Genomic DNA, 57,671 nt, shown 5'->3' with positions numbered 1-57,671 from the left:
GCTTGCATTGAAGAATTGAAATTGAAAATCAACTGAATGGAAGGTGATTCTTATGGCAGAAGCATTAAGACAAAGGCTGGTGCTTGCCGGCTCGGGAAGCGCGTCGGGGGGTGTCTATCAGGAGGTCAAAATTACGGGAGAAGGACAGGTTATCGGCAATCTGGACTGCACCGATTTCAAAATCTACGGCACAAGCCGCGTAGACGGCAATATCCAATCCCGGTCATTCAAGATTTTCGGAACGTCCGTTGTCGTAGGCAATGTAGATTCGGACCGGGCATACATTTACGGCACCTCAGATATCGGCGGAGATCTTTCCGTCAAGTGGCTTAAGCTGTACGGCAGCTCCGATATCGGAGGCAGCCTGACAGGGGATCAGCTGCAAATCGGCGGCGAGGTCACCGTGCTGAAGGATTGCGAGGCCGAATCGTTTGCCGCCAAAGGAGCCTTTACCATCGGCGGTCTGCTGAACGCGGGCACGGTTCACATCCAGCTGTTCGGACCCTGCTCCGCTAGAGAAATTGGCGGGGAGACCATCAAGGTAACCCGTTCCGGGTTGGCCTACAGCCTTCACAAGCTGCTTCACTCCCTCGCTCCCCGGACCGAAAATAACCTCACGGCGGACACTATCGAAGGCGATAACATCTATCTGGAATACACGAAGGCGAGAGTCGTCCGCGGCAGCTCCGTCCATATAGGTCCAGGCTGTGAAATCGAATGCGTGGAGTACAAGGAGCATTTTGAGCAGGCCAAAAACTCCGTCGTTCATCGCAGTGACCGTGTATAGCTTAAGGTACTAGAAAAAGTTAGTACTTATGGAAGCAGACCGATCGTCTTACAATCATCTCATAATCGACTGATCCATAATGGAAGTGAGATGACAGACATGAACGATCTGCTGCGAAAATCGTGGATTCACCTGCTGGGGGCGATGTTTATTGTAAGCTCGTTCCTCTATTTGTTCAAGTATACCTGGAGCCAGGGCTGGATTTCGGATACAGTAAAAATCGGCCTTGGTCTTGCCATTGGTATCGGCTGTGTATTGGGCGGTTTGAAATGGATGCAGCGGTTCCCTCTCTCTGGAGAAATTATCGCAGGCATGGGAGCCGCGCTGCTGTACACCACCTTCAGCTTCTCCGGCATCTACTTCGCGCTGTGGGATTCCATGACCGTCTTTATCTGCATGCTGACATTGACGAGCCTCCTTGGCGTGCTGGCCTACAAGGCCCAGCTTCGGATCTTGATGAATGTCGGGCTGATTGGTGCGCTGATGTCCCCCATGATCTTGAGGCCGGAGACAGATCAAGTATTTACCCTATTTCTCTATCTGCTGGTAGTTAACGTTGTCTTCTTCTTCCTCAGTATCCGCCAAAGCTGGACCGAGCTGCGCCTCGTGTCCTTTATCGGCACCTGGGTGCTCTATACGGTCTACTATATTCAATTCGATCCGGACGTCTCCACGCTTTGGAGTCTGCCTTTCCGTTATGCGTTAGCCGCCTACGGGTTCTATGTATTGGCGTTTCTGATCTCATCCTGGAAGCAGAATCCCCGCTTTGACGGCTTGAATTTGTATCTCGGGGTACTGAATGCGATCGTGTTCGGGGGATGGTCGGTCGTGATTTTGAACGGACTCGTCCCTTTTGCCTACCCTCTCTTGCTTATGGGGCTTGGCTATATCCTCATGTCCGCTCTCGTTTTCCGTTTGACTTCTTCCTTCAATGCCGCTGTGCTCACCAAATTATCGGGCGGCGGACTGCTTCTGTTAATCGCCTCGACCCAGCTTGGCAAAGAACTGGCTGTGAAGCCTCTGCTCAATGTATACTTCTGGCTGATGATTACCTTACTTCTGTATGTCGCCGGAGCTTGGAAGAGGCTTGAAGGGCTGAGGGCCTCGGCCATTGGCGTATGGTTCGCAGTCGTGGTCTATTGGTTCTTCGTCACATGGACAGCTCCTTGGGGCGTTTGGTTCGGAGTATATATCCCGTTCCTTAACTGGTCTGCGCTGGCATGGGAGCTTCTTGCCGCCATGGGGTTCTACTTCTCTATACGCGGGTCTTTTGCCGTGCTGCGTCCGGAAGACAACCGCCTGTTATCCATCGTTTACTCCGTCACGAGCCACCTCATCTTAGGCGGTCTGCTGACGGTTCAGGTGAAGAATATGATTGCGGAATATGATCTAACCCGCTTCCTGGATTTGCAGCTTACTTTATCGATATCATGGGGACTTTATGCTTTGCTTCTATTTATGTGGGGAGCATACAGCAGACAATCGTTATTTCGCGTATTCGGCTCGCTCGTGCTCCTATGCGTAGCAGCCAAGACCCTGGTCTTCGACCTGGCCGGAAGCGAAACCTTCTATAAAGTGATTGTTTTGTTCGTCCTGGGCATCATTACTTTCGGCATTGCTTATATTAACGGAAAATGGCAAGCCGCCGGCCCCGGGATAACCAGCGAAACGGCCGAGCAGGAACCCTAGATCATCTCAGGTATTCATTCAATAATGATCAGAAAAAAACCATCGCCGCGCTTGATAGAAGCGAGGGATGGTTTTAGTTTTTGGGTTGTATGACATACGAGCACTTGTTGCCGCCTTTGACCAGACATTCTACGCGTTGAACGTCGGCGTCCAGCAAGGTCTCGAACATATTCAATTCGCATTGGCACGCATGATTGTACTGATTGGCAACCTGGGATATGGGGCAATTATGTTCATTAATGACGAACTCGCCGTTCTCCCCTTCGGACCAATCGACCATGTAGCCGTTCGAGTTTTGAATCTCGGCAAGCGTCTTAACGCGTTCGGGCAGCGGCTTTCCGCTGACTTGACCTTCATAACGGCCGATCAGCCGCTCCTTGCGCTTCTCGAACAGCAAGTCCACTTTGCCTTGTCCGGCTTCCTCCACCAGCTCGCTTAACAAATCCAGCGTTAAATGATGGTACTTCTTCGGAAAGAGATCATCGGCATTCTCCGTCAGGGAGTATAAGTTGGTAGGCCGGCCCATCGCCTGACGCACCAGCTTCGCCTCGATCAGACCGTCCCGCTCCATCGTGTTCAAATGTCTCCGCACCGCCATCTCCGTAATGCCTAGCTGCTTAGCCATTTCACTAACGGTCAATGCCCCGCTCGTCTTAAGCATGGTCAATATGACTTTGCGCGTCGATACATCCTGTTCCTGGTTCACCCGGTCTCACCGCCTTCCTCGTAAGTATGGGAATCCGAGTCGTTCCCTTCAGCCATTAAACGTTCTGATACATCTCATTGTATACGAAATACGACAATAAGTAAATTAGTATACTAAAATGTATCAAAAAGCCTAATTATGGCGATTTCAGGAATAACGGATTATACCATTTCTTTACTGATAAAGGCAGGAACCGCTTCGGCGAATGCGGTTAATACCGCCGGAAGCTCTCCAATCAGCGGATGCAGCGATTCCCGCGGATAAGAGGCAAAGTCCTGAACCAATGGCCGGCGAAGCTGAACCAGACGCTTCAGCACCTGTGCCGTTGCTTCATCAAATACGCGTTCACCTGCAAGAATTTCTATAATGTCCTCGTAGCTGCTCGCATCTCTCATCATAAAAGCGTCGATAAGCAAGCTTCCGATATCCGTCACCGTTTCAATGGCCAGATGAAGTACCCGTTCCTGCGCCAAATGAAGCAGCAGCTTCCCTTCTTCCCCCTGCCATTGCTCCGTCAGCTCGCGGCAGGCATGTGACAGCGTCGGCAAAAATTGAAGACGCACGTTAATTTGTTCATGGTTTACGTAATACATCGTTGTTATCTCCGTTTCTTATTTCTCCATTTGGACCACAGTAGAATCGCCGGAAAGGAGAAAATTAGTAAAAAAATCAGCAGGACCGCCTGCATCAGGTATTCATAGCTCATCCGTATTATTGCCCCTTCTTCAGCTTGTCTGCATCTGCCCTCAGCTGTCTGCTGTAGGCCCAATGGTTGGTCGGTCCATGTCCGGCACCGATTCCCAGCTCATCCCGAATCGCCAGCGTTATAAACTGCTTGGCCGTATGCACCGCCTCCAGCAGGCTATGGCCCTTGGCCAGCTCGGCTGCAATACAAGCGGAAAATGTGCATCCGGTGCCATGCGTATGCCGTGTCTCGTAACGCTCGGCCGTAAATATGTGAAACCGTTCTCCATCATATAGAACATCCGTAGGCTCACCTGAGCTGTGGCCGCCCTTCACCACCGCTGCACCGGCTCCGAATTGCTGCACCAGGCGGACTGCCGCTTCCTTCATCTCATCCAGCGTCGTAATCCGGAGTCCGGTAATAACCTCCGCTTCAGGGATGTTAGGGGTTACGACAGCGGCTACCGGAAGCAGCTGCGTCCTTAATGCATGCTGGGCGCTTTGCGCAAGCAGGCTTGCTCCCCCCTTGGCGATCATAACCGGATCGACGACAAGCTTAGTGATCCCGTGCTTCTTGATTTGGGCCGACACCAGCTCAATCACCTCAGGCTGGGACAGCATCCCTGTCTTGGCCGCGTCGACGCCAATGTCGCCGATTACCGCCTCCAGTTGCTTCTCTATACCTTCCAGAGGAATATCATATATGCCGTGCACGCCTAACGTATTTTGTGCCGTCACTGCCGTAATGGCGGACATTCCATAGACATCAAGCATTTGGAACGTTTTCAAATCCGCCTGAATACCTGCGCCCCCGCCGCTGTCCGACCCTGCTATCGTTAGTGCTTTATAGACCTTATTCACCATGATACCTCCTCGTTCCGCTTACCCAAGCCTTCCTATCTTCAATAAGTGTATCTATCCGCTTTCCCAGCGTCAAGTTTCTAGTTATTGATATTTTTATGACAACTTGGGCAAACGCTTTGACGGTGCAAAAGGGCTGCGTTATGATGAAAAGAAGAACCTTTGAGGGAGCTTTACGATGAATAAGCACGCACTGCATGTTATGACCACAGGCAAGCAGCAGTTGAGCGAGGTTGCCGATATATTGAGGCAATGTCCGACCGAGTGCATCGATGTGCTGCACATTCGGGAGAAAACGCGCGGAGCCCGCGAGATTACGGAGTGGTATGCACAGCTCCAGCCCTTGCTGAAGGCAAACACCGTCTTTATCAATGACCGTCTGGATGCGGCTCTGGCCGTTCAGGCCCCCGGTGTCCAGCTCGCTTATAACAGCTTAAGCGTATCGCAAAGCCGTCATATTCTGCCCCCGGCCGCACGAATCGGATGCTCCGTGCATTCCGTGCAGGAAGCCGTGGACGCGGCTCAACAAGGCGCCGATTATGTCCTGTTCGGCCATATTTATGAATCGAATTCAAAGCCGGGACTCGCCCCGCGCGGAATCAAGGCATTAGCCGAGGTCGTGGACGCTTGTCCGGTACCCGTGATCGCCATTGGGGGCATCGAGCCTGATCTTGTCGAAGAAGTACTATCTACAGGGTGCGCCGGCATTGCCGTGCTGTCTTCGGTTCTGCTTCATCCGCAGCCGGCCGGACAAATCGTTCGCTTTCGCGAAGCTATCGATCGTACCCATCATATACCTAGGAGTGGATTTCATTGAACAGCACGACCTCAGCTATTGTTGTAGGGGGAGGCATTATCGGCAGCGCCGTTGCACTGGAGCTGATCCGCGCCGGAGTCCGCTGTACGCTGATCGATAAGGGTGCTCTGCTTCAAGAGGCCTCCACCGCTGCCGCCGGAATGCTGGGAGCTCAGGTAGAAATTCACCAGCCCGGCTCCTTCTATGAATTATGCCGCCTCAGTCAGCGGCTGTATCGGGAATGGACGGAAGAATTGGAGCAGCTAAGCGGTGTCTCTGCTCAGTATATCCAGCAAGGCATCCTGCGCATAGCATGGAACGAGGAGGACGAGCAGGAGCTTCGAAGCCGGCTGGCCTGGATTCAGGATGCGGAATGGATGGAAGCGGCCGCTATGAGAGAATGGGAGCCTGCGATTGCTTCCGATGTCCGTGGAGGCCTGTATTTCCCCAAGGATCATCAGGTGCATCCGGTCCACCTGGCCAAGACGCTTCAGGCTGCTTTACATAAGCAGGGCTGCGACATTCGGGAATGGACGCCGGTCTTCAATCTCGTAGAACGAGGGGGACGCATTATCGGCGTAAGAACATCCGAAGGAGAATTGTATGCCGATCATGTTATTGTATGCGCAGGGGCATGGAGCCCTACGTTGACCGAACCTTTCGGCTTCCGGCTTCCGATGTTTCCGTCCAAAGGACAGTGCATCTCCGTCAAGACCGACGCCCCTTTGATCAAGAAAACGATATTTACAAAGGGCGGATATATCGTGCCGAAGCAGGACGGAACGATGCTGATCGGCGCAACCCAAGAGGAGGCCGGATTCGACAAGCGATGCCACGTTTCCGCGGTAAGCGCGCTGCATGCCAAGGCGGCCAGGCTGCTTCCTGCGCTGGAGCAGGCCGAGCTGGTCAGCACTTGGGCGGGACTTCGTCCAGGCACTCGGGACGGGCTGCCTTTCATGGGAGCTTCCTCCAAGCTGCCGGGACTGATCTTCTCCACCGGTCATTACCGTAACGGGATCTTATTGGCCCCGGGCACCGGCAAGCTCATCCGTCAGCTCGTGACGGGTCAGCAGCCGGATATGGATTTATCAGCTTTTACGCCGGACCGGATGTTTGCCACAGTAGACTAACTGCCACCTATTTTAATGAACGGCATAAATTCGAACTCATTCAACCTTTTAATCTTGCCAGCATGGCCCACCGGCGTTCGAATCGCCGCCGGTATTTCGGAAGTCCGCGGTACAGCTCTACCGTCTCACGGTAAGCTCTGCGGGCTTCTTCCTTTTGCCCCAAACGCGCATACAGCTCGCCAAGGCGGTAATAAGCTTCGCACGACGAGGAATTCACCGAGCCGAATGTCTCCAAATAACGGATCGCTTTCCCCGGTTCCGTATCCGCCCAGGCTTCGGCCAGTCTCAGGTACGGCTCCCCGTACTTTACGCGCGGATTCAGCTCCAGCGCTTCCAGCAGCAGCTGCTCCCCCTCTTCCAAGGAGCCGAGCTTAAGCTTGCACACCCCAAGCTCCGCCCTGACATCAGCGGAATCTTCCATGACGGTACTAATCTGCTCCAACAGCTGGGACGCTTCCCTATATTGGCTGCGCTCCATGAGAAGGCGGGCCATATCCAGCTTGGAAGACGTTTGATGCGGATTCATGCTCAGCTCTTGCCGCAATCGGGCAAGTCTTCTTGCCCGCTGAATGGGCTTGAAAATGCTCGGCGTCAGCCCGATAAATCTTCGGTCCAATGCATATAAAATAATCAGCAGCACAATGAGTGCGATAAACGGATTCCCTGTCAGCCAGGTTAATGCGACAAATAACAGCAGCTTGCTCATTCCACCGTACCCTTCCTTTGTCTATTTTTCCCACCTATTGTAACATATTTTTCTAAAATGTTGACTTTCCGCCAGCGATTTGGATAGATTAACCTAATTTTGGTATATTCTACTTAACGATTGTGAACAATTTGCGCACGAGAAGGACTTTGCCTCCGTGTCAGCGAATGAACAAGGCAGACGATACTATTGAGATGGCTACGACGTAGCAGAATCCGGGGGGATTAGTTGCATGAATGAAATGCAAGCCAGTAAATGGAGCAAGACGAGAGCCATGGGGAAAGCCAAATATGTCATGTATTTTGGCGTTCTGTCCTGGGGGCTGCCCCTGGCGGCCTTGTTTACGCTCATGGAATGGTTAACTCAGGGAACGGTCAGCACTTCCTGGGTCTACATTCGAATTATTGTCATGGCTATTATCGGCTTCTTTATCGCGAATTTCCGCTGGGAAGCCCGGGAGAAAAAGCTCGAGATGTTTCATCAACCGAAAAAATCGCAGGCGAAGGCCAAGCTTTAACGGCTTAGGGTTTTAGAGCGGGAACTTTGTTCCGGCTCTTTTTTTGTTCCCATTTACATAAAAACAATATTTTAAAGTCACTTGACAAAAGTAAGTACATAATTTATTATACTTACATAACGTAAGATGTTTATTATTTCACATCCTACTTACTTATCAATCTACGCTTATTTTCAAGGAGGAATTATTCATGTCTACTGTTCTTTTTGTCAAAGCTAATGGTCGTCCTGCCGAGCAATCCGCTACGGTAAAGCTGTACGACGCTTTCCTCGCTTCTTATAAAGAAACTCATCCTCAAGATACGATTCAAGAGCTGGACTTGTTCGCTGAAGAGCTTCCTTACTACGATGTGGACACATTGACAGGCTTGTTCAAGCAAGGCAAAGGCTTTGAATTGACGGCTGTTGAAGAGCAAAAAGCAAGTAACGTTAACAAATACCTGGAGCAATTCATCGCTGCCGACAAAGTGGTATTTGCATTCCCATTGTGGAACTTCACCGTTCCTGCTCAATTGTTGACCTACTTCTTCTACATTCTTCAAGCAGGCAAAACTTTCGCTTATACAGCTAACGGTCCTCAAGGCTTGCAATCCGGCAAAAAGGTTGCTTTGCTGAACGCACGTGGCGGCGTATACTCCGAAGGTCCTATGGCTTCTCTGGAAATGTCCTTGAACTATGCTAAAACCATCATGGGCTTCATCGGCGTTCAGGATGTAACAACTGTTGTGGTGGAAGGCCATAACCAATTCCCTGACAAAGCGGAAGCTATTATTAGCGAAGGCGTGAAAAATGCGGCTCAAGCAGCTGCTGCATTCTAATCCTTGCCCTGCAGCCAAGACCCCCAATCCCTATAAGGGATTGGGGGCTTTCTTTTTATTGCAGACAGAAAAAGGTCCACAATCGCTCGGATTGCGGACCATCAAGTCGTTTATATTATAAAGGGGGTCGAGTTCTATTATATCCGCCCAACATTAAAGCCAGATGAATATCATATTACAATTTGATTACTGGACCGTCTCGGGATTCGGCGCTTTCTTTCTCATAATAAACAGCGCGAACAGCACCAGCACCTCCGTGTTTACAAAAGCTACACCGAAGCCGAACAATCCGAACATGCGGGAGAAGCCTTCGAACAGAGAGCTCCACCACATGCAGCTAGGCACCGTGATGGCCAGATTGACTGCAAGGGATATTAAAAATGAAACGAGCATTCTCTTCGTCTTCAGCATAATCAGGATGCCGATAAGAAGAGGAAAAACAAACGCAGCGCTTATTATTAGCCAATATATATTATCGTAAGACAACCTGCTCACTCCCGAAACCGATTCAATGAAGCTTTACTCCTTACTAAGGGTAACAAATCAACGTGGCGAAAACAACCGATTCTTCATTTTGTTTCAAAACTGTCATACTATCACTTGCCCGCCGCCATCGGTTATAATATAAATGAAATCAATTTATTGGAGGAGGTGCCTACTATGGCACAAAGTAAAGCAAAGAAAGCGCGCGCCCGAAGGGTACGTGAAGGCGGGTTGAATCCGGAGCTTCAAAGATTGCAATGGAACGGACTCGTACCGGTTGAACGAAAAACACCTACCTTGACTGAGAAGAAAGAAAGGCTTCATCGCAAGCACAAACAAAAATGGAACCGCACCCTGCAGAGCAGCGACGGTTCCATTTTTTATATTGGCGCCTGATCCCGGTTATGACGAAGGCAGCTGCTGTCTCTGGATTTCCTGTGTCTGAGCATTCAGCTCATATAAGAGGTTCCCTCCGCTGTCATATGCATATAGCTTGCTGTCCCAAGCATTCTCGCTTGCAGGATCCTTCAGGGAAAAGGAACGTATGACCATATAGAGATTGTCCCGCGGCTCCGTTACCTGTTCCAGCCCATCCGGCCATACAATGCGAAGCCGGACTACGTTCGGATCGTGAACCTGCCCCGCATAATAATAGTGATATCGCTTATCTAACGTCGACATCCCCATTCTGAAGCTGATCAGCGTATCCGGATTCAGCTTACTGCCGAAGCCTCCGCCTCTATGGACCCACAATAACCCGTACGAGCGTGACATGAACATTTGGTGAAACAATCCATGCTCTTCATCATACAGCAGCGCCGCGAAAATGCTGTCCTCGCTCTCTATCATCGTATGAATCTGAGCAGGCGGCATTTCCATGCTGAGCAGAGCCTCCGCAGCCACCCCTTCCGGAGTCCAGGGATCGTCCGAATAATGAAGCCTCAGCAGGAATAGCCCTGCAGCCAATATGATGAACCATCGCAGCACATGACCTCTATTCCGGTTAACAAACCGGGCTATCCTCATCTTACGTCCCCCCCGGTCAAAGGAATCATAAAGCTGAAGGATTCTCCATAAGCTTCGCTAAAGATTCGAACACTGTGAACTCCCTGCGGTACATCGCTGAATAAGTAATTCCCCTCGGAGCGAAATGCTGTGTTCGTGCTGCTGTATCCCCGCTGGGTCAGTGGAATCCCGCTGTCGGTTTCCGCCAGTACCCGATTCGGCAGCTTATTGGGATTTTTGCCCGTTCCGGTCATGTATACGGATAATTCCCCTTGACCGCCGTAGATAACGCCATTCACCCGCAGCTTTTTACCGAAATACAGCTGGGTCTCTGAACCGCCTTCGTAAAAGCTCCCCAGCCGCTTGGCTTCACGAATCTCTTTCTGGTAACTATTCATGCTAATATAAGGCCTTACGGCGAGCATCATAATTTGCAGCAACAGGGAAATGACCAGGATCCATTCCAACATACGCAGAGCCTTCCGCAACTGCTGTCCCCCCTTTGGCCGGTTATCCTCTACCTTTAGAGGACGCTTTTTTCCAGCAAAAGGTTGCCGGGAGGGATTGGATTACCGAAAAAAGAGCTTATGCCTTGACGAAGACTGTCTTGATAGAGGTGAAAAATTCAATAGCCGCCTGCCCTTGCTCTCTGGAATGCGAGCTGGACTGCTTCATCCCGCCGAACGGCGCCTGCAGCTCAACACCCGCCGACTCCGCATTAATACGAACCAAACCGGCATCCATCTCCCGGATAAACGATAGCATGGAGCCGATATCCCGGGTAAAGATCGAAGCGCTTAAGCCGAACCTCACATCGTTTGCCAACTCAATCGCTTCCTCCAGCGAGTCTGCTTTCATCAAAGCCAGCACGGGACCGAATATTTCTTCCTGTGCGATAGTCATGCCGCGGGTAACAGCTTCGAACACGGTGGGCTCGACGTAATAGCCGTCCTGCAGCTCTTCCGCTTGTGGCTGCTTACCGCCGCATAGCAGCACAGCCCCTTCTTGCTTCCCGCGTTCAATGTACCCCAATACCGTATCCAGCTGAGATTGGCTCGCGCAAGGCCCCATCCACGTATCCCCGTCCAATCCGCTGCCCACGCGAATGGCGCTGACTTTATCCAGCAGCTTCTTCTTGAACGGTTCGTACACGTCGGAATGGATGATCACCCGGCTCGTTGCCGTACATTTCTGTCCGGTCGAGCGCAAGCCGCCGCTGATCGTTGCCTCCACGGCCAAATCCAGATCGGCATCGGCCGCAACGATGACCGGGTTCTTCCCGCCCATCTCCAGCTGGTATTTGGCCCCGCGCTTAAGCGCGCCCAAGCCCACCTGCTTGCCGACTTGATCGGAGCCTGTGAAGGTAATGCCTTGAATGTCGGGATGGTCGATAATCCCCTGCCCGATCACCGTCCCCCTGCCTGTTACCATGTTGATGACTCCTGCCGGGAGGCCCGCCTCATGGAAGCACTCCATGACGAGAGCAGCCGTTACCGCCGTTTCCTGTGCAGGCTTGAATACGACGGTATTGCCGTAGACAAGGGCCGGCGCAATCTTCCATACCGGAATCGCCACCGGGAAGTTCCACGGTGTAATAACGCCGACTACGCCGAGAGGGGCACGGGTGGTGAACATCAATCCCTCGCTGTCCGTTGACGGGATGACATCCCCTACCTTGCGCATGCCTTCGCCTGCATAATATCGCAGAATAGCGACTCCGCGGGCTGTCTCCCCCTTTGCCTCCGGGAGTGTCTTGCCCATCTCGCGCGTCATCATTTCCGCGACCTCGTTCAACCGCCGCTCCAGCGCATTGGCTGCTTTGTACAAATAGTCTCCTCTGGCGGCCCCGGATAATCTTGCCCAAGAGCGGGACGCCTCTTTGGCCGCCGCTGCAGCCGCATCCAGGTCGGCCTGTACGGATTTTTGCACAAAGCCGACGATTTCACGCCGGTTCGCCGGGTTGATGCTTCCTTCCGTTTCCCCTGAAGCCGAGACAGTCCACTGACCCCCGATATAATCAAGATACGTGCGATTGCTGCTTCCAGTCATCGTTATTCATCCTCTCCTGGGTTTTTACCTCATTCGTAAGCGTACCGATCCCGCTAATCCCGATTTCAATGCGGTCGCCGTCCTGCAATGTGAACTCATTGGGAGGCACTATGCAGGTGCCGGTCAGCAGCACCGTTCCGTCGAAAATATCGTTGTCGCGGGTCAGAAACGACACCAGCTCTTCCAGTCTGCGCTTCAGCTGTCCGGTGCTGGCGGTTCCTTCCACCACCTTCTGCCCGTGGCGATAAATACGGCACACGATATCCAGCGCGTACGGATCGGCTACCGTATCCGCAAGCCGGATCGCAGGGCCGATCGAGCAGGACCTGCGCCACATCTTGGCCTGCGGCAGATAGAGCGGGTTCTCTCCCTCGATATCGCGGCAGCTCATGTCATTCCCGATCGTATACCCGATAATCCGTCCCGCTCTATCGATCACGAGCCCCAGCTCCGGCTCCGGAATTTGCCAAGCCGAATCGCTGCGCAGGCATAACGTGCCGCCAGGCCCCACGGTCCTAGCCGCCGTGGATTTAAAAAACAGCTCCGGCCGCTCCGCATCATACACCTTATCGTAGAAGGTGGACGCGTCCAGCTTGCCCCCTGTCGCTTCATAATTACGGGCCTGCCGGCTTCTCTCATAGGTAACTCCGGCAGCCCACACCTCCGGCGCTGTAATGGGAACGAGCAGCTCCTGCTCCTCCATGGAACTTCCGGAGGCCGTCCGGCCGGGAAGCTCCCGTTCCAGCCAAGCCGCTGCCGTTATTCCTTCCTTCTCGGCCGTTTGCACCAGTTCGAATAAGTCGCGGAATTCCAGCGGATACACGCTTCCTTCCTCTGTTACAGCTGCCATTACCGCCTTCCCTTGCTCCAAGTAGCGAATGATTCTCAAGATAGCCGCCTCCATTTGTTTTATAATATAAAACGACGTTCTGATAAAATTGCACTTGAGAACTACGTCCAGCGGCATTCTTGGCCATTGACGCAGATCCCGCGTTAAGCGGAAGCTTATGAGACCCATCAGGAAAGCTTACTTGCGGCTTTCCTGCACTTGCTAAAAGAGATTTTGCATGAGAATCCCGTCTACCTCATGACCATCCCGAAGCCCATTCGCCGGGAAATGCTCTCACCTGCCTTTTTCAATTCCGGTAGGAAGGCTTCCAGCTCGGCGTCGTTCACATTGGATACGAGCGTGGATATGCTTACTGCGGCGATAACCTGCCCGGAATGGTTACGTACCGGAACAGCTGCACATCGTACTCCAGGTTCGTTCTCCTGGTTATCGATGGCATACCCATTCTTCCTTACCTGCTCCAGCTCGCGGATGAACGCTGCCGGATCCGTTATCGTTCTTGGGGTGTGGACCGTGTACTCGTATCCCCGCAGAAGCTGCTCCTGCTCCTCCGCCGGCAGGAATGCCGCCAGGATCTTACCTACGGAGCTGCAATGCAAAGGAATCCGCCTGCCGATGCGTGAATACCGGATTACCGCTCTTGCGCCCTCGACCTTATCTATGTATACGCCCTCCCTGCCCTCGCGTATGACCAAATGAGCGGTTTGCCCTGTCAAGGAAGCCAGCTCCAGCAGTACGGTACGGGAAAGCGTACGGATATCCAGCTGCTGAAGCAGCAGATGGCCGCGTTCGAGCAGCTTCATACCGAGCCGATACTTGCCGTTCTCTTCGTTCTGCTCGATGTAGCGGTGCTCCTGAAGCGTTTTCAACAGGGAATGCACCGTACTCTTATGCAGATCCATTTTTCGGCTGATTTCGGTAATTTTCAGCTCACTATCCTGTTCATCGAACAAGTCGAGGATGCGCAGAGCTCTGTCTAATGACTGAATAATCGGCATTTGGTAACTCCTTCGCACGTAGTAGATCCTTAGGTTTGATATTATAAAATGCTGTTCTGGTTGTATACTTTCCACTATAATGCAGTTGTCATAAATTGACAACCACTCTTTAACAAGAATGAATAAACGTTTGGAAAGCTTCCCATTCTAGGGTGGGGTATGTTTTCCCGAAATCCATCAAAGGAGGTCCAAGTCCTATGAGCAGATCCAAGGCACGCCGCGAGAATGAAGCCAAAATCCGCAAGCAAACGCCCCATCCGCATGGGCATATTACTTCATTGGAAGAATACGCCGAGGAGTACGAGGCGGCGAAGCAATCCTCCAACAACGGGAACCAGCAATAACATCTAGCCTGGCCCGGCCCTTCCAAGCATCTTCCTCCCGGCTTCTTCATAAAATGGGAGTAAGAACGTGAAGAAGGGGATGATTCAATGGCACCTGCGCTGTGGATCGAGCTTTGTTCCTGGATTATCGTTTTGTTCGGTATTATCGGCGGCTTCTGCTATGCGATGTACCGGTTCATCAGCAACGATACGACCGAATATGATATGGAATTCCTATGGGATAACAAATTTCGGCTGAAGGATTTGGAACTCGATCGTAAAAAACGCAGGTAAGCCTACCGAGCAAGCCCCCGGCCCCCCCGGGGGCTTGCTTTTACCGTAAGCATTGCCACAGCTTAGGGACTTAAGCGCCCCACTTCTTCTTCAAAAAGCTTAGAGCAGCCGGAAGCTCACTATCCCAATCATGAACGGTACATTCCACGGACACTCCGCCCTGATAGCCCGCCGCTCTCAGCTGCTTCACGAATTCATCATACGGGTACTGACCGGTTCCGGGAGAACATCTCCCCGTATCCGCTACATGAATATGGGCCAGCCACTCCTTGTGCTCGGCGATCGTCTCCAAGGCTTCCTGCTCTTCATCCATGTGATAAAAGTCCGCCAGCACCCGAATCTGCGGCCGATGAACAGCTTTGGCCAATGCAGCCCCTTCGGCTACGCTGTTGATGATATTGGATTCCTTCCTGTTCAACGGCTCGATAGCCACTGTTAATCCGGTTCCTTCACATTCATCCGCTATCAGGGAGAGCAGCCTTACCAGCTGATCCTCCGCTCTCTCTCGCTCCCATCCCTCCGGTACATGCCGGGATCGGCCGCTGCCCAAAACCGCGATGGAAGAACCCGCCCGGCTCATCGTATCGACAGCCTGGGCCACGTAATTGCGGATTCTCCGCTCATCCGCTTCGGGACCCACCAGCTTCATATCCCGCGGAAAAAAGCTGTTCCAGGCTTTGACCGGAATAGCCAGGTTTGCATATTTCGGAAGCGCTTTCTTGACAGCCTCCGGTCCCTCCTTCATCAGCGGGGAAAGAGGACATTCCATGTAATCGTACCCGTGCTCCTTGACCTGCTCGGCACGCCCAATACCTGCACACCATCCAAATTCCGTCATAAGCGATTCCTCCTCCAATATGACTATCAGGGTCATTCGCTGCCAGAACTATAGAAGGACTTCTGCTTTTATTGTAATGGAAAACCAGCTTCGTTTCCGAACCTATCTTGTTGCTTCGCGTCATTTTCTACTTTTATTGCCGTACATTTTATGCCTATGCAGCTGAAATCAAGGAGTCCAAAAAATGTACAACTCTTGTTATACGACCGATCGAAGAACTGCAGCGTTTCGGTCCAGCCGCAGCTGCTGCCGCATTACCTTCACCCTGCCGATGACGGCCTTGCTGTCGTTGCCCCATTCAGCCGGTGTCAGGCATGAGGACGTTCCCATGCTTCCTTAAAGGACGGGGTATCCGGCTGCTTATTAACAGATAATTGCCGGATCTCCAGCTCGAACAGCGGCTTGCTGATCAAGAAGCCCTGAACATACTCGCACCCCCATTGACGGAGAAAGTCAAGCTGTTCCTGAGTCTCGACCCCTTCTGCCACAACCTCCATCCCCATTCTGTGGACCAGAATAATGATGGATTCCACAAGCGAATCTGTCACGGACTCCCGGGTGATATCCTTGATGAAGGATTTATCGATCTTCAAGGTTCGGATCGGAAGCTGTTTTAAGTAGCTTAATGAGGAGTACCCTGTACCGAAGTCATCCAAAGCAATGCTGACTCCATAATCCCGAAGCGTTTGCAGATTACCAATCGCGGATTGGAACGATTCCATCATGATGCTTTCCGTAATTTCCAGCTCCAAATATTTGGGAGCAAGCCGGGTTTCGAGCAGGATGTCGATGACCATTTGGGCAAAATCCGGCCTTTGAAGCTGAATGGCAGATATATTGACCGAAATGATCGAGTTCGGAAAATGATTTTTTTGTATGACCTTATTTCGCTCGCATGCCGTGCGAATCACCCATTCAGCGATAGGAATAATCGCTCCGCTTTGTTCCGCTACCGGAATAAAATCCATTGGCGATACCGTACCCATCTGGGGATGCACCCAGCGGATTAACGCCTCAAAGCCCCGGATACGGTTCGTACGAAGATCCTTCTGCGGCTGGAATTGCAGGATCAATTCATTATGGATAAGCGCCTTGCGGAGCGCCTCTTCCAGTCTTCCTCGTTTCAGGAGCGCTTCCCTCATTTCCATATTGTAGAAGCGGTAATGGTTTTTCCCCGCGGACTTCACGTTATACATAGCGGTATCGGCGTTTTTAATCAGCTCCTCCGCATTATCCCCATCACCGGGATACAGCGCTATTCCCAGACTCATCTTCGTATAAATCTGTTCGTTCCGTATAAATTGAGGATACTGGAATTCATCCTGTATCGTTTGAATGCGGGAGAGCAAATGATGCAGCTGATCAAAGCCCTCCAACAGCAATACGAACTCGTCCTCGCCTATTCTGGCCAGCGTATCCTTGGGAGATACAAGGCGCTGCAGCTGCTGCCCCACCCGGTTCAACAGCTCGTCGCCGAAAGCATAGCCCCGGGTATCGTTGATCAGCTTGAAATTATCCAGATCCGCTACGACGACCGCCAAGCGTGTGCCCTGCTCCTGCGATACGGTTATCGCCTGATTCAGCTTCTCCATTAACAGCCTGCGGTTAGGCAGCTCGGTTAGTGCATCGTACAGGGATAATTGCAGGATGCGCCGCTCAGAATTTCTAATTCTCGTGATGTCATAGCATGTCCCGGTGATCGATTTCACCTGTTGGTCCGCACCGAGCACCGGAGACAGCGTGGTCACATACAATCGCGTGCTGCCATCCTTGTGAGCCACTTCCTTCTCAAAGGTAACGGGACGTTTCCCGTAAACAGTGTCCGTAAGCAGCTCCTGCCAGCGGGCCAGATCGTCCCTGAACCCAAGGACGTCAAAGACCCACTGCTCCTTCAGCTCCTTGGCTTCGATCCCCAAATCATCCATAAACTTCTTGTTCGCCGATAACAAATTTCCGCGCAGATCGCAGCGGAAAATCAGATCATTGGAATGCTCGACAAGCGTACGATACTGCTCCTCGCTTTCGAGCAGCTTGCCCTCCGTCTCTTTCTTACGGATTTCGTGGGTGATGAAGTAACGAATGATGATCACTACGAGCGGGTACGTCATAATCATATAAATGGCAATATGCTGAATCAGGTACTGATCCAGCCCTTTAGGTAAAACAAGGAACCATATGGCGCTTTCGAGCGCGATGATGCCCCCGAACACAGCATAAGCCAGCGTAGGCTTTTTGAACCTGGGCTCATATCGATTCATCAGCACGCCAAGCACCATGGCCGTTACAATCCCGCCTACTCCGCTGATGATTCCGGCGCCGCCTAAATACGCCCTGTAGCCTCCTACGATGAGCATCGCGAGGATACCGGAGATACTGCCTCCGAAAGTCCCGGCCAATGCCACAAGGACCGTCCTGAAATCAACAATCACTCCATCGGCGATATATAGTGGATCGAGCATGACTGCAAGGCCCGTCATACCGAACCAAACGCCAAATATAGCGCTTACCCAACGTTTAGAAAGCTTAGAAATAAGAGGGTACAACCAATGGAACAAAAAGATAAACGTTAAAAGCACGGAAGCGTTGATAGCTATTTTCTCTAACGTTTCATATGTGTTCGACATCATCGCTCCCCCTCTTCTCTATTTATCGGTATCCCATGATTTATCCGCTCATTCTTTCATATCGCCTGGCCTGCTCCGCCATCACCATTCCGCCTTCACAGCAAAAAGCCTGCAGCAGCATCGAATACAGCTTTCTTGTCGAGTGAATGCCAAGCTTTTTCATAATATTGTCCAAATGGTTTTTGACCGTCTTCACGGAAATGGAGCAATGATCAGCTAATTCCTGATTAGAATATCCGTAGATCATCAAAAGAACCGCGATTTCACTTTCCCGGCGCGTTAAATGATTTCTCTCTGCGAATGAAAGCATCGTCTGCCTGACATAGTCCAAATATTTGCCTTCATATTTCGTTGATACGATTTCCAGCATGAATTACTTGACCCCCATTGTTTTGATGACTCATCTTGTTGTTCGACATTAAATGACAAAGAGTCGCATATTATGGCAATATCATCCACCATTCTTCCTATTATGAGCGAAAATTGTAAAAAAAGTTTATGGATTAATGTTAGCAAGCCATTATGCTTTTTACATATTCATAAATTTATATCCAACCCCCCATACGGTTTTGATAAACATCGGCTGCTTGGAATCCTGCTCTATTTTCTTGCGTAAATTCCCGATATGCACGTCGATGGCACGGTCGTTCACGAAGGAGTCAAATCCGCGTACCGCGTTGATCAGCTCCTCCCTGCTGTATACCTTCCCGGGGTTGGCTACGAACAGCTTCATAATTTCAAATTCGGAAAACGTCGTATCGACGTGCTGTCCGTTCACATACAGCGATCTTTTCTCATAATTCAAAAAGATTTGGTTCGATGTGACGCTCTCTGCTCCAGGATTTTTAATTTGATGATTGTAATACGTTCTTCGGATCATTGCCGCTACCTTAGCCGACAGCTCCCTCATGCTGAACGGCTTGCATAAATAATCGTCGGCGCCGGCATGCAGCGCGTTCACCCGGTCCATGACCTCGGTTTTCATGGACACGACGAGAATGGGAACCGTCGATATTTTGCGGACTTCTCCGCACAATTGAATTCCGCTAATATCAGGCAGCACCATGTCGAGCAGTACAATATCAGGATCGAACTCTTCCAAAAGCGTCAGCGCCTCTTTTCCGCTCTCGGTGCGGTGAACCGTATAGCCTTCTTCGGATAAATACATGGAAAGCATGTCCCCGATAATAATGTCATCTTCAACAATAAATACTTTGTGCATGAACGCTCACCTTTTAGCAAGATAAATGAAGTTAATTTTTTGAATTGTAAATCTTTTGCTCAAACTTTCCTTACATTTTAGGATTTCTTTCCCTACTCGTTCCAGCCGTTCAAGGAAGCCAGAATATCCGCAAGCTCCCGCTCGAGCCCTGCAAGCTCCTGCTCCCAATCGCTGTCCGCTTCTTCCGCAAGCTTGGCATCCATGGCAGATGCGAGCTCGAATAGCTGATCCGCCGCCAAATTGCCGGCAACTCCCTTCAGAGAATGGATGCTTCGCCGTACGTTATCGAGCTGTCCGTTCTCCAGCTGGGTGCTCAGCTTCTCCGTAAAATGGCGGTATTCCATCTGAAATTGATTAAGGATATGTATCAATATCGGCATCCTGCCGTTCAACCGGTGCAGTACACGCTCCAAATCCATGCCGTGAACCTCAGGGAGCTGCTGCTGTCCGTTCCTTTCACCATCGGGTTTCGTCTCTTCCGGCTCTGGAACATCGGGGCGCTCCCCTGCGTCCTGCGTCCGTACGCCCGTCCATTTGTCCAGCATTCGGGCCAATTCCTCCGCATCGATAGGCTTGCTCAGAATATCGTTCATCCCGGATTCGAAGCATAGCTCCCGCTCCCTGGCCATCGCACTGGCGGTCAAGGCAATAATGGGAAGGTCGTCATAGCGGCGGTCTGCCCTGAGCCTGCGAACAGCCTCATATCCATCCATCTCGGGCATATGAATGTCCATAAACAGAAGGTCCCATTTCAATTGCTCGGCATAATGTAATGCTTCTCTGCCGTCACGCGCCACCGTCACTTCGAACCCTTCACTCTGCAGCAGCTCAACGGCCACCTGCTGATTGATCTCATTATCTTCAGCAAGCAGGATTCGTCCCCGGCGGCAAGCACAAGGAGGTCTTGGCTGCGTGGCAGGCTCGGGCGCCTGAGCCTTGATACCCGGCGGTGCTTCAAGCACAGACCGGATCGCTTGCGATAGTCCCAGCCGGTTCAGAGGCTTTACCAAAATATTGTCGGGCCGCTCGTGTTCCTGCATCCGAAGCAGCTCTTCCCTGCCGTAGATCGAGGTCATCGCAATGGTTCGGGTATCGACGAATTCAGCCTTTTCCTTCCATTCAAGCCAGGTCTCCGGACCGTACATATCCTCGGCCTCCATATCGAGCAGAACGGCATGAACAGGGTTATGCTTACCGCAGGCGGCCAGCAGCCTGGCTCCTTCAGCCCATGAAGCGGCACATAGAACTTCGAGCGCAAGCGAACCAAGCAGCTCCTTGAGCTTGCTTCGAATGAAGGGATTATCCTCTACGACAAGAATCCGGTATGCAGATGGACCGGCCGTAAGCTCCAGCTTCTCATTCTTCGCCGAGGCAGCCCTCTCAAAGTACAGCGTGAACGTAAAACAGCTCCCTACTCCTTCCTTGCTGGTTACGGAGATAGAGCCCCCCATCATTTCTACGAGATTTTTGGAAATGACCAGACCGAGGCCGGTTCCTCCATATTTCCTGCTGGTTGAGCCGTCCGCTTGGGAGAATGGCTCGAACAGCTTGCTTAAATGCTCCTTTTGAATGCCTATCCCTGAATCAGCGACAGAAAATGCGATAAACATCCCTCTGCTGTCCGCTTCCAGCAGGGTCAGCGTGATCGTAATGACACCTTGCTTGGTAAATTTAATGGCATTGCTGCACAAGTTAAGCAAAACCTGCTCCAGCCGGAGCGGGTCCCCCATCAGGGCATCCGGAAGCTCCTCCGGAGTGTCGATGATAATATCAATCGGCTCTTTTCCAAGAAGCACGCTCATCATATCCGATAAATTGCGTATGATTTCGTGTATATTGAAGCATACCTTTTCCAATTCCAGCTTACCTGCCTCCACCTTGGAGTAATCCAGGATGTCATTTACAATCCGAAGCAGCGTGTTGGAGGAGGCCAAAATTTTATGGCCGTATTCTTTCTGAGCCGCACTCATTTCCGTTCTCAGCATAATCTGGGCGAATCCGATAATGCCGTTTAACGGCGTACGGATTTCATGGCTCATCCTGGCCAGGAATAGGCTTTTCGCTTCATTGGCGTCATCGGCCTCCTGTTTGGCCTGCAGCATTTCCGCCCAAATCCGGTTGTATTCCGAGATATCCCGGGCAATGACGGAATAATAAACGACCCTTTGGGATTTATCCCTGTGGGCTACTACAATAAGAGACATGGGTACCTTCCGGCCGTCCGTCGTGACGATATCGGATTTCGTTTCCCAATACCCCTTATCGCGCACCCGGTGCAGCCCTCTGATATAAATTCGGAAGGTGCCGTTATCCAGATACTGCCTGGCTTCCTTCGTGCGCTCATCCAGCTGCGGAATGCCGATAATCTCCATCCCCGCCGGATTCATATAAAATATATTTCCTTGCGTATCAATGGAAGCGATTAAGTCTTTGGCCGCGTCTAAGATGCTTAACAAGCGGTTGCGAGTATCCTCGGTCTGCTTGTACAAGCGTATATCGTGCGCAATGCCGACGTAACCGGTCACCGATCCATGCTGGTCCCGCATGGGACTCACGTTCAAATTAACAGGAAACCGGGTCCCGTTCTTATGAATATATGTCCATTCGTAATCCTTCGGATCATGTCTGGGCGATTTGGTCAAAAACACGGATATATCCGGCTTAACCAAAACTCCGAGCTCTTCGGTCAGACGCTTCGCGCGTTCCTCCAGCTCTTGCCGGTCATGCAAAAGAAATACGCTCTCTTTAAAAATAACCTCGTCCGCGCTGTAACCCAGTATCGTCTCTGCTCTGCGGTTAAAATAGGTGATCTTGTAATCCGTATTAATAACGATTATAGCGTAATCATTCTGATTAATAATCGCATTTAACCTTTCGAACAGGTTGCGGAGATTATCCACCATCCCGTTTACCGATTGGGCCAGTGCACCGATCTCATCCTTGGAGCGGAACAAAACCGGACTCACCTTCAGATTGCCGCCGGCTACATTTTCGGTGACGTTCAATATTTGGCGAATACGGGCAACCATTTTGTTCAGCAAGTAGAACATGATGATGCCAAGGATAATTTCTGTAAAAATTACGCTAAGGACCGTGCGCCAAAAAAGAGATTGCAGCGGCTTCTGAAACGATTCCATCAGCACGCAGACCGCCATGTACCATTTGGTCCCGGGTACCTCGGAATAGAAGATAAGAGCAGGCTCTCCCTTTACCTCGGTCTCGACAAAGCCGTGGCGGTTCTGAACAAGCTCAGGGACAATCGGCTGAAACGGAGAATCCGAATCCAGCACGTTGGAGTGTAAAATTTTGCTATGATCCGGATGGTAAATGATCGTACCGTCCCTCTCGAATAACACGGTAACGTCGGACGGCCCAACCATATAATTGGTGAAGCCGTTGAAGACCTTGTCTGTCGGAAGATCCGCTTCCAGTACTTCCTTAATTTTGTAATCATTATCGAAAATAGGAACCTGCATCGTAATAATCAGCTTTCCATCCGTACTGCGAACAAATGGATTGGATACGATATCATTTCCTCGCAAAACCTCGTTAAACGTAGCCTCATCCGCAATATGCAGCGTCTCCCCGCTGATCATCCTCAGCTTCCCCGACGCATCGCTGATGCCGAAAGAGGTAAACATCCCTGTCGAGCGGTCCCTCTCTCTCAGCAAATAGTCCAGCCGATCCTTATCCTCGCCGAACCGAATCAGATCGCTGTGGCTGATCACCTTCACTTCAGCCAATCGGTTCGATATCCAGGTGGTCAAGTCTTGCGCTTGCGTTTGGACCTTGGCCCGGGAATTATCCTTGAGCGATTGAAAGATGGTCATCTTGGCGGCATTGTAATTGCTCCAGCCCACCAACGATAACGAAATGCTAGTAATAAGGAGAAACAGTACGCTAATCCGTACCCTCAGCGACGCCCTCATAGCTCCCCCTTCGTGTGACAGTATATTTTGAATGTATGGTATGGATTCTATGATAGTCTCATTATAACCCTGCCCCGCGTTTTATCCTACAGCCGCAAGCGATTTTCGACAACAAATTCGGTAACTTTTTCTAATGGGGGTAAGGCAAATCGCGGGGGAAATAGAGAGGACCGGACCTCCCGCCGGGGGCGCGAGGTCCAGTACGCAAAACGAGGCTTAGAGGCTTAGCAGGCCGAGATCCAGCTTTTAAGCGTATGAAGATCATCCAAAGCGGCTTGATACAGCTTCTCGCGCTCTTCTCCCGGTCCTGTGCCCTCGACGAATTCCAAAGTGTAGGAGCCCTGAAAGCCGGCCTTCTTCATAAGCTCTAGCTTCCCGGCGATTTCTTCCGGATTGGAGCTTAACCGCCGGAAGGTTTGGCCTCCATAACGGTATTGAACATGCGCGTGAGTAATCGCCGGGCCCAAATGCTCGAACCAGTCCTCCAGCGGCCCCAGGCAATGGAACGGATGGATGATCGCCTCACAGCGATCCATAGCCTTCATCGCCGCTGCCGCCGCCCGCGGCTCCTCCATCACGGTATTCGGATGACACTCGCACAATAGACGGCATGGCTCGGGAAGCAGCTGGACCCATTCATTCCAGTTGCGGATGTACGTGTCCAGCATGCCCTGCTCGCGTCCGAAATTGAACTTGACCGCTTGGGCGCCCAGCTTGGCGATAAGCTGCGCAGCCTGCCGACGCTCTTCCTCCGCCCCGTCCTCGAACGACACATACGAATTATAGACCGATACGGGCATCGTGGATGAGGCCAGCCGTTCCAGCTCGGCTCCGCCGCATAAAGCCGCATGATTCTCCCACAATTCCAAACCGTCAAACCCGTCCTGCTTCAGGCGCTCTATCCACTCGCTGACAAGATAGGAAGGCTCCTTGCCTGCAGCCCAGCGATTTCGTTCAAGAAGTATCGTGCCGAAATAAACCTCACCTTCATGACGTCTCATCTTCTTATTCATCTCCCTTGGTTAGCATGCCTTATCCCCGTTACTTCTTCCTGTGCCTCCCGTTTTCCTTCTTGCCGTGCTTTATTCCTTTCGATCAGGCTATCGCGGCATCAAAACAAGAATAAGCCTTCAATCCCGAATAGGAACTGAAGGCTTACGATTATGATTATGATTAGGGTTACAGCTGTACGGCGTCTTCCTTCACTTCAGCTCCGCGCACGACGGAGTCTTGCGTAAGGGACGGTATTTGAGTGCAGCGGATTTGCTCCGAGCCTTCTCCCGTAACGTGCAGGAATACATCGTGGCGGCCCTTGGACACGACTTGCTCAAGCTGCAAATTCCGGCTGTTGTGAACGCGAACGACCGGCCCGTTCTCCGGTACGACGGTCAATTCCCGCATCGAGATGTTCTCGGCATTCGTACATTCGATCGCCTGCTTCGCTTCGATGGAAACCCGATTCAGATGGATGGAGCGAATCGGCATCTCCGGCAGGCCTTTCAGATGAATGCCGACCTCTGCACCCGCACAGACCGTATCCTCAATGAAGATGTCGCGGAATTGAGGCGTGCCTTCATTGATTTCTGCACGGGCATCGGGATCTCCCTTGACTTCATAGTACATATTGAAGGTAATCGCTTCACGGGCGATATCCTTCATCCGGATATTGCGAATATAGATTTGCTCTACCGTTCCTCCGCGGCCCCGGGTGCTCTTGAAGCGGAGCCCGACATCCGTTCCGATGAACGAGCAGTTCGAGACGAGCAGGTTGCGTACGCCCCCTGACATTTCACTGCCGATAACGAATCCGCCGTGACCGTGGTACACGGTGCAGTCGCGAACTACAACATATTCGCAAGGCTTGCCCAGCTTGCGGCCCTCCTCGTTTTTACCCGATTTGATGCAGATGGCATCATCGCCGACATCAAAGACGGAATGAGTAACCTCCGCATAGCGGCATGATTCCAGATCCAGGCCGTCGCCGTTCTGCGAATACCACGGGTTGCGAACCGTGATATTGCGGATTGTGATGTGCTCGCTTACCCATGGATGCAAGCACCATCCGGGCGAATTCTGGAACGTCGGCCCGTCCAGCAGGATGCGGCTGCAGCTGCGCAGGCTGAGCAGCACCGGGCGCAGATAGGATTTCACAGGCTCGTAATCCTGGATGGACGTTGATCCCTGCTTACGCAGCGCTTCGACTGTCGCGGCCCCGTTCATGGCGGCTTCCGTCGGCCACCAAATCTCGCCGTCCGCGTCCACCGCTCCGCCAGAGGCAAGCAGCTTCTTCCATTGCATGTCCGTCATCTTGAAGCGTTTTACCGGGCGCCAGGCATCCCCCGAGCCGTCGAAGATTCCGTGACCGGTAATCGCGATATCCTCCAGCTGCTCCCCGTACAACGGAGACATGCAGCGAACCGACGGCAACCCTTCAAAATTAGATTCGATCAGCGGGTAATCGGAATAGTTCGGGCTGAAGCGAATGACAGCCCCGTGCTCCGTATGTAAACGAATCCGGCTCTTCAGGACGATCGGCCCTGTCAGCCATACTCCGGAAGGAATGATAACCGTTCCTCCGCCCGCAGCAGCGCAGGCCTCTATCGCGGCTGCGATCGCTGCCGTATTCATAGTCACACCATCTCCGCAGGCTCCGAAATCGGTGATGGTTACGCTTCGTTCCGGTATATTCGGAAGCGCAATTTCAGGCATGTCAAACGGCGCTTTACCATCGCTGCCAACGGCTGAATTTGCAAACTTGTTCAATGCAGTTTTCCTCCTAATACAATGTAATTACAGAGCAATGCCTCTTTCATTCCGGTATATCATAGCAACGGATACCGCTATCCACAATAATCTCTATCTCAGTATTTATCCAAATTAGAGCAAAAACCGGGCCGTTATCGGGCTTTTGACCGATTCCCAGCAAGCCATGCGGCTACTGGGGTTCCGGCCGCTCCAGCCTTTCGTGATGCGTATAAACATTAAAAGAATCGCCGCGGATGAAGCCGACCACCGTAATTCCCAGATCATCCGCGAGCTGAAGGGCAAGCTGCGTCGGAGCCGATTTGGATAACAGAACGCCCACCCCGATCTTGGCGGTCTTCAGCAGTACCTCGGACGAGACGCGTCCGCTGAACACGAGCACCTTGCCTTTCAGAGGAATTCGGTGCTGCAGGCAGTGACCATAAATTTTATCCAAGGCGTTGTGCCGCCCGATGTCGGAGCGGACGACCAGCAGCTCCTCCGTGCTGGCAAGTGCCGCATTATGGACGCCGCCCGTGCTGCGAAAGTCGGAGGAGCATTGCTGAAGCTCGCGCATTAATGCAAGACATTGCTCCGCCTTGACGGTCATTCGGGAAGTTATCGTTTTGGCCGTCCTGGCATCGTTATGGAAATAAAACTGACGGCTTTTGCCGCAGCAGGAGCCGATAAATCGTTTGTTGTACCAATCCTTGCCCGTATTTTGGGGAGCTGCAAGCTCCACATCGGCAAAGCCGCGGTCCGCGTCCAAGGACAGCCTGCGGATCTCCTCCACCGACCGGATCATCCCTTCGGAAGCCAGAAATCCGACAACCATATCGTCCAGGTCGGAGGGAGAGCAGACGATCGTTGCGAATTCCTCGCCGTCCACCCTGACCGTCAGAGGATACTCCGCAGCCACCTCGTCCTCCCGCTCCTGCAGCCGGCCTCCATCATACTTCAATATCTTCCAGCCCGCCGTCACCGATTTCTCCATGCTCCGTCACTCCATTTCCGTCTCCAGCTCCGCAATCCGTTTCTCCACATACCGGGTATCCTTAAAGGCATGATACGTCTCCGCTTTCTCGACCACGGCCGCAATATTGTATTCCGGTATCCCTGCATGAGGCTCATAGACCCCTTTGGGGATCAGGCTGTTGCCCTCAGGCCAATGTACCTCGATATTACCCCTCCGGATGGGTATCGGCTTGCATCGCCCGTGCATCAGCCCATGGCGGTTATAGACCACGACGGCGTCTCCTGCCCGCAGGCCGATACTTCCGGCGTCCTCCTCGTTCATAAGCACATCATAGCGGTCTGCGTTGTTGAACGGATCCGTCTCGCTATAGATCATCGAATTAAACTGCTTGCCGCGGCGTGTCGTCACCATGAAATGCCCTTCGGGCTTGCGAAGCTCCGGCAGCTCAATCGGGATCAGCTGCCCGCGGCCGTCCGGTGTCGGACAAATCCCGTCCTCGCACAGCCAGGCTCCGCCCCATTGGAAGACGTCCCCCCGGTTCGCCAGATGCTGGATGCCGTCATAGTAGGGCACCGCCCTGGCGATCTCCTCCCGGATCTGCTGCGCTGTGGCAAAGCCCACCTTCTGCTGGTGCTGCGGGTCCACCCGGGCCGCAAGCTCGGCATAGATCGCCCATTCGGCGCGCACTTCTCCTATTCTCGGCCCGTCGATCTCGGGAGAGAAATAGACCATCCGTTCCGTTGAGGTGGACGTGCCTCCTCCCGGCTGCTCGTACCGGGTCATCGCCGGAAGCACAATAACCGCTTCACGCGCCTCCGCGAGCGTGGACGTATTCAGCACGATATCCTGATGGACGCGGATATCGATCTGCTCCAGGCACCGCCTTATAAACTCCGGGTCCGGCATCGTCTCCAGGAAATTACCGCCGGACGTGTAGAATACTTTGAGTCTACGCTCGTGATCCTCCGGCAGAAGCGCATTCTCCAACGAAACGCCCACGATATCCCCCTGCCACTTTGGCAGCTCAAAGCCCCACAGACGTTCGATACGCTCTACGTCCCCTGCTTTGTAATCACCGCCCGGCAAGCTGAACGGGTCTGCCCCCATCTCCCCGGAGCCTTGCACGCCGCTATGACCGCGAATCGGCATCAAGCCGCAGTGTTCTCTGCCGAGAAACCCTCGGAGCAGAGCCAAATTCGCAACCTGTGATATATTATCCGTTCCGAACCGGTGCTGGGTCAGCCCCATACTCCAGACGAATACCGCCGAACGGGCGCCGGACAGCAGCCGGGCGAACTCGAGCATTCGTTCCCGGCTCAGGCCAGAGGACTTCTCCAGCAGAGCCCAGTCCTGCTTCATTACATGCGCCCTCAGCTCGTCGTACCCCTTCGTATGCTCGCGGACAAAGGCATGGTCGATTGCGCTGCCCGGCTGCGCTTCCTCCATCTCGAACCAATGCTTCATCACGCCGTTCATAAAGGCGATGTCCCCTCCGATATGAACCTGATAGAAGTCGTCGGCCAGCTTTGTTCCAAACAAGGCCGATTCCGGAATAGAAGGAATCCAATATTGCTCCATGGAAGGCTCATAATACGGATTGATGACGATAATTTTCGTCCCCTTGCGCTTGGCCGCATACATATATTTGGTCGAGACAGGCTGGTTGTTCGCCGCTACGCTCCCCCAAAACACCAGCACGTCGGTACCGATCCAGTCCTTATAGTTACAGCTGGAGGCACCGATGCCTACGGACCGCTTCAAAGCCGTCTTCGACGGGGAATGGCATATCCTTGAAGCGTTATCGATATTATTTGTGCCGAGCAGCCGGGCTACCTTGGCCGCGGCGTAATAGCATTCGTTCGTAATCCCCCGCGCTGTTAAGTAGAAGGCAAGCTGCTTGGGGTCGATCTCCCTGATTTTGCCGGCAATCGTATCTAGCGCCTCATCCCAGGATATTCGGGAGAATCGGGTCTCTCCTTTCCGGCGAATAAGCGGATAAGGCAGCCTGCCGAGCTTGCGCAGAGCCGTGCTGTCGAGCTTAGCCAGCTCGCTGATATCCTGATGAAGCACCTCAGGCCGAATCGGAGGCATAGTGTTCAGCCTGAGCACGTTCAGCCTTGTCGTGCACAGATGCGGCCCCTCCAGCGTCCGGTCGTACAAGCCGGAGACGCCGAGCGCACATCCGTCGCACACTCCTTGCGTTAAAATCCGGTAAGCGTACGGCAGCTGATCGCGATTTTCCCAAGCAATCTTCAAGGTTTCCTTAATATGATGCGGCTTTACCCGCCCAAGCCCGAACGGCGCCTTGCTGACCCACAGCTTCGGATCAGGCTGCTTCGGCAGCCGGACCGGACCGTTATGCTTCGTTCTTCCCATCTACTCTCCACCTCTGTCCAAGTTTATGCGCGTTCCGGCAAAGAAAAAACCGCAGCAGACAGCCCTCTTTTTACAATGCATAAAAAAAGGGAAGGTCTACTGCGGCGGTTAGTCTTAAGCAGGTGCGCTGCCAAGTGCCAACGGCACAATATGAAATTATTTCTCGGCAAATTTGCTTTGAATATCCTGATCAAAAACGAAAATGGACATGCCAAAGTCTTTTTCCAGATCAATGTCGACGAACAGCTCCACAAATTTAGCCCCAAGCAGCTGCTCCATCTCTACCGGCGGATGGTTCTTGTACATTTCCTTCACCATCTCCGTTCGGGCGGTCCGCAGAGCCTGCTTGCCGTCGGTGCCGGAAGCAATAAATTTCTCAACCGGTGAAAGGTTGCCGTCCATCTCGCAGATCGCCCAATGCTTGCAGAAGGTCGTGCGGATTTCGCGGGGGCCTTTGCCCATATGGCGTTTTCGAAACGCTTTCACTAAATTGCTGAATTCCGCTTCGGTTTTGTTCATACATGGATAACCTCATTTACTTATCTTCAACCAAATTTTATCACGGAGGCCGGCTTTGTTCAATCCCAATACAAAATCGGCCTCCCCGCCATTACAGCGCATGAAGCCGATTCCGCATTTCATCTATTTCGATTCCTAATGGAGTTCTTACCTTCTATACGAGAGCTCTTCCTGAAACGATTACTGAGCATACTCGCTCTTTCCGGAATCGCCCCTGAATTGCTGCTTTAAAGGGATCATGGATTCGTCCGGAACGTAATATTTGAACGGATTATCATCAATCACACCCAGCAGCTGCTTGCGGATTGGCGATGCATCCTTTAAGAGTTTTTCCGATGCAGTTCGATAATCAATGGGTCGCATCCAAATCGGGCTGTAGCCTAGAAACAGCTGTCTCCGTGTAAAGCCGGAACGGTTAGGCGCACCGGCATGCCACAAATTTTGCGGAAAAATAAACACATCGCCGGGATTGCCGCAGATTTGGACTTCCTCCTGAAGCATATCGTCCACATTTTGCGAAACCGGCTGAAACGGCCGATTATGAGAGCCCGGGATGATCTTGGTGTTACCGCGATCAGGCTCGGACATATCGCTTAGGATATAGCATGTTTTAATATAGTAGGTGGACGTAACCCCATTGATTTTGGGAAACTGGGGGTGCGGGCCATCCTGATGCCAGTTAATGAAGCTTTGCGATGCTGTTTTCTCATCCTGCGGATTCGGCTTGCGGATGGTCAAATGCGAAATATGCAGTTGAAGATTAGGGCCCAGTAATTGAACCATGAGCGGAAGCAAAGTCGGCTCGTCGATCAAGGATGCGATTTCTTCGTGACGCTCGACACTGTTATAGATGTTATAAGCAAGAGCCTCCGGTTCTTGCGCAATGATTCCATCAATGGCCGCATTTAACCGTTCCACCTTCTCCGGTGTCAACACATTGCGCAGTACCAGGTATCCCTGATCCTGGAATTGGTTCACAAGGGCTTGCAAATCTAAGGACGACGAAGTCATGGAATAACACTCCTCTTTTATTATCATTTGCGAAAGGGAGCCGCGGGGCTCCCGCCTCGTACAGTCCAATGGCTATTTTAAATACCCGAGATCCTTAAGCTGCTTCTGCGCCGCATCCATATAGGCTTTATAATTCATCGACGTTTCGAGCGTTTTGAGGAAGCTGTCATACTCGCTAAGCGGTCGTTTGCCATAGATAAACTTCGCCAGCTCTTCTTCAATATACCGGTTCGCGTCTGCGGCATTATAGCCGTTCGGATAATCGACGAAGCCGTTCAGCGCCTGAATTCGCGGCTGCTTGTTGGCAAACTCGATAAAAGGAGCCTGCTTGGCGAACTTGACCTGCAAATATTCCATTTCCGGCCGTCCGGTGAACTGATACAACCAGAAGTACCCGCCTTCCTTGTTCATCAAATCCGTCGGAATGACCTTCGAGCCCTCCATGTTGTAATGCTTGCCTTTAACGCCATATTGCACGAGCAAAGATCCTGTATCCTTGGTAGATACATAGTTAAGCAAATCGAATACCTTCTGCAGCTTCTCCGGATTTTTCTCCAGAGTCTTGGGTATGGCGAACAATCCCGCCGTTTTCCCGATATCCCATGAGCTAGCCACCTGGCCTCCAGGCCCTTTCACCGCATCGACCTGAACCCAGTTCGCATTCGGATTCACCGCTTTAATCTGATCTACGAACTGATCCTTCGTCATATTCGGCCAGTCAATATAAATGATCCCCGCCTGCCCTTTGATCGCCTTTTGCTGGTGCTGCAGCCCGGAATTCGCCATCAGCTCGGGATCTACCGCACCCGATGCCGTCAGCTTGTTAATGAACGTAAGAGCCTCCTTCATAGCAGGGTCGTACAGCGAATTGATCAGCTTATTGTCTTTCACGTAGAGGCTCGGGACATTTTCGGAGAACCCGATTCCATAAGCGCCGAAGATCGTATTGAATGCTCCGAATTTACCGCCAGTGATCCCAATCGTGTCCTTCTTGCCGTTGCTGTCCGGATCTTTCTCCACGAATGCTTTGGCAGCCTCGAACAGCTCATCGGTCGTCTTCGGGATCTGCATACCAAGCTTATCGAGCCAATCCTTACGGATAAAATACGTATCGTACGGGATTTGAGGCGTTTTGGAGACGGCATATACTTTGCCGTTCATCGTCCCTTTTTTCAGGCTTTCTGCCCCTATAAAGTCTTTGACTGTTTTCAGCTTCGAATCCATATACGGCGTCAAATCAAGCAGCAGGCCTTGATCGGAAAACTGCTTCAGCTGCTGACGGTCTACCATGAACAAATCGGGGAAATTAGCGGAGGCCATTCGGACATTGAGCTGATTCTTATAATCGTCCCCGGACGCGTATACCGTCAAATTCAGATCCGTTCCGAGCACTTTATCCAGCTCCTGCTTAATGATGTCCTGATCGGGAGCAGGCAGGCCATTCGCATTCTCGATAATATCCAGCTTGACCGGCTTCCCCGAGGAAGCCGCTGCGGGCGTATCCTTACCTGCCGCCTGCTGTGCGGGCTTCGCCGTAGATCCGCTGTTACATCCAGCCAGAACGCTGCCGCCGACAATCATCATACTTGCGGAAACAATGAGCGCCTTACTTGTTTTGGTCAATGCCATCCCCTTCTTCCTTTATCTTTGATTAACCTTTGACGGAACCGAGCAGCATGCCTTTGGTAAAGTGCTTTTGAATAAAAGGATAAATGATAATAATAGGTAAGCTCGCCATAACGACCGACGCCATCTGCATCGTTTCGGTAGGCAGCATGTTCTCCGCATTTTCAAGCGGTTGCTGCGTGAGCATCAACAGCTCGCGGATAATGACTTGAAGCGGGAACAAGGTGCGGTCGGTGACATACATGATTGCTTGAAAGAATTCATTCCAATGCCCTACCATGTAAAACAAGCCAACCGTAAGCAGTGAAGGAATCGATAACGGGACAACCATCTGCATCAGAATGCGAAATTCTTTTGCCCCGTCCATCCGGGCCGATTCGAACAGCTCCTCAGGCAAGTTTTCAAAGAAGCTTTTCATAATAAGCACGTTGAAGCTCCACACCGCATTGGGCAAAATCATAGACCATACCGAATCCAGCAGGCCTAGCGATTTAACAACCAGGTAGGTCGGGATCAGCCCTCCGCTGAAAAGCATCGTGAATACGACAAGCAGCAGGAAGACTTGACGGCCGGGCAGCATTTTGCGGCTAAGCGGATAAGCCATCAAAATGGTCAGCGCAAGATTAATCACCGTTCCTACTATGGTAATGTACACCGTCACCCAGAATGCGCGAGGAATAGCGGACTCGGTCAGCAGCTTCTCATAGGCGGTAAACGTCGCCGACTTGGGGAGTAAAATGAATCCCCCATTCTTAAGCACCTCTGAAAAAGGGGTGATCGATACCGAGAAAACATACATGAGGGGAAATATGGCTGCCGCGCCCGCCAAGCCAAGCACCATGTACACCAGTACATTGATGAAGCGATCCTCGAAGCTTTTTACCATATCCCTTCCCCCCATTTCTTGGACAGCTGATTGGAGCCGATAACCAGGATCATGCCGATCACGGACTTGAAGAGCCCTACGGCGGCACCCAAGCTAAAGTTCAGCTGCTGCAGCCCGGTTCTGAACACCCAGGTATCCAAAATATCCGCAACCTGATACACTTGAATGTTATACAAAATATAAATTTGGTCGAAGCCTGCATCCAGAATGGTACCGAGCTTTAAAATAAGCAGAAGCACGATAACGTTGCGAATCCCTGGAATCGTAATATGCCATATCATCCTCAGCCTGCCGGCACCGTCCACTCTTGCAGCTTCATACAGCGTCGGATCGATCGCCGTCATCGCCGCCAAATAAATGATGGCTCCCCAGCCAAGGTCCTTCCATATTTCAGAGCCGACCAGTATCGTCCGGAAATAATCCGTAGAGGTTAAGAACCCGATCGAGCTGCCTCCCGATTCCACTAGCCAGCGGTTGACGAGACCCGAGTTTTGCGAGAATAAAGCAATCAGTACCCCATAAATGATGACCCAGGATAAAAAATGCGGCATGTACGTCAACGTTTGAACGACAGTCCTGAACCAGCGCACCCGGCATTCGTTAAGTAACAGCGCCATGAGAATCGGGGGTACCGTTCCGAAAACCAGCTTATACAGGCTGATGAGTGTCGTGTTCAGCAAAAGCTGAGAAAAGTATGGCGAGTTGAAAAACGTTTGAAAATGTTTGTACCACGGATCCGCCCATGAACTGCCGACAATCCCCTCCAGCATATTGAAATCCTTGAAGGCGATAATAACGCCGTACATCGGAAAATAGCGGAATACAATGTAATACAGGACCCCCGGCAGCAGCATGATATAAAAAGCCCGAAACCCCCATATCCTTCGGCGAAGCAGCTTCAGCCCCTGTTCCTTTTGCTTTATCATCTGTACGTCTTTTATCGAAAGCTGCCGCTCCACAGGATCACCTCCTCTTCATTTTGTATGCGTTTTCTTCTACAAAATTAAGTATACCGACCTGTTCTCAGAGGTTCTATACAGTGATCCTGCGAAACTGTCTCAATTCTTGCAAACGCTTTAATTGGTATGTATATAAGCCGGAATTTCAATCCGAATCAAGGTGCCTACGTCAGGCAAGCTGGCGATACGCAGCCCAAATTGTCCCCCGAAATGAAGCTGGATCCGCTCCTGCACATTCATGATGCCGATGCCGGTAAAGCGGTGCTTGCTGGGCGCCTTTTTGCGTTCGGAGAATACATTCTCCAGCTGATCGGAATCCATCCCTACCCCATTGTCGCGAAGATAAATAATAAGCCGCCCGCGCCGCAGTTCCGTGCGGATTCGGATCATCCCCTGGACCTTCCGCGGAGCTAAGCCATGGAAGATGGCATTTTCCATTAAAGGCTGCAGGGTCAGCTTTAAGATGCTGCAAGACAGCGTCTCAGGAGCAATCTGCATTTGAAAGGTAAACTTATCCCCGTAACGCACCGTTTGAATGTGAGCATACATCCGGAGTCCTTCCAGCTCTTCCTCCAGCGACACGAATTCACTGCTCTTGTCGAAGCTGAACGACAATAAGCCGACCAAAGAACGAATCGTCTCCCGCACGGCATCGGTTTTTTGCTGCTTGGCCAAGCTGCTTATGCAAGCAAGTGTATTATATAAGAAATGCGGCGCAATCTGGCTTTGCAGCATCTTGAGCTCGTACTGTTTCTTGCGCTGCTCCATTTCCTTTGTCTCTACCAGCAGCCCATGGATCCGTTCCATCATCGCGTTATAACTCTTGGCCAGCCGCCCGATCTCATCCTCCCGTTGAACGGATATGCTCGGCAGCACCTCAATATCGCGGACACGGTCCATTTTGGCTACAAGCATACGCACCGGATAAGTAATATAGCGGCTCATGATATAGGAGCTTATCAGCAACAGCAGAATCCATACCGCTGCAGCCGTCCTATAGTTGTTGTATAAACTAATGATGTTTTGATAAAAATAACGGTCTTCGATAAAAGAAACAAAGTACCAGCCAAGCTTATTCATCCCGGACTTGACAGCGACAAGCTTACTTCTTGCTCCGTCTATTTCTGTCACACCTACAGGCAAATCCCCAACCTGCTCGATAAAATCGCTGTTCAGATCCGGCGGAAAAACCTTCGTATTGTACGGCAGCAGATCATAATAAAACATCGGCCAGCTCGTATCGTATGTATTAACCACGTGATTTTTATTCGTAATAATCGTAAAGGTTTGATTCTTGGAGCTCATGAGCTGTAATAGCATGGTCGTTAGCCTCACTAAATCCACTTCCACGACAGCCATCCCTTTCAATTGATCGCCTGCTTTGGACCTAATAGGAAATAGGAAGGCGACCGTCTTGCCTGATAACGGAGATTCATACGGCTCGCTGATCATGACGCCGTAATTTTTACGGGCTTGCTCGTAGAGCTGAGCAAGATGCGGATTGCCGATAATATCGTAATAAACCTGGGTGTTGGACAGCACTTTGCCGTCTGAACGTACGAAATATAAGGTTTTGTACAGTGTGCTGTTATTGGCTGCATAGGTGCGCAGCACATTGACTGCCTCCTCCTCTTGCCCGGGTTCGAACAGATCCTCCCGTGCCGAAAGCAGGAGAAGAATGTTTTGAACATTGTCCAGATAGGCGTCCATATAAAGGTTCGTGCGGTCAATTATCACCTGCGCGTCGGACAGCACCTGCTTCCGGAACAGCTGCTCCGCATCGTGTAAACTGTTCCAAGCCAGCAGCCCGAACAGCACCAGGGTGCCGCTAAAAAGAAACAACGAATGCTTCGTCGCTATGCTTCTGCTTCGAAACCATTTCAACAATCGTTTCATTCCCCGGCACCGCCTTTCTTATATTCCGTTGGAGAAACGCCAGTCCGGCTGCGGAAAAGCACAGAAAAATAGCGATAGCTCGGAATCCCCACTTGCTCGGCAACCTCATATACTTTCAGGCTTGTTGTTTGTAACAGATGAATGGCTTTGTCGATTCGCTTCATCGTCACATATTCATTGAACGACTCGCCTACCTCTTCACGGAATAATCTGCTTAAGTAAAAGGAACTGAGCCCTACCCGTTCCGCGGCCCACGTTAATGTAATCGGTTCTGCGATATGATTGGAGATGAGCTGTATCGCTTGTGCCACTTCTTTGCGATACTTCAGCTTCCCCCGGTTTTCCACCTCCCGAATGACCATCGATAGGAGCTCCGAAGCCGTTCTTGATGCTTGCAGCTTCTGGATAAGCTCCTGCTGTTGAGCATTATCTCGCTCCCCCATCCATTCTTTCCGGTTGGAGATCAGCCACGACTTTAAGCCAGCGGGCTCAGGCCTTACTTGATTCACCCATTCCGTTAGCCGCCCTTGGCAAAATTCGATTAACAGCGCCTTATCGGCCGCTGTCTGTCTCATAAGCTCCGTCAGCATTTCAAAATTTAACGCATTGGATAGAGTTCCATCTACAGCCGATCGTCTGATGGATGGCCGGATCGTTCCTGAAGCCGCTGACATTTCATAAACAGCCCCCCCTGTATCATAGAAAACAGCCGCGGCTGGCAGCTTGGTAAGCTCAATGGCAGACAGCAAGTCAACCGCGGATGAAATGCTAGGCCCAATGACGGCATAGAGGCTTACGGCTTCACTTAAATAAGAGGCCCGCACATCGATGGCGGATTGAAGCCGCTCCAACCACTGCCTGGTTGAGAGCAGTATGGTCGTCCCTGTTTCTGGGGCAGCCCGCTGGATCCATATATAATCCGTCGGTCCAAGCGTTATCCAACGCCAGCACGGATTGTCACGGTCATCGGTAAGCTCCCGCTCACTTAACAAAGACTGGAGCTCATGATGGGCGAACATTTCCTCCTGCGGCCGGACACTGACATGCAGACGGATAATCCTTATTGGCCATAAGACGCCCCAGCTTTTTAAAATGGCATCTATCGCTTCCACCCGTTTTGGTTCTTTGCCTGTGCTGCTTAACAGTCTTGTCAGCTCCCAGCGCTGCCTGTCTATTTCATTGCGCCTATAATTGTACTCCCGCTGAATAGCTTCACGGGCTTTATTCAGCACATGCTCCAGTTCCGTATCCAGCAGGGATACTTTGATCAAATATTCTAAAGCCCCCAGCTTCAATGCTTCCTTGGCATAGGCAAAATCACTATGACAGGTCAAGAGCACAACCTGCGTCAGCGGAAACTCCTGCTTGATCCGCCGAAATAAGTCCATACCATCCATAACGGGCATCGTAATATCTGTAATCACCACATCGGGTCTGAGCTTACGGCACAGCTCCATTGCTTCTTCACCGTTTTCCGCTTCCCCTACAAGCTCGGCAAGGCTGTTGTGCCATGGAAAGAGCCGAAGCTCCTCTCTTAACGGCAGTTCATCGTCTACCACTAACACGGTTAACAATTGCGATGGATGCATCCGCTATCCCTCCCAAGAAGACGCTTACAATCCAATAGTGATCTCATCATAGCATATCGATTTCGGAGCACCTATACAGTAATCTTGTAAAAAAGTATAAAATGCTGTTGAGCTTCGCAACTCTTTCATTTCACGTATTAAAGCAGGACAAATTCGAAGATATCAGTTCTATTTTTTCTAATAGATGCGGCCTGTCTGCTTTGGCCTTCAGTATAAAAACAAAGCGGCTTTCTTCAATCGTAAGGAAGCTGCTGTTGTTTCTATCGCCCAATGTTGGAAGACTTTGTGCCGTGAAATCTGTATAGGCACGTGCTACAATGAAGTGGCTCAAGAGAGCCCGGCAGGATGCACAACGAACCGGGCATGAGCAAACAAACAAAACTATCAGGCCGAAGCTTTCTATGAAAGCACGGGGGACCCATTCCATGGGGTGAAGCCGCGTCTTGCGGCAGGGTGCTTGCTCTTTGACCCGAATCCGTCAGCTAACCTCGCAGGCCGCGAAAAGGAGAGGATTTTGTTGTTGAACCGTTTCAAGAAAGTTGTATTGACAGGTGTACTGGCCCTTAGCCCAATCATCGGCGTTAGCGCCGTTTCCGCCGCACCGGCGAATACTGTGTCTGCTGGCGATTTGTCTCAAATCACTCAACAGTACGGAATCGATCTGAATTCCTTGCTGCAAGGCCAAGGTCAGAATCTAGGAAATATTGATTTGAATTCCTTGTTGAAAGGTCAAGAAGGAAAATGGCAAACGATTGGCTCCGGTAATAACCAAGGGCTGGCAGGAATCATCTGGAAAAACTTCCCTAACATGAACTTTAATTGCAACCCTGGTCAAGGTCAGGACCAAGGTACTACCGGCAATACGGACTCCGGCTCCGGTTCCGGCACTGTAGATAACGGCTCCGATAACGGTAGCGGTACTGCAGATAACAGCGGAACTACCGATAATGGCAGCGGAACTACCGAGAACGGCACTACGAACAATGGCAGCGGAACAGAAAATAACAGCGGTTCCCAAGAAGCTGTAACGGATTCTCAATCCGCCTTCGCGGACCAAGTCGTTACTTTGGTGAACCAAGAGCGTGCCAAAGCAGGTCTTCCTGCATTGACTTCCGACAGCAAATTGGCGAATATGGCCATGGATAAAGCTAAGGACATGTACAGCAACAACTACTTTGACCATACTTCCCCAACGTACGGTTCTCCGTTTGACATGATGAAGCAATACGGAATCAGCTACACCTATGCAGGTGAAAACATCGCCAAAGGCCAACGTAACCCTGAAGAGGTTATGAACGCTTGGATGAACAGCGCTGGTCACCGTCAAAACATCATGAGCCCTAACTACACCAAAATCGGTGTTGCTTACTACAACGGCGAATGGGTACAAGAATTTATCGCGAACTAATATTTCTTAGGATTTCACAGCCCTCGGCGCTTCATGCACCGGGGGCTTTGCCGTACATAGAGATCTTTTTTTTGCCAAGCGCCGAACCATTTTGAAACCGCTTGCATATACATAGAATAGACCCCTTATGAGGTGTTGATGGCTTATCTCAATTTTCGGGAGGTGTAATCATGGCGGTTAAAAATTTGTTGGCTGCGTTGATTGGTCTCTTGTTTGTCTTTGGCCCTCATTGGATTGATTTGACTCACGAAAGCGCCGTTATCACCAGTGTTGTCTTTGGTTCCCTTCAATTCATCGCGTCGCTTCTGGCTTTCATTTTCAAAGCATCGGGCTGGAATTCATGGCTGAATTGGATTTCGCTGTTGGCCGGCATTTGGTTTGTTATTTTTCCCTTCGCTTACTTAACGGGCCTGGGGGAATATGTCATCTACGTCGTACTTGGCATTACAAGCGTCATGCTGAATTATTATACGATGAATGAAGAATAAATAAATTTCCGTTATACTCCTTATAAAAACATTCTGATATACAATCGTCCCCGCTTCGTATATCGTAAGAATAGGCATCTATTCGAATGTAGGAGATGAGGAGTATGGCGCAATCGGAGCAAAGTCCATCAGTAAACGAGGTTTTTCTGCAAGAAAGCATTGAAGCGTTTCAAAGCATGAAGCAATTGGCCGACAAAGCGATGAAGCAAGTGGATGATTCCCAATTTCACTGCCTCCTTGATAAGGAATCGAACTCTCTTGAAGTGATGATTCTTCATATGCACGGCAATATGCTGTCCCGCTGGACGGATTTCTTGACTTCCGACGGGGAAAAGCCTACAAGAGACCGGGACGGCGAATTCGAGCCCAAAGGCTTGGATCGTCCTGCGCTGATGGCGCTGTGGGAGCAGGGCTGGAGCGTATTATTCGATGCGCTTTCCGGGTTAAAGCCAGACGATCTGCTGCGCCAGGTTGCCATTCGCGGCGAAGCCCATACAGTCATCAAAGCGATCCAGCGTCAAGTATCCCACTACGGGTATCATGTCGGCCAAATCGTATTTTTAGCCAAGCACTTGAGCAGTGAGCATTGGCAGACGCTCAGCACTGCCCGCGGACAATCCAAAGCCTTCAAGCCGTGAAAAGCTCCTATAAGCCTGGCCTTTGGCTTCTAGGCTGATTCCGGTACATGCCGGGATTATCGGAATTGAAAGCCGGTCAGGTCCATCAAAATAATTGCTGTAAAAGCTGCAAATTCCAAGGGATTTGCGGCTTTTTTCTATATTCGGCAACCATGCAATAAAAAGGCCGTATGTAACATAATAAGAAAAAGGAGAGCTGCCCAAAATGAAACTACTTACCGTTCAGCAGGCTATTGCGAAGCTTCGTGAGCAGATTTCTATCCCCGATACGCACGAATTGGTTTCCAGCGGCATTTTTCGCAATTCTTCGCCTGAACAAGCCCCCTACTATAAGGTAGAGCTCGAGTGGAACAAGCAAGGCGAACCGAGGCTGGACGACAATATGCTCGTGAACCCGCACACGATTCGGGCCGAGCTGGATGCCCTGACCGGCCAGCTGGTTGCTTTTTACCGCCATGACGATAGAGAAAGCAATAAGGAACCGAAAGAAGAGCTCAGCGATGCTCAATATGAAGCCGTCTATCCCCATGTGCTTCAATGGATCCGCAAGCTGGATGCAAGAATCAACCCCGAGGAACTGGTTCTGCGCAATAAGACGGTAATTGGACAAAAACGCTATGATTTCGTCTATGGCAGGCAGCATAACGGGATTCCGGTTAGCACTCAGCAGGCTCTTCATATCACATTGAACCGTTCCTTCGAGCTGCTTCATTACTGGTGCGTATGGGACGATTGCGAATTTGCGGGCAGCAGCGAATACATCCCTATGGATATATTCAAGGAGCAGCTAGGGCCAGACCAGCTGACGCTCTGCTATTTGAATTTGTTTCATCCCTCGGATCATCCCTTCTATCTATGCAGGCATGATGTATTTGATGCTGTAACGGGGGAGTTGGTTTATACGGATAAAAGCGATTTTATCGAAATTATCGATTTGGATACGTCTTTGCCGGAGCGCAATCAAACGGTTCATATCGTGCGTAAGCCCGTCTTTTCCGAGGCACATTATGATGAGTTAAAGCTGGAGGAGCATGTCACGGACGTGGATCTGGCGGCGCCGCATCCCTTCTACCCGCCTGTATCGGAGGAAGAAGCGGCCCGCGCTCTGGACATCGCCGTATCTTATCTCAAGCAATCCGTTTCGGAGGAGCCCTGGCAGTTCGCTTTTATTCATAAATCGGACGGCCGAATTGTAGAGAGCATGCAGGGAAATCAAATCAAGATCGAGATGCAGCGCTTCCTTCACGGGATTCCTATCATGGGCGGCAAGATCGGACTGATTATAGACCGGGACACCTGGAATATCTCTCATGTCATGGATGCCTTGAAGCTGTTCCAGGCCAGCCGCGGCGACGCGGATAAAGAAGCAAGAAGCAATCTCGGATGCTGTGAGCCTAAGATTGTAGCCGAAACCGCATGGGAGCTGCTATTTCCTCATATCGAGGCCAGGCTGTCCTACCGGCTGGCTGACAGGCATTCGCCCGAAGAGACCGTTAAAGCGTGTCTTGTCTACACACTGACGCATTTCGATTCGATTTGCGATGCCGTCACAGGGGAACGGGTCCATTTAACTTATTGAGCCGCCGCCAAATGTACTGACGCCCCATTTATCGGGTAAGGGCATTGATCCAAGCACTGGGGCTCCCCCTTACATATACTTATTTTGGGAATAAGCAATACCCCCTTCCAAAACTAAGCATATGAGAGGAGAATTTCAAATGAGTGGTGTAGGTTTCGGATTTACTAGCGTAGGTGTTATCCTGGTTCTCTTTATCTTGTTGGTTATCGTAACCCGCGGTGTGCTTTACTAATCTATAAGGCCGTATTAAGACAGAACAACCTGCCTTTGTTGAATCAGGGCAGGTTGTTCTTTATTTCATTATACCGTACCGTAAAGCCTGTCCTCCTTACTTGAAGGGGTACAGGCTTTCTCCTTGCACGGTATTATGCTTTGTTGGACTGAGCTCGCGCTCTGTCGCCTAGCGGCAGGAACGGAAGTTTTGCAGCGATCTTATTGTAAATCCCTATGCACAGCTTGGCCAGCGGCTCTGCAAAGCCGCGATATTTAACGACCAGCATGCTGGACAGCAGGGCAAGGATGATCCCTCCGGCGATATCCGCAGGATAATGAACCCCTGTATACACGCGTCCGATGCCCGTGAGGCTGGCCAATACTATCATCAATATTCCCATCCGGCGCTTCAACAGCATGCATACCGTGAAGGCAATAGAGAACGTGAAGGTCGTATGGTCGCTTGGGAACGACGGATCTGCGTCATGGGGAACCAATTGATGCACCTGATGCTCTACGAACGGTCTCGGATGATCAACGATAGGTGAAATGATCCACCCGGCAACGAGAATTGCCAAGGCCGCTGACAGGCAGGCGTAGAATACTCCTTTTTGATTCACGCTGCGGCCGCTGATCCACAGCACAGCCAGAATGAGCAGCATAACCCAAACCAGATCGCGGGCACAGAACACCATCACGCTGTCCAGCCAGCCGCCCTGTCCCGCCCATTGATTAATAAATTGAAAAATCGCGTAGTTCAAAAGTAATCCCCCATCCAAATCAAGATGACGGGATCAGTATAAAGCATAAATCTTAATAATTTATTAATAATTCATTAAAAAACGTGTATCGCGGCAAACCATCATCTTCCACCGTATCAATGGATGCTGCTTTTGTCAAAATTACCTCCCAGCACATCGGATACCTGCTGAATGGAAATAAAGGCTCTTTCGTCTATTTCCTGAACGAGTGCTTTCAATTTGCTCAGCTCCAGCCGCGTAACGACGCAATAGATCATTTGGGTATCCTCCTTGGAATATCCTCCCTTGGCGTAAATATACGTCGTATTGCGGCCCAGCCGCTTCATGATCGCATGGGAAATTTCCTCATATTCATTCGAGATGATCGTAACCGATTTGGATTCCTCCAGACCTTGAACGACAATATCCATGACCTTGGAAGCGATGTAATAGGTGAAAATGGAATACATAGCCGAGTCCCAGCCGAACACAAAGCCGGCCAATATAAAGATAAACACGTTGATGAACATGATGATCTGACCGACAGGCAATCTGAATTTTTCTGACAGCAGGATAGCCACAATCTCGGTGCCGTCCAGCGACCCGCCGAACCTCAGCACCAGACCGACTCCCAACCCGAGAATGAGCCCTCCGAACAAAACGGCCAATATTTTCTCGTTGGTAAAAGGCTCTACATGATGCAATAAAGCTGTGACTACGGACATCAAGGCAATCGCGTACAGCGTAGAGAACGCAAACGTCTTGCCGATCTGCTTGTAGCCGACGACCAGGAAAGGAAGATTGATAAAGAAGATAAATAACCCTAACGGAAACGCCGTTAGTTTGGATAGCACGATGGAAATCCCGGTAATCCCTCCGTCGATAACATCGTTAGGCACCAGGAAAACCTCAAGGGCTACGGCCATCATCACCGCACCGATGGATATAAAAATGAAGGCCTTCAAAAATTCAAGCCAAGTTTTCTTTTTATGTACCCGGTTGTTCATTTTCCCTACCTCGTCCTCTTTTTTAACCATAGCGTTCGCTTTTTTTTCGTAAAAAAACCAACTTTTTTTGAAGGAGGAACGGGTTCAAAACCTCATGTCGACAACGCCAAAAGAACCGTACGTTCAACGCACGGCTCCTAACTTATTGCGAGGCTATGATTATATAAACGATGGCTTGCGGTTCATCACTTTTCCGCTGATGACGTGAACATATTCCTTGTCGCCGCCTTCAACGGAAGGTCCGATAAAGACGCCCGCTTTGGCATCATGCTCTTCGCGAGCCGTACCCAAGTCGGCAGAGCTTGGAGCAGCCCACCGTCCCGCTGCGGATCCGTAAATCGAAGTCCGTTTAAACCCTGCGCTTCTGTTCATCTGAATCCCCTCCAACTAAGTGACTAATGGTTGCCAGCAGCTCTTCGTTATGATAGACGATCTCCGTAAGATCCTCCTTGGATAATACTTTCAGTCCCGAGATATGCACGGATAACACATGCTCTTTATCTAGAGGATAACATAGGACATACACCTCGGCAACCTCTTTCCGCCGCAAAAATTCCCAGGTGCTGTTCAAAAAGGCTTCCAGCACGTATATTTTCTTGTCGTTCTTCTTCTCCGCGTAGGTTTGGAACCGGTAAAACTTGCCTCTCCCCACATTCCCGCCCACTTGGCGAACGCCGTCATTCCCTTCCTTCTTCCAAATAGCCGCCCCGGTCACCCGAAACCCCTCGGGAGCGAGCAAGGAGTTGCGAACGGCCTCGCTGAAGGAATGGTACTTCTCCTCCGGATCGGCAGCCGTCACATTCCGATTATATTCCCAGAAGAAGTGAAGGATGCTTTGCTTCCTCTCGAGCTCGGCTTCCTTCTCCGCAAGAAGCTGGTAAGGATCGGTGAAGGTCTGCTCGTCCTCGATAGCCTTGGCAATGTAGCCGCAAGCGACATCGACTGCCGCCAAATAATTGCCGCGTACCGCCTCATGATAAGTGAGCAGAGTTAACCCCTGCAAATCGGATAAAATATGAAAGTCCTTGATCGTCGTATCCCGGATGAGGTCATCCCGCTCCTGCACCGATCTCGGGACCAGGGCGAACACGCGGCTGCGCCGCAGCTTTCCCCAGAACAGCCCCATCTCGAACAGCGTGTTGTCCCGGGTGATAAATACGTATTGTCCGCGATAAAGAGCAACGTCGTCCGCCGCAAACACGAACACACCGAAGTCGCTTAGATCCAGCTGCTGCTCCAACGCTTCCATCGTGTAGGAATTGGCCCCGAATGCCGTATACCATGGAGTCACTTGGGCCGAGCGGCTTAGGCTTTCGTGAACGGCCCGCGCATAATGTATCGCTTCCCTTGAGGAGCCGATGAACAGCTCCGGTTTTCGTTCTTGCCTCGATACCGACAACGGACACTTCCCCTTTTCAAGATCAATTCTCTAGTCTCCCGGTAAACCGATCCCATGCTTGTATCTCTATTAGTGTAGCAAAATTTTCCTGTTCTGTTGATAGTCCCTTCGAAGTTTTTTTATCAAACAGCAGCGACACCAATTTCCATAAAATACACTTGCATAAAGAACGTGTGTTCGGTATATAATAAGGATTAAATACGAATACACGTTCGCATTACGGTGGTGTCATTTATGAGTATCAATCCAAGAGTAGAAACCGAAGAAGATATTCAAATCATCAAGGAATACACCCTGCTGCCCATTCTGTTGGATATGCTGGCGAGAGATATCGAGGAGCTGACCCTGTACAAGGACAAAATTGTTTATAACCATGTAATCTTTTATCTCAGGGAAGTCGAGAGCTCCATCTATCCCGAGCTGCAAGCCCTTAAGAACAGGATGAGGGAGCGAAGCATCAAGGTGCTGCACACGGAGATGAATACACTTGGCATCGATGTGGAATATAAGGTCCGCGGTTACATCCATCATTTTAAAATGCTAAGAAGCCTGGTAAAAGCGGAGCTTATGACTACGCTTATGAATTTGCGGAGGCGGTTAAAATGATCACGAAGGGCGAGAGAACGATTTTTCTGGCGGACTGCCAGAGCTTCTATGCCAGTGTGGAAAAGGCGGACCATCCCGGGTGCAGGGATAAGCCCGTCGCTGTGGCCGGGGATCCGGCACGCCGTTCCGGCATCATCCTGGCGGCCTGCCCCATAGCCAAAAGCTATGGAGTCACTACCGCCGAACGGCTGGGCGAGGCGTTGAACAAATGCCCGCAGCTCGTGGTCATGCGTCCGCGCATGCAGCATTACATCGACGTCTCTCTCATGATCACGGAGATTTACAAGGAATACAGCGACCTGGTTGAAATTTTTTCGATCGACGAGCAGTTTCTGGACGTCTCCGGAAGTCTCGGGATCTGGGGAGATCCGCTGACGATAGCCCAATCCATCCAGCAGAAGGTGTTTCAGCAAACGGGAGTAAAAGTAAGAATCGGCATCAGCTCGAATAAAATACTGGCCAAACTCGCAACGGATATCTGGGCGAAGAAGAGCAATAGCGGCTTGTTCATCCTGCGCAAGGAGGAAATCGAAAATAAGCTTTGGCCTGAGCCGGTACAAAAAATGTTCGGCGTCGGGTCCCGCATGACGAAGCATTTCGCGCGGCTCGGGATGTTTACGATCGGCGATATCGCGCGAACCCCGCTCCCCCGCTTGAAGGAGAAATTCCGGGCGCGCTTCGGCAAGCAAAGCGATATTCACGCGGAGGTCATGTGGAGAACGGCGAACGGCCTGGATGACTCCCCTGTCACCCCCGGGACGTTCCATACGCCGCCCAAATCGGTAGGCCATATGATGACTCTGCCGAGAGACTATATCGAGAATAGCGAGGTAGAGACGATTCTGCTCGAGCTGACGGAGGAGGTCTGCCGCGACTGCCGGCGCAAAGGATACATGGGCGGTGTCGTATCGGTCAGCTGCATGTGCAGCCCCTACGAGGCTCCGACCGGATTCTCGAGACAAATGAAAATGCCTGATCCGACGAATAATACCAGTGCGGTCTTCGAGGCCGTCAAAACCTTGTTCTACCGTCATTGGGATAAGATGCCCGTACGCCGCCTCGGCGTCATGCTGAGCGGGTTAACGGACGATGAAGTATACCAGTTGACTTTATTCGAGGATCAACCGAAATTACGGGCACTGGATCGAGTTACCGATCAGATCAAGGAACGTTACGGCAGCGCGGCCATCGTAAGAGCGTCCTCAGTAACCGCCTCCGGGCAAGCGTTCGAGAGGGCACAAAAAATTGGAGGGCACTATAAATGAGCAAGAAACTCGAAGGGAACGGATTATGGGAATCAAGCCGCATGATGCTTCCGCAGCATAAAGAGCAGTCCCTTATTCGAAAAGACGCGCCGGCCCCGCCCCCCGAGCCGCCGACGAACAAGGAAATGGACATGATACGGGACTCCGTCCTGCTGCCCGTCGCGCTGCAAATTGTTGAAAAAAAGAGCATCGAAGTCGAGATGTCCACCCAGACATTGAAGCTCCTCTATTCCGCCGCCGCCAAAATATTAGCGAGACATATCCGCGAGGATGTCATGAAGAATAAGAGAGCTTTGCTGGAGCGGCACATTCAGGTATTTGAAGATACGAAGGACGACAACTCGCTGTGCTATCGGTACAGCTGCCGCGGCCGTGAAGACCGTTTCATTATGACAAAGGACTTTATCCGTTCGGAGATCAGCGTAAGAATCGGCCGCTATGCCAAAAGCCTGGTCGCAACGCTTCAGGAAGCCGCTAGCAGCCATAAAGTAAAATAGCCCCATATAACGTCCAAAAGCCCGACGGAGCACTCGGCTGCTCACTTCGGGCTTTTCTCAATAAATTCGATAAGTTCGGGGCTTCGCAGCATCCCATGACGGGTCCGTCCCCGGCATTGGACGCGAGCCCTGATTTCAGGCGCAAGATGAACAGTATGCTCATCCTCCTTGACGGCAAGCTTGCCTGCCATTGAATGGAAAAGCTGCATCTGCTTTTCATTCACACCCGACTCTATCAGTCCGACGGACTGCTTCGCACCATCCTCCTCGATACAGGCAAACAAGCCGAACGGCTCCTTCCGGTAACCCGAAATGACCACATCGACATATTGGTAATTGGGGATTCGGACCCAATCGTGCGATACTCTCGATACATAAGGGCTGTTTTTATGCTTGGCCATCATGCCCTGCATGGAGGAAGCAACGATAGATTGAAACAGCTCTTCTCCGTACGCTTCCGTCTGCGGAACGAGCTGAAACCGTTCGTTTTGCTGCAGCAGCGATTCCAGAAGCGCCCGCCGCTTGACTAAAGGCATAGGCCTCAGATCACGGCCCTTATGAAATAAGATATCCCAAATCATATACTGTGCCGGTCTTTGTGAAGAAAAAGCCTGAATCCGCTTCTCCTGCTTCAGCTGCATTCTTTCCATCGCCAATCCAGCATCGGCCATTCCACTGTCAGGATCTATACAGTACAGTCCCCCGTCCAGCACGACATCTCCCTCCAAGGGAATGCGGTGCAGCTCAGGGTACTGCTTGGTGCATTCAAGTCCGTCCGCCGTGAAGAGACGAGTCTCCTTCCCGCGCCTCGACAACATTATACGCTGCCCGTCGATCTTAGGCTCGAACACATAAGCCTGATCCGAAAAGGGGGTCTCCCGGCAATCCGCTAGCATCGGCGAGATAAACATACTCATCACCCACAATCATTTTAACATGAGCGGAGTGATGAATAATTAGGGAAAAGATGGGGAATCTAAAATTACCCTAACATGGAAGGAATGATGATTAATGGCACGTGGACAATCCAGAAGCAGCAACCAGATTATCGTACAGCAATCTGCAGGTGCTCTAGAGCAATTAAAGTATGAGGTAGCGCAAGAATTAGGCATTCAAATTCCGCAGGACGGCTATTACGGCTACATGGCTACCCGCGATACCGGTGCGATCGGTGGTCATATGGTTCGCCGCTTGGTGCAGATTGCCGAGCAGCAGCTTTCCTCCGCCTCCGGCGTGCGCTTTCAATAGGATCGGCATAACCCATCTTCAATGATGGGTTAGTAGAGAAAGCTGAGAAGATTCAGATGTGTTCGTGGTACCCCGGTGGGGTATCCCCCTCCAGCCGCTGTTGTTATTGGGAAAGTTTTAAATAAACGCATTATAGCGGTATTTTCCCAATAACAAAGGCGGTCGCTATCGCTCCTCCAGGGGATACCCCACCTCTGCCCATTGTCATCATCTAAATCAGCAGCTTTCTTAAATGACTTAACCCATCGCCTATGATGGGTTATTTTTTTTGGATAATAATAGACCGACCCTGTCCGCTTTAGGGAAGCTGGCTTGGTTAAGCCTCTCACACTCACATCCTTACCACAATTGTCACTGAAAGTAGATGAAAGCCCCGGTACACCAATACAGCCGTAAACACGAAAAAAAGCTATCCCGCGGTTTGAAAGCCGCGGAACAGCTTCTTCGTGAAGCATTGTTAGTTAATGAATTGGAGGTACTGCAGCATACGTTTCAGCGCAGCTGCCGCTTGCGCACGAGTCGCTTTGTCCTGCGGCGCAAACTCCTTATTGGACATTCCTTGGATAATGCCTGCACTCAGAGCCTGAGCAGCAGCATCCTTCGACCAGTCGCCGATGCTTGCACGGTCAGCGAATGAATCCAGGACTGCTTTGTCCAGCTTCACTTCTTTGCCGCCGACTTTGAGCGCTCTAACCAGCATGGTGACCATTTGCTCGCGAGTGATGTTATCGTTAGGCTTGAAGGTGCCGTCCTCAAAACCGGTAATTAACCCTGCCTTGTAGGCTGTACCTACATCTCCCGCGAACCAGTCGCTCGATTGTACATCGCGGAACCCGTCCGCTTGTACTTCGGCTAATCCAAGAGAGCGAACCAGCAAAGCTGCAAACTCAGCACGGGTAATGTTCGCATCCGGCGTAAACAGCTGGTCGGTTGTGCCGTTCACGATCCGCTTGTTCGCCAGAAGCTCTACATCCGCCTTGGCCCAATGCCCTTGCAAATCCGTAAACGATGTATCCGATTGAATGACCGTGTAAATGCTGTTATGCGGCGAACGAATCGTGATGTCCGATGAACCGTTGTTCGTCGTGATGACAGCGGGTACGAAATGCATCCGGTTGTTCGAATCGAACCAGACAGCCGTTATCTTGCTTGGATCTACAGTAGTTCCCAGGCCGAAGGTGCGATTGACATACACACCGCCAAAATCGGATAATTCGTTCCCGTTAACGGCGATCCTAAACTCGATCGGATTCGAAATCAGTTGCTTCGCGTTCAAGCTTTTCACCACCGCGGCAATATCGTCCCCGGCTTTACCGGAAACTTTAGAGATGGTGACCGTGACAACTGCATCCTTAGGAATATGCTTGAGCACACTTACAGGCAGCTCATAAGTAACTCCATTAGCTTGAATCCGAATAATCGCATTGCTTTGCTTACCGATAGCGTTCAGAATAGCATTGCCCGGCAGCTCCACTTTCACTGTCGACTCGCTGTCCTTCACATCGATCGTAACAAGCGCGTTGGATAAGGCTTTTTCCAGCTTGTCGGCGTCAACGGTCACTTTCGTTACCGGCTTGCCATCTGCCGTTGTTTCTTTGGTCACTTTCGCATCTTTGGAAAGGTCGATAGTGCTTGTATGGCTGCCAGAATCCGTTGGCGCAGCAGTACCGCCGGAACCGGATGACGAACCACCTGACGACCCGCCGCCAGGACGCGGTCCCGAGCTGGGTGGAACGGTTCTGAATGTAACCGTAGGGCCGTAAACGCTTCGGGTTCCATCCGAATCCACTGCCTGGATTGCATAAGTATAGCTGGTGTTTGGCAGCAAGCCTATCAAATCATAGGTCAGAACATTGCCTAACGACGCAACCTCGGTGTAGGTCGACCCTATAACGTTATATACTTTATACCCGCTTATTCCTCTGCCCGCTTCGGCTGCCGTCCATTTTAATGTTGCCGTTCTTGGTGTCACAACGGAAACAGTGAGGCTGGAATTAGCCGGCCATACCGGCTGAGTTACCGTAACATTCGCCAACGCTTTATACGTTGTACTGGTTACCGTACCCTCTACGGTGAAGCTGCCAGCAGACGCATACTTCGTTGGATCGATAGGATTCCACGTTACTCCTAGCTGACGGGTCGTGTTATCGCCGTACACCGCAGTAACCACCGTTGGCATTACCGGGGCTGTTCCCGCTTTGGTCGTTACGCTGACCGGCGTGATGCTTACAATTACTGGGCCTGGAGCATCCACTGCCATTACCGTAACATTCGCCAGCGCTTTATACGTTGTACTGGTTACCGTACCTTGAACCGTAAAGCTGCCTGCTGATACGTACTTCAGCGGATCGATAGGATCCCATGTTACTCCTAGCAGACGGGTTGTGTTATCGCTGTACACCGCAGTAACCACCGTTGGCATTACCGGTGCTGTTCCCGCTTTGGTCGTCACGTTTTCGGGATTAATCCCTATGACCACTGGAAGCACTTGCGAATCTGTCGGGAAAGCAGGTGCTGAAATCATAAATTTACGGGAATACGGGTCTGTTCCTTTGGATCTCACTGCAATTTTGGACATATCTGTTAAGGCAGCCGGTAAAGTATAGCTTGCTGTGTCTTTCGGCAGGTCAGCAAGTACCTTGGTTCCATCATAGACGGCATACCCTTCACTTAACGGATTTGCATCCCACTTCAAAACTTTAGCTGTAGGATCCAGCATTAGGTTTTGCGGAGGCGTTGGGGCATTAAACACTTGAACCTGCGTCAGGCGCGGAGGTCCTGTAAGATCGGCTCCTGCATTGCCGCCCGATGCGTTCTCTACCGTCACTTTGATATACCTGGAATGATAAGTCTTGCCCAGGTCGATCGGGTACGAGCTATCGTCCGTATCCGTACCGCCGCTAGTATTGCCACTAGCATACGTATACCCCTGAGCCGTCTTTTTATCCACTTGCTTAAAGGTCATGGAGTCAAACTCAGCGGCTGAAGCATGATTCGATGTATCATCGGATACATAAACCGTTGCACCTTTTAACCGGGTCGACTTGGCAAACAAACGGATTTGGCTGAAATCCATAGCCTGGCCTAGATCTATAACGAAGCTGCCTTTTTTGTCCCCATCCGTACCGAGCCACGAATAGTTCCCGATCTGATCAAGGCTTGTCACGTTGGTTACATTCCATTTCGTTGGGTCCTGCAGCACGCCGTTAGTCAGTTTATTGGCATTCCCGTACTCATTGGCCGCAGCAGATTGCTTCTGAATCGCATTGCCGGTGACCGGGCCCACATTGTACGCTTTTTTATTCAGCGCGAGGTTAACAGACGAAATCCCGGATGCCACCTTGTTTATAGTAATATCAGCCACTTGAAGCTGAACGTCAAAAGCTGAGTTATTGCCTCCATTGGAGCTTCGGTAAATCCCCCACTTCGGACGCAAATATTGATCAAACGCAGCCGGATATTCGGTCTCAAAGCTGCTGCCTCTTTGCGGTCTTCTCCACAAATCCTTCACGCCGTCGCTCGCACCTTGATTGGAGAACACTTGATACACATCTGGACTGTCATAAGTATACACTTTGCCGGTTACCGTGTCCGTGATCTTAATGGTGAGCCATCCGGTATCCGATATCAGCGCATTTAGCTCCACCTTAATCCAGTGACCGTCAAGCTCACTTAACGGAATGGTCAGAAGGTTCTTATCGCCGTCGTACCGGTTATGATTCACCACAAGGTTTCTCTTTGAGGTGCCGGAGATCGACATAGCCAGAATATAAGCACCGTTCTCATCGCTGGTGTTACCTCCCGGCAATGTATTGGTCGCTTGTGCATTCGTAGCCTTCAGCTGGAAAATATGCCGGAAGCCGGACTGATTCCACTGATTGCCGTCCGGTATATTCCAGAGCCAGCTGTAGGAAACGATATCACCCTCATAGGCCGTAAAATCATGAGTCGAATCTTCGCTTGGCCGAATTTCAACTCGCTGCCTGTCGTTGATCGCCGCGCCGTAAACAACGTAGCCTACGCTTGGGTCAAACACACCTTTATGGCCGTATTCACCATCCCGGACCTTATCGGCGAATTCGTTATTTACCCCTCTGCCATATTCAAAAAGCTTGAATACATTCTTCTTCAGCGTATCGTCCCAAACGCTTGTAATATGGTCGTCTGCTGCGGTTGCCCGAGGCAGATCGCCGTAATAATGATGGTAAGCGTCCCTGATTCTCTTGGTCACGCCTTCTACCGGTTCATCAGTACCCATTGCCCCTCCCAATACATTGTAAGGAGACACACCTTCGATGGCACTCATCTTGATTGTATTGGCATTTTCATCATACCCGCGGGCCGTCACATCAAGTGCGAAAATGGATGGGGAGCCGGTATTGAAAGCAAATGTAAATTCATTTGTGCCGAGAGGCAGCTTCGCAAGATAAGGAGCGGCAAACGTAACCGTATTTCCGGATAGCGTATAATCCGTACCTTTGACAAGCGCCGTTCCGCCCTTCGTAATCCCCGTCAGCGCCTGTCCACCGGCAAGACTTATCGTCGTTGAGACTGCAGCAGCTTGATCCCAGGTGCTGTAAGTATCCTTGGCAGGCACTAGAGCCGTTGCATTGGCAATAGGGTCTTTGCCGTAAATAGCCAGGGCGGACAGCCCCATCATCGAGTCTTGATCCGTAGATTTGCTGCGGGACCCGGCCAGAATCGTGTTGACCATGACATACCGGGCTGTGAACGGATACAGGAATGTCTTCGTATCATAGCCCCATTGCTGCCCGCCATACGTTACGTAAGACCATAGCCCTTCAGTCTCCGTACCGCCGGCCAATGTCCAGCCGTTAGCCTGCCAGTCGTAATTGTTGGCCGTATCTGAAGCCGTCGGCGCACTTTCCCAGGATGCCGGATCATTGGAGTAGTACACCTCAAACCTGGTCGCATTGCTTTGGATGTTGGGGATGCTGTTCGGTATTTCCAGGTACAATTTATCAATCGTTTTGGGAGCGCCCAGGTCCAGCGTCAAAGCCAAGGAGGAAGGCGAGTAATCGCTCTTATACACTTTAGAGCTTGAATTACGCCAGTAGCCGCTGCCATCTGCCTTCAAAGCGTCCGCTCCCGGATGCTCCGGCGCTTCCGAGCTTACTTTAAGATTTACTCCTGCTTGCGGGGTAAAGCGTGTCTTGTCCAGCAGGTTCAATGAGCCTGTTGCTGTCGGAATATCTCCGGCATTCATGACCGTCACGGTGCTGGTTTGCCTCAGGTTCCCCTTACTTGCAGTAATCAGCGCTGTACCTTCACTTTTCCCGGTTACGACGCCGTTTGCATCTACCGATGCTACCGCCGTATTATTGGACAGCCATGTGATCGACTTATCCGGTGTATTTTCAGGCAGAACTACGGTCCTAAGTGTCTCTTGTTTGCCGATGGCAAGGTTCAGCCTTTGCTTGCTAATGGCCAAGGAGCTGTCAGACGCTGCAGAAGGTTCTCCGAATACCCGGAATTCATTGCTTTTGATTCCTCCGGCTCCTGCTTTTAGAGTGACGTCGGATACAAGCAGTACATATTGAGCCCCAACCGGTGCCGTCAAAGTTTGATCTATTTTTTGATTATTACCAGGTGAAGGGGGGGTACTTTGCCCTAATTCAGAGATGGGAATCCAGGAGCCCCCATGTGCCGTTTCAAGCGGTTTTCTCGTTGCGCTCGAGGATGCCGAGAGGGTGCCGCCCTCCACAAGCTCCGTATAAGCAGCAGCATCATTGGTATAATAGACCTGGTAATTTTTCAGCAGGCTGCTATTGCTGCCCCATTCGATTTGGATTTTGCTGATATCGATTTTCTTTTCCAGCTTAACAGCCGCCCAATATTGATAGGTTTCTGCCGCTGAAGCTCCCAAGGAGCTATGGGCTTGCCAGGAGGTATCTGATTTGTCGTCAATAAAGTTGTTCTTGGTGCCGCTGCTCTGGCTGACGACCTTGAGTTCCGCACCAGGCGTCATCGCCCAGTTCTTATAGCCCGTATTAACGTTAACCTCAGCATAAGGCTGAATGTCTTTGGGGTTCGTGATCCCCGTCCCGTCAAATTGGCCCGTAATTTTATAGCTGCCCATTGCATTAGGATCATAACCGGCCGGGCTCCAGGTGACATTCACCTTCTCAACCTTCCCTGTGCTTAAGGTAACATCAAGCTGGGAAGGCAAGCCTAAGCTATTGAAGGCCGTTCCTACGGTAGTTGTAATGGCCGCAGGTCTCGCCCAAGCTACAATCTCCTTAGGCTGCGCCTTAGGGTCCCATCCGTCAGGGAAAACATAGCTGTTACTGTCCCGTTTGATCAAATGCACGTCAGCCAAATACATTGTAGCCGCCTGGAATTCATCAGCGTACGCCGCATCTCCCGCACCATTGTACATCCCGCGGTACAGCCCCCATTTGGAACGGTTTTGCTGTCCCGCTACCATAGGCTGGTCCCCTCTTTCGAGTCTGCCCGTAGCCGGATTCTTCTCTTCAGGGCGGCGCAGCGTTTCGGCTGTCATCCCGCCTTCGAACAGCACTTCGTTGGATTCCAGATCCACCAGCTTACCGTAAACGTAGCCTTTATCCGCGGATAAAATCGTCACCTCAAAATCAAGCCAGCGGTCAACCACCTTGTCAAAAGGAATGGTGAACAATGGTTTGATTCTGTCTGCAGCCGTACCGTCCGGATTGTTGCGGAATTCCAGCTGTCCCTTGCCGCCGCTTGAAACAAGCGTAAGGGTCGTGATCGGCTGGCCGGCTTCATCGCCTGAGATCGCTTTCAATTGAAAGATATGCCAGAAGCGATGCGGATTAATAAAATCGCCGGCTTTATAATTCGTGACATCCTGCTGGAACCTTAACGTTTCCGATGGAAGCATCAGCCTCCAGTGGTGGGTCATAATATCCCCGCCTACGCTGTTAGCATCGATATTGGATGCCGCAGTATTGCTCTTAATCTCCAGCCTCTGGCGGTCGCTGCCTACGGCTCCGCGATCCCCATCATCCCGGCTCACGCCCTCCGGGGTTTTAAAAGGTAAAAATTCGTGATAACGCAAAATATCGGAGTTGAGCTTCTCGGTCCCCGGTATATTAGCAATGCCATATTTTGCGAGCGCATTCGCATCATTTTTGCCAATGGTCTGCAAATACATATTATCTCCGATCCAGGATTCATCTACTGTCGAAGCCGCCGGGTAATCGCCGGAACGATCGTAGAAGGACTCATTCCAGTTTTTCCCGCTGTAAGAGGAGGCGGCGCCTGGGCCCTCTACGGAGCCGGTCGTACTGCCGTTGCCGATTTTCGATGCACCAAGCACATCCCAGGCATTTTCTCCCCTATGAATGTTAAGAGGTAAATACTTGTCGTTAGGTCCCATAGGCCCGGCGCTGGCTGGAATACTGCTATCCACCGTTACCGTGATGGTGTATGTTTTGCTGTTGCTGCTGTCATTTTTATCCGTAAGGACCAAATAAAAATTCGTTGGCCCGCTTGCGGACAATTGGTCCAGCTTGGCATCGTTTTTATTGGAGGTAAAAGCGATAGCCGTTGTTCCGTCGGCTCTATAAAGCGCCGCGCTTGCTCCGGGGTTGGTCGTTATATTCAACATTTGGGACAAGGTTCCGTAAGGCAGCGAGATATGGATAGCTGCATCGTTCAGATTAACGTCAGCATCAACAGGTTTATTCACCTGCACATCCAATAACCCCAAGCTGTCCCCTTCCGCCGCGTGAACCGTGGATACAGGGATAAAGGGCGCCGGAAAAAGGGAAACGACGAGAGCAACAATCAATATTAAGGTTAATACTCTGTTAGCGGCATGCTGCCTAAGCATCTTCAAAAGCCTCCTTTACGAAATCGGTAAAGCCTAGCGTAAATTTCTTAACTTCATAATGGAACGTTAGAATATCTTGCACGGGATTATGGACAAAGCATCTGCTCTGTCAGTGGATAAAAGGAGTAAAGAGTACAGGGTTGACCGCTTAGAATTGAACTCCAGATTATAGAATTCAAGGGGATGCAAGCAGAAAAACAGCCATAAATTTCGGGGCTGTCAGAAGACATCAGACGGGCCGGCTTGTGGATGTCGTTAAAAGAATAATGATCGGATTCACGGCAATGAAGCCGTGCGGTTCTTTGGTGGTATGCACCGTAAAAACAGTAATCTTACAAGGCTTGTCCATCATTCACGCCTCATGGCTCTCCCTCCTTAAAAGGTAAAACATGCTATCCATAATTTCTATTTTACTCCTGCCTGTGAACAAAACTATGGATAAATCCCATCTTCATATGGACAAATGAAGGGAAAATAACAGCGCTTTCATTTTTAAATGAAAAGAAAAAGGACCCTCGCGGGCCCTTCCAACGGTGAATTGATTTTTGGTACTAATGTCTTGAACCTCTTTTGAACCTTAGGTCTACCACTTTAACACTAATGCAGTATGGGGTACTACAATAACGTCTCTGCGGCACATCCCCTCGCTTCTATTTAGATTCTAACAGCTTCCCCGGCATTTCTCGTTGATCGTTCAACGGAACCACACCTCTCTTTTCACCGTCGACCATAGCATGCCCCTATAGGAGGCCATTATGCATGAACTTGAAAAAGATCTTTACTGCTGTTGACCTTGACCCTGACCCTGACCCTGACCTTGTCCTTGCCCTTGACCTTGACCGCCTTGGGATTGCTGCT

Annotated in this window: 52 protein-coding genes and 1 riboswitch (2 of these 53 cut by a window edge); of the genes, 18 read left to right on the top strand and 34 right to left on the bottom strand. The window is 51.1% G+C overall.

From position 1 onward, the window contains the following. The 3 genes from ABEA66_RS23430 to ABEA66_RS23420 all read left to right on the top strand — a co-directional run. Positions 1-36, top strand: the 3' end of a protein-coding gene (locus ABEA66_RS23430) for a YhbD family protein (RefSeq protein WP_345591291.1). Its footprint begins 588 nt before the window's first position; the window shows 36 of its 624 coding nt (coding positions 589-624); the start codon falls outside the window, past its left edge; its stop codon occupies positions 34-36. Positions 37-52: 16 nt separating this feature from the next. Further along, the gene (locus tag ABEA66_RS23425; RefSeq protein WP_345591289.1) at positions 53-787 is read left to right on the top strand and encodes a bactofilin family protein; all 735 of its coding nucleotides are present in this window, start codon (positions 53-55) and stop codon (positions 785-787) included. Between the two features lie 90 nt (positions 788-877). After that, positions 878-2,476 carry a DUF2339 domain-containing protein gene (locus ABEA66_RS23420; protein WP_345591287.1) on the top strand — a complete coding sequence of 533 codons (1,599 nt, stop codon included), beginning with the start codon at positions 878-880 and terminating at the stop codon, positions 2,474-2,476. Positions 2,477-2,549: 73 nt separating this feature from the next. Here ABEA66_RS23420 and ABEA66_RS23415 read toward each other — a convergent pair whose 3' ends face one another. From ABEA66_RS23415 to thiD, 3 genes are all read right to left on the bottom strand, one after another. Then, positions 2,550-3,182 (bottom strand): helix-turn-helix transcriptional regulator, encoded by a 633-nt coding sequence (locus ABEA66_RS23415; RefSeq protein ID WP_192701024.1) that lies wholly within the window; start codon positions 3,180-3,182, stop codon positions 2,550-2,552. A 161-nt stretch (positions 3,183-3,343) separates the two neighbouring features. After that, complete coding sequence (locus ABEA66_RS23410) at positions 3,344-3,775, bottom strand: DUF86 domain-containing protein (protein WP_079908540.1); 432 nt, start codon at positions 3,773-3,775, stop codon at positions 3,344-3,346. Positions 3,776-3,893: 118 nt separating this feature from the next. Next, on the bottom strand, positions 3,894-4,730 hold the full coding sequence (thiD, locus tag ABEA66_RS23405; protein ID WP_345591283.1) for a bifunctional hydroxymethylpyrimidine kinase/phosphomethylpyrimidine kinase: 837 nt from the start codon (positions 4,728-4,730) through the stop codon (positions 3,894-3,896). A 175-nt stretch (positions 4,731-4,905) separates the two neighbouring features. Here thiD and ABEA66_RS23400 point away from each other — a divergent pair, with 175 nt between their 5' ends. Further along, positions 4,906-5,544 (top strand): thiamine phosphate synthase, encoded by a 639-nt coding sequence (locus ABEA66_RS23400; RefSeq protein ID WP_345591281.1) that lies wholly within the window; start codon positions 4,906-4,908, stop codon positions 5,542-5,544. Continuing rightward, positions 5,541-6,653 (top strand): glycine oxidase ThiO, encoded by a 1,113-nt coding sequence (gene thiO, locus ABEA66_RS23395; protein WP_345591279.1) that lies wholly within the window; start codon positions 5,541-5,543, stop codon positions 6,651-6,653. The genes ABEA66_RS23400 and thiO overlap by 4 nt, the downstream gene beginning before the upstream one ends. A gap of 40 nt (positions 6,654-6,693) precedes the next feature. Here thiO and ABEA66_RS23390 read toward each other — a convergent pair whose 3' ends face one another. After that, the gene (locus ABEA66_RS23390) at positions 6,694-7,359 is read right to left on the bottom strand and encodes a tetratricopeptide repeat protein (protein WP_079908536.1); all 666 of its coding nucleotides are present in this window, start codon (positions 7,357-7,359) and stop codon (positions 6,694-6,696) included. 232 nt (positions 7,360-7,591) lie between these two features. Here ABEA66_RS23390 and ABEA66_RS23385 point away from each other — a divergent pair, with 232 nt between their 5' ends. Continuing rightward, complete coding sequence (locus tag ABEA66_RS23385; protein ID WP_079908535.1) at positions 7,592-7,876, top strand: hypothetical protein; 285 nt, start codon at positions 7,592-7,594, stop codon at positions 7,874-7,876. A 190-nt stretch (positions 7,877-8,066) separates the two neighbouring features. Further along, positions 8,067-8,693, top strand: a complete 627-nt coding sequence (locus tag ABEA66_RS23380) for an FMN-dependent NADH-azoreductase (RefSeq protein WP_079908534.1) — start codon at positions 8,067-8,069, stop codon at positions 8,691-8,693. A 186-nt stretch (positions 8,694-8,879) separates the two neighbouring features. Here the strand turns inward: ABEA66_RS23380 and ABEA66_RS23375 are convergent, their stop codons facing one another. Then, positions 8,880-9,179, bottom strand: a complete 300-nt coding sequence (locus ABEA66_RS23375) for a hypothetical protein (RefSeq protein ID WP_079908533.1) — start codon at positions 9,177-9,179, stop codon at positions 8,880-8,882. 174 nt (positions 9,180-9,353) lie between these two features. On the opposite strand from ABEA66_RS23375, the gene ABEA66_RS23370 reads away from it, so the two are divergent. Continuing rightward, positions 9,354-9,572, top strand: a complete 219-nt coding sequence (locus ABEA66_RS23370) for a hypothetical protein (protein ID WP_345591273.1) — start codon at positions 9,354-9,356, stop codon at positions 9,570-9,572. A gap of 6 nt (positions 9,573-9,578) precedes the next feature. Here ABEA66_RS23370 and ABEA66_RS23365 read toward each other — a convergent pair whose 3' ends face one another. From ABEA66_RS23365 to ABEA66_RS23345, 5 genes are all read right to left on the bottom strand, one after another. Further along, positions 9,579-10,202 (bottom strand): hypothetical protein, encoded by a 624-nt coding sequence (locus tag ABEA66_RS23365; protein WP_345591271.1) that lies wholly within the window; start codon positions 10,200-10,202, stop codon positions 9,579-9,581. Continuing rightward, positions 10,199-10,651, bottom strand: a complete 453-nt coding sequence (locus tag ABEA66_RS23360) for a hypothetical protein (protein WP_345591270.1) — start codon at positions 10,649-10,651, stop codon at positions 10,199-10,201. Before ABEA66_RS23360 ends, ABEA66_RS23365 begins: the two co-directional genes overlap by 4 nt. A 115-nt stretch (positions 10,652-10,766) precedes the next feature. After that, a complete protein-coding gene (gene gucD, locus ABEA66_RS23355) occupies positions 10,767-12,230 on the bottom strand; it encodes an alpha-ketoglutaric semialdehyde dehydrogenase GucD (protein WP_345591267.1) in 1,464 nt (487 codons plus the stop codon). Then, positions 12,199-13,119 (bottom strand): fumarylacetoacetate hydrolase family protein, encoded by a 921-nt coding sequence (locus tag ABEA66_RS23350; RefSeq protein ID WP_345591265.1) that lies wholly within the window; start codon positions 13,117-13,119, stop codon positions 12,199-12,201. Before ABEA66_RS23350 ends, gucD begins: the two co-directional genes overlap by 32 nt. 191 nt (positions 13,120-13,310) lie before the next feature. Beyond that, complete coding sequence (locus ABEA66_RS23345; protein WP_192701034.1) at positions 13,311-14,078, bottom strand: IclR family transcriptional regulator; 768 nt, start codon at positions 14,076-14,078, stop codon at positions 13,311-13,313. Between the two features lie 197 nt (positions 14,079-14,275). Here ABEA66_RS23345 and ABEA66_RS23340 point away from each other — a divergent pair, with 197 nt between their 5' ends. Both ABEA66_RS23340 and ABEA66_RS23335 read left to right on the top strand, forming a co-directional pair. Then, positions 14,276-14,422: a DUF6254 family protein gene (locus ABEA66_RS23340; protein ID WP_179135845.1), complete on the top strand. Its 147-nt coding sequence runs from the start codon at positions 14,276-14,278 to the stop codon at positions 14,420-14,422. Positions 14,423-14,509: 87 nt separating this feature from the next. Beyond that, complete coding sequence (locus ABEA66_RS23335; protein WP_079908527.1) at positions 14,510-14,695, top strand: hypothetical protein; 186 nt, start codon at positions 14,510-14,512, stop codon at positions 14,693-14,695. A 70-nt stretch (positions 14,696-14,765) separates the two neighbouring features. Here the strand turns inward: ABEA66_RS23335 and ABEA66_RS23330 are convergent, their stop codons facing one another. From ABEA66_RS23330 to ABEA66_RS23250, 17 genes are all read right to left on the bottom strand, one after another. Continuing rightward, the gene (locus ABEA66_RS23330) at positions 14,766-15,533 is read right to left on the bottom strand and encodes a sugar phosphate isomerase/epimerase family protein (RefSeq protein ID WP_345591260.1); all 768 of its coding nucleotides are present in this window, start codon (positions 15,531-15,533) and stop codon (positions 14,766-14,768) included. A gap of 198 nt (positions 15,534-15,731) precedes the next feature. Next, positions 15,732-15,863 (bottom strand): hypothetical protein, encoded by a 132-nt coding sequence (locus ABEA66_RS23325; protein WP_345591258.1) that lies wholly within the window; start codon positions 15,861-15,863, stop codon positions 15,732-15,734. Continuing rightward, positions 15,842-18,160 (bottom strand): EAL domain-containing protein, encoded by a 2,319-nt coding sequence (locus tag ABEA66_RS23320; RefSeq protein WP_345591256.1) that lies wholly within the window; start codon positions 18,158-18,160, stop codon positions 15,842-15,844. The genes ABEA66_RS23325 and ABEA66_RS23320 overlap by 22 nt, the downstream gene beginning before the upstream one ends. Positions 18,161-18,197: 37 nt before the next feature. Beyond that, complete coding sequence (locus ABEA66_RS23315) at positions 18,198-18,527, bottom strand: helix-turn-helix domain-containing protein (protein ID WP_079908524.1); 330 nt, start codon at positions 18,525-18,527, stop codon at positions 18,198-18,200. 159 nt (positions 18,528-18,686) lie between these two features. Continuing rightward, positions 18,687-19,379, bottom strand: a complete 693-nt coding sequence (locus ABEA66_RS23310; RefSeq protein ID WP_079908523.1) for a response regulator transcription factor — start codon at positions 19,377-19,379, stop codon at positions 18,687-18,689. A 92-nt stretch (positions 19,380-19,471) separates the two neighbouring features. Then, the gene (locus ABEA66_RS23305; RefSeq protein ID WP_345591252.1) at positions 19,472-23,308 is read right to left on the bottom strand and encodes a response regulator; all 3,837 of its coding nucleotides are present in this window, start codon (positions 23,306-23,308) and stop codon (positions 19,472-19,474) included. Between the two features lie 224 nt (positions 23,309-23,532). Next, positions 23,533-24,309 (bottom strand): TIM barrel protein, encoded by a 777-nt coding sequence (locus ABEA66_RS23300; RefSeq protein WP_345591250.1) that lies wholly within the window; start codon positions 24,307-24,309, stop codon positions 23,533-23,535. Between the two features lie 178 nt (positions 24,310-24,487). Further along, on the bottom strand, positions 24,488-26,071 hold the full coding sequence (locus ABEA66_RS23295) for a glycoside hydrolase family 28 protein (RefSeq protein WP_345591248.1): 1,584 nt from the start codon (positions 26,069-26,071) through the stop codon (positions 24,488-24,490). A 172-nt stretch (positions 26,072-26,243) separates the two neighbouring features. Next, positions 26,244-27,044: a formate dehydrogenase accessory sulfurtransferase FdhD gene (gene fdhD / locus ABEA66_RS23290; protein ID WP_345591246.1), complete on the bottom strand. Its 801-nt coding sequence runs from the start codon at positions 27,042-27,044 to the stop codon at positions 26,244-26,246. 6 nt (positions 27,045-27,050) lie between these two features. Next, positions 27,051-29,402 (bottom strand): FdhF/YdeP family oxidoreductase, encoded by a 2,352-nt coding sequence (locus ABEA66_RS23285; protein ID WP_345591244.1) that lies wholly within the window; start codon positions 29,400-29,402, stop codon positions 27,051-27,053. 156 nt (positions 29,403-29,558) lie between these two features. Continuing rightward, positions 29,559-29,921 carry a Na-translocating system protein MpsC family protein gene (locus ABEA66_RS23280; protein WP_079908518.1) on the bottom strand — a complete coding sequence of 121 codons (363 nt, stop codon included), beginning with the start codon at positions 29,919-29,921 and terminating at the stop codon, positions 29,559-29,561. 180 nt (positions 29,922-30,101) lie between these two features. After that, a complete protein-coding gene (locus tag ABEA66_RS23275; protein ID WP_345591240.1) occupies positions 30,102-30,932 on the bottom strand; it encodes a phytanoyl-CoA dioxygenase family protein in 831 nt (276 codons plus the stop codon). A 72-nt stretch (positions 30,933-31,004) separates the two neighbouring features. Continuing rightward, positions 31,005-32,561 (bottom strand): extracellular solute-binding protein, encoded by a 1,557-nt coding sequence (locus tag ABEA66_RS23270; RefSeq protein WP_345591239.1) that lies wholly within the window; start codon positions 32,559-32,561, stop codon positions 31,005-31,007. A 22-nt stretch (positions 32,562-32,583) separates the two neighbouring features. Beyond that, on the bottom strand, positions 32,584-33,444 hold the full coding sequence (locus ABEA66_RS23265) for a carbohydrate ABC transporter permease (RefSeq protein ID WP_345591238.1): 861 nt from the start codon (positions 33,442-33,444) through the stop codon (positions 32,584-32,586). Next, positions 33,438-34,298, bottom strand: coding sequence for an ABC transporter permease (locus tag ABEA66_RS23260; protein WP_377741466.1), 861 nt, complete (start codon positions 34,296-34,298; stop codon positions 33,438-33,440). Before ABEA66_RS23260 ends, ABEA66_RS23265 begins: the two co-directional genes overlap by 7 nt. Before the next feature lie 222 nt (positions 34,299-34,520). After that, a complete protein-coding gene (locus ABEA66_RS23255) occupies positions 34,521-36,299 on the bottom strand; it encodes a cache domain-containing sensor histidine kinase (RefSeq protein WP_345591235.1) in 1,779 nt (592 codons plus the stop codon). Then, positions 36,296-37,888, bottom strand: coding sequence for a response regulator (locus ABEA66_RS23250; protein ID WP_345591234.1), 1,593 nt, complete (start codon positions 37,886-37,888; stop codon positions 36,296-36,298). The genes ABEA66_RS23255 and ABEA66_RS23250 overlap by 4 nt, the downstream gene beginning before the upstream one ends. 377 nt (positions 37,889-38,265) lie before the next feature. After that, positions 38,266-38,400: riboswitch (cyclic di-AMP (ydaO/yuaA leader) on the top strand. 8 nt (positions 38,401-38,408) lie between these two features. On the opposite strand from ABEA66_RS23250, the gene ABEA66_RS23245 reads away from it, so the two are divergent. The 4 genes from ABEA66_RS23245 (at position 38,409) to ABEA66_RS23230 (ending at position 42,001) form a co-directional block, all read left to right on the top strand. Further along, a complete protein-coding gene (locus tag ABEA66_RS23245) occupies positions 38,409-39,296 on the top strand; it encodes a CAP domain-containing protein (RefSeq protein ID WP_144027755.1) in 888 nt (295 codons plus the stop codon). Positions 39,297-39,466: 170 nt separating this feature from the next. Then, entirely contained in the window at positions 39,467-39,784 is a 318-nt protein-coding gene (locus tag ABEA66_RS23240) for an SPW repeat domain-containing protein (protein ID WP_079908511.1), read from the top strand. Between the two features lie 104 nt (positions 39,785-39,888). Then, positions 39,889-40,422, top strand: a complete 534-nt coding sequence (locus ABEA66_RS23235) for a DUF1572 family protein (RefSeq protein WP_079908510.1) — start codon at positions 39,889-39,891, stop codon at positions 40,420-40,422. A 205-nt stretch (positions 40,423-40,627) separates the two neighbouring features. After that, entirely contained in the window at positions 40,628-42,001 is a 1,374-nt protein-coding gene (locus ABEA66_RS23230) for a YcdB/YcdC domain-containing protein (protein WP_079908509.1), read from the top strand. Between the two features lie 365 nt (positions 42,002-42,366). On the opposite strand, the gene ABEA66_RS23225 is transcribed toward ABEA66_RS23230, so the two are convergent. The 4 genes from ABEA66_RS23225 to ABEA66_RS23210 form a co-directional block, all read right to left on the bottom strand. Further along, positions 42,367-42,975, bottom strand: coding sequence for an undecaprenyl-diphosphatase (locus ABEA66_RS23225; RefSeq protein WP_179135843.1), 609 nt, complete (start codon positions 42,973-42,975; stop codon positions 42,367-42,369). A 116-nt stretch (positions 42,976-43,091) separates the two neighbouring features. Next, entirely contained in the window at positions 43,092-43,961 is an 870-nt protein-coding gene (locus ABEA66_RS23220; protein WP_079908959.1) for a YitT family protein, read from the bottom strand. A 159-nt stretch (positions 43,962-44,120) separates the two neighbouring features. Further along, on the bottom strand, positions 44,121-44,333 hold the full coding sequence (locus tag ABEA66_RS23215; RefSeq protein WP_345591228.1) for a hypothetical protein: 213 nt from the start codon (positions 44,331-44,333) through the stop codon (positions 44,121-44,123). Next, on the bottom strand, positions 44,311-45,360 hold the full coding sequence (locus ABEA66_RS23210; RefSeq protein ID WP_345591226.1) for a TIR domain-containing protein: 1,050 nt from the start codon (positions 45,358-45,360) through the stop codon (positions 44,311-44,313). Before ABEA66_RS23210 ends, ABEA66_RS23215 begins: the two co-directional genes overlap by 23 nt. Positions 45,361-45,594: 234 nt before the next feature. Between ABEA66_RS23210 and ABEA66_RS23205 the strand changes: the two genes are divergently transcribed. The 3 genes from ABEA66_RS23205 to ABEA66_RS23195 are packed head-to-tail and all read left to right on the top strand — an operon-like array spanning position 45,595 to position 47,728. Beyond that, a complete protein-coding gene (locus ABEA66_RS23205) occupies positions 45,595-45,966 on the top strand; it encodes a YhjD family protein (RefSeq protein ID WP_345591224.1) in 372 nt (123 codons plus the stop codon). After that, positions 45,963-47,231, top strand: a complete 1,269-nt coding sequence (locus ABEA66_RS23200; protein ID WP_345591222.1) for a DNA polymerase IV — start codon at positions 45,963-45,965, stop codon at positions 47,229-47,231. Before ABEA66_RS23205 ends, ABEA66_RS23200 begins: the two co-directional genes overlap by 4 nt. Beyond that, positions 47,228-47,728 carry a YhjD family protein gene (locus ABEA66_RS23195; protein WP_079908503.1) on the top strand — a complete coding sequence of 167 codons (501 nt, stop codon included), beginning with the start codon at positions 47,228-47,230 and terminating at the stop codon, positions 47,726-47,728. Before ABEA66_RS23200 ends, ABEA66_RS23195 begins: the two co-directional genes overlap by 4 nt. A gap of 41 nt (positions 47,729-47,769) precedes the next feature. On the opposite strand, the gene ABEA66_RS23190 is transcribed toward ABEA66_RS23195, so the two are convergent. Then, entirely contained in the window at positions 47,770-48,645 is an 876-nt protein-coding gene (locus ABEA66_RS23190; RefSeq protein WP_345591220.1) for an ATP-dependent DNA ligase, read from the bottom strand. 94 nt (positions 48,646-48,739) lie between these two features. Here ABEA66_RS23190 and ABEA66_RS23185 point away from each other — a divergent pair, with 94 nt between their 5' ends. After that, complete coding sequence (locus ABEA66_RS23185) at positions 48,740-48,976, top strand: alpha/beta-type small acid-soluble spore protein (protein ID WP_079908501.1); 237 nt, start codon at positions 48,740-48,742, stop codon at positions 48,974-48,976. A gap of 457 nt (positions 48,977-49,433) precedes the next feature. Here the strand turns inward: ABEA66_RS23185 and ABEA66_RS23180 are convergent, their stop codons facing one another. Then, positions 49,434-56,813: an S-layer homology domain-containing protein gene (locus ABEA66_RS23180; protein ID WP_345591217.1), complete on the bottom strand. Its 7,380-nt coding sequence runs from the start codon at positions 56,811-56,813 to the stop codon at positions 49,434-49,436. Between the two features lie 778 nt (positions 56,814-57,591). After that, on the bottom strand, positions 57,592-57,671 hold the 3' portion of the coding sequence (locus tag ABEA66_RS23175) for a hypothetical protein (RefSeq protein WP_345591215.1). The gene runs 226 nt beyond the window's last position; 80 of the gene's 306 nt are visible here — the last part of the coding sequence; its start codon lies beyond the right edge, outside the window; it ends in the stop codon at positions 57,592-57,594.

Source organism: Paenibacillus vulneris, from assembly GCF_039543185.1.
GTDB lineage: Bacteria > Bacillota > Bacilli > Paenibacillales > NBRC-103111 > Paenibacillus_S > Paenibacillus_S vulneris.
Note: the sequence above shows the minus strand (reverse complement) of the source record. Positions and strands in the feature narration are given on the sequence as shown.

What these genes read in the sequence shown, in the direction of transcription:
- ABEA66_RS23265 (WP_345591238.1), bottom strand. Translation starts at nt 33,444, where the DNA reads ATGGTAAAAAGCTTCGAGGATCGCTTCATCAATGTACTGGTGTACATG.
- ABEA66_RS23250 (WP_345591234.1), bottom strand. Translation starts at nt 37,888, where the DNA reads ATGCATCCATCGCAATTGTTAACCGTGTTAGTGGTAGACGATGAACTG.
- ABEA66_RS23335 (WP_079908527.1), top strand. Translation starts at nt 14,510, where the DNA reads ATGGCACCTGCGCTGTGGATCGAGCTTTGTTCCTGGATTATCGTTTTG.
- ABEA66_RS23240 (WP_079908511.1), top strand. Translation starts at nt 39,467, where the DNA reads ATGGCGGTTAAAAATTTGTTGGCTGCGTTGATTGGTCTCTTGTTTGTC.
- ABEA66_RS23185 (WP_079908501.1), top strand. Translation starts at nt 48,740, where the DNA reads ATGGCACGTGGACAATCCAGAAGCAGCAACCAGATTATCGTACAGCAA.
- ABEA66_RS23180 (WP_345591217.1), bottom strand. Translation starts at nt 56,813, where the DNA reads ATGCTTAGGCAGCATGCCGCTAACAGAGTATTAACCTTAATATTGATT.
- ABEA66_RS23285 (WP_345591244.1), bottom strand. Translation starts at nt 29,402, where the DNA reads ATGGGAAGAACGAAGCATAACGGTCCGGTCCGGCTGCCGAAGCAGCCT.
- ABEA66_RS23280 (WP_079908518.1), bottom strand. Translation starts at nt 29,921, where the DNA reads ATGAACAAAACCGAAGCGGAATTCAGCAATTTAGTGAAAGCGTTTCGA.
- ABEA66_RS23390 (WP_079908536.1), bottom strand. Translation starts at nt 7,359, where the DNA reads ATGAGCAAGCTGCTGTTATTTGTCGCATTAACCTGGCTGACAGGGAAT.
- ABEA66_RS23205 (WP_345591224.1), top strand. Translation starts at nt 45,595, where the DNA reads ATGAGTATCAATCCAAGAGTAGAAACCGAAGAAGATATTCAAATCATC.
- ABEA66_RS23400 (WP_345591281.1), top strand. Translation starts at nt 4,906, where the DNA reads ATGAATAAGCACGCACTGCATGTTATGACCACAGGCAAGCAGCAGTTG.
- ABEA66_RS23195 (WP_079908503.1), top strand. Translation starts at nt 47,228, where the DNA reads ATGAGCAAGAAACTCGAAGGGAACGGATTATGGGAATCAAGCCGCATG.
- gucD (WP_345591267.1), bottom strand. Translation starts at nt 12,230, where the DNA reads ATGACTGGAAGCAGCAATCGCACGTATCTTGATTATATCGGGGGTCAG.
- ABEA66_RS23320 (WP_345591256.1), bottom strand. Translation starts at nt 18,160, where the DNA reads ATGATGTCGAACACATATGAAACGTTAGAGAAAATAGCTATCAACGCT.
- ABEA66_RS23220 (WP_079908959.1), bottom strand. Translation starts at nt 43,961, where the DNA reads ATGAACAACCGGGTACATAAAAAGAAAACTTGGCTTGAATTTTTGAAG.
- ABEA66_RS23380 (WP_079908534.1), top strand. Translation starts at nt 8,067, where the DNA reads ATGTCTACTGTTCTTTTTGTCAAAGCTAATGGTCGTCCTGCCGAGCAA.
- ABEA66_RS23315 (WP_079908524.1), bottom strand. Translation starts at nt 18,527, where the DNA reads ATGCTGGAAATCGTATCAACGAAATATGAAGGCAAATATTTGGACTAT.
- ABEA66_RS23360 (WP_345591270.1), bottom strand. Translation starts at nt 10,651, where the DNA reads ATGTTGGAATGGATCCTGGTCATTTCCCTGTTGCTGCAAATTATGATG.
- ABEA66_RS23270 (WP_345591239.1), bottom strand. Translation starts at nt 32,561, where the DNA reads ATGGCATTGACCAAAACAAGTAAGGCGCTCATTGTTTCCGCAAGTATG.
- ABEA66_RS23260 (WP_377741466.1), bottom strand. Translation starts at nt 34,298, where the DNA reads ATGCTGCTGCCGGGGGTCCTGTATTACATTGTATTCCGCTATTTTCCG.
- ABEA66_RS23425 (WP_345591289.1), top strand. Translation starts at nt 53, where the DNA reads ATGGCAGAAGCATTAAGACAAAGGCTGGTGCTTGCCGGCTCGGGAAGC.
- ABEA66_RS23370 (WP_345591273.1), top strand. Translation starts at nt 9,354, where the DNA reads ATGGCACAAAGTAAAGCAAAGAAAGCGCGCGCCCGAAGGGTACGTGAA.
- ABEA66_RS23215 (WP_345591228.1), bottom strand. Translation starts at nt 44,333, where the DNA reads ATGAACAGAAGCGCAGGGTTTAAACGGACTTCGATTTACGGATCCGCA.
- ABEA66_RS23325 (WP_345591258.1), bottom strand. Translation starts at nt 15,863, where the DNA reads ATGGGAACGTCCTCATGCCTGACACCGGCTGAATGGGGCAACGACAGC.
- thiD (WP_345591283.1), bottom strand. Translation starts at nt 4,730, where the DNA reads ATGGTGAATAAGGTCTATAAAGCACTAACGATAGCAGGGTCGGACAGC.
- ABEA66_RS23230 (WP_079908509.1), top strand. Translation starts at nt 40,628, where the DNA reads ATGAAACTACTTACCGTTCAGCAGGCTATTGCGAAGCTTCGTGAGCAG.
- ABEA66_RS23345 (WP_192701034.1), bottom strand. Translation starts at nt 14,078, where the DNA reads ATGCCGATTATTCAGTCATTAGACAGAGCTCTGCGCATCCTCGACTTG.
- ABEA66_RS23275 (WP_345591240.1), bottom strand. Translation starts at nt 30,932, where the DNA reads ATGACTTCGTCGTCCTTAGATTTGCAAGCCCTTGTGAACCAATTCCAG.
- ABEA66_RS23235 (WP_079908510.1), top strand. Translation starts at nt 39,889, where the DNA reads ATGGCGCAATCGGAGCAAAGTCCATCAGTAAACGAGGTTTTTCTGCAA.
- ABEA66_RS23300 (WP_345591250.1), bottom strand. Translation starts at nt 24,309, where the DNA reads ATGAGACGTCATGAAGGTGAGGTTTATTTCGGCACGATACTTCTTGAA.
- ABEA66_RS23410 (WP_079908540.1), bottom strand. Translation starts at nt 3,775, where the DNA reads ATGTATTACGTAAACCATGAACAAATTAACGTGCGTCTTCAATTTTTG.
- ABEA66_RS23310 (WP_079908523.1), bottom strand. Translation starts at nt 19,379, where the DNA reads ATGCACAAAGTATTTATTGTTGAAGATGACATTATTATCGGGGACATG.
- ABEA66_RS23255 (WP_345591235.1), bottom strand. Translation starts at nt 36,299, where the DNA reads ATGAAACGATTGTTGAAATGGTTTCGAAGCAGAAGCATAGCGACGAAG.
- fdhD (WP_345591246.1), bottom strand. Translation starts at nt 27,044, where the DNA reads ATGGAGAAATCGGTGACGGCGGGCTGGAAGATATTGAAGTATGATGGA.
- ABEA66_RS23420 (WP_345591287.1), top strand. Translation starts at nt 878, where the DNA reads ATGACAGACATGAACGATCTGCTGCGAAAATCGTGGATTCACCTGCTG.
- ABEA66_RS23365 (WP_345591271.1), bottom strand. Translation starts at nt 10,202, where the DNA reads ATGAGGATAGCCCGGTTTGTTAACCGGAATAGAGGTCATGTGCTGCGA.
- ABEA66_RS23190 (WP_345591220.1), bottom strand. Translation starts at nt 48,645, where the DNA reads ATGAGTATGTTTATCTCGCCGATGCTAGCGGATTGCCGGGAGACCCCC.
- ABEA66_RS23330 (WP_345591260.1), bottom strand. Translation starts at nt 15,533, where the DNA reads ATGACGGAATTTGGATGGTGTGCAGGTATTGGGCGTGCCGAGCAGGTC.
- ABEA66_RS23200 (WP_345591222.1), top strand. Translation starts at nt 45,963, where the DNA reads ATGATCACGAAGGGCGAGAGAACGATTTTTCTGGCGGACTGCCAGAGC.
- ABEA66_RS23385 (WP_079908535.1), top strand. Translation starts at nt 7,592, where the DNA reads ATGAATGAAATGCAAGCCAGTAAATGGAGCAAGACGAGAGCCATGGGG.
- ABEA66_RS23340 (WP_179135845.1), top strand. Translation starts at nt 14,276, where the DNA reads ATGAGCAGATCCAAGGCACGCCGCGAGAATGAAGCCAAAATCCGCAAG.
- ABEA66_RS23305 (WP_345591252.1), bottom strand. Translation starts at nt 23,308, where the DNA reads ATGAGGGCGTCGCTGAGGGTACGGATTAGCGTACTGTTTCTCCTTATT.